A 57,671-nucleotide genomic window follows, 5' to 3' on the forward strand; every position below is an offset into this window, starting at 1 on the left:
CGGTCGATGATCTCCGCGCAGTACGCGTCCAGGTCGTCGACCCGCAGCACCACCAGTGAGCGGTGTCCGGCCACCGACCCGGCCACCTCGCCGAGCAGCCCGGCCATCATCGCCCGGTCCTGCAGCGCGATGCCCGCGGAGCCCGCGGCGGGGCTGAACTTCTCGTACGGTCCTTCCTCGGCGCCCGACTGGGGCTTGAGGCCGAGGACCTCACCGTAGAAGCGGTAGCAGGCGGGAAAGTCCGTGACGAGCAGCCGGACTTGAGCGAGTTCCAAGGCGTCCTCCGTTGGGGTGTCAGGACCAGCGGCCGGTGCGGCCGAGGAGCAGCGCGGTCGCCGCGGTCCCGGCCGTCGACGTACGCAACACACTGCGCCCAAGGCGGTACGGCTTCGCGCCCGCCCCGCCGAAGGCCGCCAACTCGTCCGGCGAGACGCCCCCCTCGGGCCCGACCACCAGCACGATGTGCCCGGCTTCCGGGAGTTCCGCGGTGGCCAGGGGCTCGCTGCTGCCCTCCTCGTGCAGGACGGCCGCGAAGTCGGCGTCCGCGAGGAGGGCGGCGACCTGCTTGGTCGACGCGGCGTCGGCGATCTCGGGGAAGCGGACCCGGCGCGACTGCTTGCCCGCCTCGCGCGCGGTGGCCCGCCACTTGGCGAGCGCCTTGAGGCCGCGGTCGCCCTTCCACTGCGTGATGCAGCGCGAGGCGGTCCACGGCACGACGGCGTCGACGCCGGTCTCCGTCATGGTCTCCACGGCCAGTTCACCGCGGTCGCCCTTGGGCAGGGCCTGGACGACGGTGATACGAGGCGATTCCGCCGCCTCCTCGGTCACGGAGTCCAGGTCGAGCACAAGGCGGTCCTTGCCCTCGGTGCCGAGGACCACGCCCCGCGCCCAGCGCCCGGCGCCGTCGGTCAGCACGACGTCCTCACCGGCGTGCAGCCGCTTCACGGAGACGGCGTGCCGCCCCTCGGACCCATCCAACACGTAATGCCTGTCGGCGCCCGCGGTGAAGGCCTCGACGACGAAGACAGGGGCGGTCACGCCTCGCCCTCCGATGACGACGCCGTCTTCGCCCTCGCCTCGGCCAGCTCGGCGGCGAGCACCTCGACGAGCTGTCCGGCGGGCAGTTCCCGGGCGAGCCGGTGGCCCTGCCCGGCCCAGAGCGCCATGGCCTGCGCGTCCCCGGCCTTCGCCGCGGCCTTGCGCAGGCTGCTGGTGAGGTGGTGGACCTGCGGGTAGGCGGCGGGGGCGTAGGGGCCGTGCTCGCGCATGAAACGGTTGACGAGGCCGCGCGCCGGGCGCCCGGAGAACGCCCGGGTCAGCTCGGTCCGCACGAACAGCGGATTGGTCATGGCCTGCTTGTGCAGGGGGTTCGCGCCCGACTCGGGGGTGACCAGGAACGCGGTGCCGAGCTGTGCCGCGTCCGCGCCTGCCGCGAGGACGGCGGCGATCTGCGCGCCCCGCATCAGCCCGCCGGCGGCGACGAGCGGAATCTGCACGGTCTCGCGGACCTGCGTGATCAGGGAGAGCAGCCCGATCCCGGCGGCGTCGGTCTCGGGGTTGTCCCGGTGGGTGCCCTGATGGCCCCCCGCCTCGATGCCCTGCACACACACCGCGTCGGCACCGGCCCACTGCGCGGCCTGGGCCTCTTCGGCCGTGGTGACGGTGACGACGGTCATGGTACTGACGCGCGCGAAGGCGTCGAGGACGTCGCGCGTGGGGCAGCCGAAGGTGAAGGAGACGAGCGGCACGGGGTCGTCGAGCAGGATCGCGAGCTTGGCGTCATACCCGTCGTCACGCCCGCTGTCCGGGTCGCCGAGCTGCGTCTCGTACCAGGTCGCCTCGCCCGCGAGCTGATTGCGGTAGACCTCGATGGCCGCGGGGTCGGCGGAGTCGGGCTGCGGCATGAAGAGATTGACGCCGAAGGGGCGCGAGGTCAGCCCCCGCACCTGTTTGATCTCCTGGTACATCCCGTCGGCGGTCTTGTACCCGGCGGCGAGAAACCCGAGCCCACCGGCTTCGGCGACAGTCGCGGCCAACTGCGGGCCGGAGGCACCGCCCGCCATGGGGGCCTGCACGATCGGATGGCGGCAGAGATCGGTCAGTGCGGAGGACATGCACGCATCGTGCCACGCCCCTCACACGGCCCCGAACCGCACCCGGCGTTACGCCCGCCGACCAGTGCGGGTCGTGGGGGTTGCTCGCGCAGTTCCCCGCGCCCCTAAGGGGGCCGCGCAGCGGCCCTTCAGGGGCGCGGGGAACTGCGCGGCCAGCCCCCACGACCCGCAGGAGGGAGCAAACGCAAAGCCCCCCCGGCACGGGGACAACCCGCACCGAAGGGGGACCAGAACGAAGACACCGCTCCAGGCGCTACCGCCCGTTGAACGCATCCTTCAGGCGAGAGAAAAGCCCCTGCTGCCCCGGCTGGAACTGCCCCGTGGGCCGCTCCTCACCCCGCATCTGCGCCAGCTCCCGCAGCACCCGCTCCTGCTCGGGATCGAGCTTCGTCGGGGTGAGGACCTCGACGTGCACGATGAGGTCTCCGCGACCGCCGCCGCGCAGGTGCGTGATGCCACGGCCGTGCAGCGGCACCGACTGGCCGGACTGCGTGCCCGGCCGGATGTCGATCTCCTCCATGCCGTCGAGCGTCTTCAACGGCACCTGCGTGCCGAGCGCGGCCGCCGTCATCGGAATGGTGACGGTGCAGTGCAGATCGTCGCCGCGCCGCTGGAAGACCTCGTGCGGCAGCTCGTGGATCTCCACGTACAGATCGCCCGCGGGGCCGCCGCCGGGGCCGACCTCGCCCTCGCCCGCGAGCTGGATCCGGGTGCCGTTGTCGACACCGGCCGGGATCTTCACGGTGAGCGTCCGCCGCGACCGGATGCGGCCGTCACCGGCGCACTCGGGGCACGGCGTCGGGACGACGGTCCCGAAGCCCTGACACTGCGGGCACGGCCGCGAGGTCATGACCTGACCGAGGAAGGACCGCGTGACCTGCGACACCTCACCGCGACCGCGGCACATGTCACACGTCTGAGCGGACGTCCCCGGCGCGGCACCCTCACCGCTACAGGTCGTACACACCACAGCGGTGTCGACCTGGAGGTCCTTGGTGGTCCCGAAGGCGGCCTCTTCGAGGTCGATCTCCAGACGGATCATGGCGTCCTGGCCGCGACGCGTGCGCGAGCGCGGCCCGCGCTGCGACGCCGTCCCGAAGAACGCGTCCATGATGTCGGAGAAGTTGCCGAAGCCACCGGCGCCGAAGCCACCCGCGCCTCCGCCGCCGCCCGCCTGGGACAGCGGGTCGCCGCCGAGGTCGTAGACCTGCTTCTTCTGCGGGTCCGACAACACCTCGTACGCGGCGTTGATCTCCTTGAAGCGCTCCTGAGTCTTCGGATCCGGATTCACATCCGGGTGAAGCTCTCGCGCAAGCCTCCGGAAGGCCTTCTTGATTTCGTCCTGGGAAGCGTCGCGGCGCACGCCGAGTACGGCGTAGTAGTCCGTGGCCACTTACGACTCCGCCAGGATCTGTCCGACGTAACGTGCCACTGCGCGTACTGCTCCCATCGTTCCCGGATAGTCCATGCGGGTCGGTCCGACCACGCCGAGCTTGGCAACTGCCTCGCTGCCCGAACCGTAGCCGACCGAGACCACGGAAGTAGAGCTGAGTCCCTCATGGGCGTTCTCATGACCGATCCGTACGGCCATGCCCGAATCCTGCACCTCTCCAAGCAACTTGAGGAGCACGACCTGCTCCTCAAGGGCTTCGAGGACGGGCCGGATAGTGAGGGGAAAGTCATGTCCGAAGCGGGTGAGATTGGCGGTTCCGCCGATCATCAGCCGCTCCTCGGTCTCCTCGACCAGAGTTTCGAGGAGGGTCGCGAGGACCGTCGAGACGGTGCCGCGGTCCTCGGCCTCGAAGGCCTCCGGCAGGTCCTGCACCAGTTGCGGCACGTCCGCGAAGCGACGGCCCGCGACCCGGCTGTTCAGCCGTGCCCGCAGGTCCGCGAGCGCGGTCTCGCCGAACGGCGCGGGACAGTCGATCATGCGCTGCTCGACCCGGCCGGTGTCGGTGATCAGGACGAGCATCAGCCGCGCGGGAGCCAGCGCGAGCAGCTCCACGTGCCGCACCGTCGACCGCGTGAGCGACGGGTACTGCACCACGGCGACCTGCCGCGTCAGCTGCGCGAGCAGCCGGACCGTGCGCCCCACCACGTCGTCGAGGTCCACGGCGCCGTCGAGGAAGTTCTGGATGGCCCGGCGCTCGGGCGCCGTCATCGGCTTGACGCCCGCGAGCTTGTCGACGAACAGCCGATAGCCCTTGTCCGTCGGGATGCGCCCCGCGCTGGTGTGGGGCTGGGCGATGAACCCTTCCTCCTCCAGCGCCGCCATGTCGTTGCGCACGGTGGCCGGGGAGACCCCGAGCCGGTGCCGCTCGGTCAGGGCCTTGGAGCCGACGGGCTCCTCCGTCCCGACATAGTCGTGGACGATGGCGCGCAGCACTTCGAGCCTGCGTTCATTGAGCATCGCGCACACCTCCAACTGTCTCCGTCACGACGGGCCCCGATCGTCCCCCGAGCCCCCGCCTGGCACTCACCGTGCGGGAGTGCCAGCCTTTCAGAAGGTCAGTGTACGGCCGTCGGGTACGGGCCCGGCAAGGGCGGACCCCCCTGTGTCCTGCCTGACGCCGGACCGCCGGGCCGGACCCCGCCCGTGGGATAGCGTCGACCGTATGGATGTGACGCCGGCATGGGAAGCAGCGGGCTGGGAACAGCTCGCGCCGCGCGTGGGGCGGCGCCGCCTGCCCGGCTGGGACTGCACGGCGGGGCTCGTCGTCGGCAGCGACGCGGCCCTCATGATCGAGGCCGGGTCGAGCCTGGCCGAGGGCGCGGCCCTGCGGACGCAGGCCCGCCGGATCCTCGGCGGCACCCGCCGGGTCACCCACCTCGCCCTCACCCACCCGCACTTCGACCACGTCCTCGGGGCGGCGGCCTTCGCGGGCGTGGAGGTGTACGGAGCGGTGGGCATCGAGACGGTTCTCACCACGGGCCGCGACGAGCTGCGCGCGGACGCGGTGCGGCACGGCCTGGACGCGGACGCGGCGGCCGAGGCGGCCGACCTCCTGGTCCGCCCGCACCACCTGGTGTGCGGGGAGTGGACGCTCGACCTGGGCGGCGGTCTCCAGGTGCTGCTCGCGAACATCGGCCCCGGACACTCCGCGCACGACCTGGTGGTCCTGGTGCCGGGCGTCGACGGCGGCCGGGAGACCGTCTTCTGCGGCGACCTCGTCGAGGAGTCGGGCGCACCGCAGGCGGGCCCGGACGCGGTGCCGGCGCGGTGGCCGGCGGCGCTCGACCGGCTCCTGGAGCTCGGCGGTGAGGACGCGCGGTACGTGCCGGGGCACGGTGCGGTGGTGGATGCGGCATTTGTCCGTGCGCAGCGCGCCACACTGGCGGCCCGTTTCGGCGTGTCGTAGGCGAGAGCGGGCCCGTTCTTCCTATCGTCGGCAGAATGCGCCAGTACTCCGCCGATCTCACGCCCCCTTGGAAGAAGCCGAAGCCCGTGCCCGAGGTGGCGGCGGACGCCGGCCTCGTGGTCGAGGAGCTGAGCACCGGTTTCTGCGGGGCGGTGATCCGCTGCGAGAAGACGGCGCAGGGCCGGACGGTGACCCTGGAGGACCGCTTCGGCAAGCACCGCGTCTTCCCGATGGAGCCGAGCGGGTTCCTCCTCGATGGCCGGACGGTCACTCTCGTACGCCCCTCGGGCGGCGCGCGTACTCCGGTGCGCCCCTCCCGCACCGCGTCCGGCTCGGTGGCCGTCCCCGGGGCGCGGGCCAGGGTCGCCCGCGCGGGGCGCATCTACGTGGAGGGCCGTCACGACGCCGAACTCGTGGAGCGGGTCTGGGGCGACGACCTGCGCGTCGAGGGCGTCGTCGTCGAGTACCTGGAGGGCATCGACGACCTCCCCGCGATCGTCGCCGAGTTCGCCCCGGGCCCCGACGCCCGGCTCGGCGTCCTCGTGGACCACCTCGTCCCCGGCTCCAAGGAGTCCCGCATCGCCGCGGACGTCACCAGCGCACACGCCCTGGTGGTCGGCCACCCCTACATCGACGTCTGGGAGGCGGTGAAACCCTCCTCGGTCGGCATCACGGCGTGGCCCCGGGTCCCGCGGGGCCAGGACTGGAAGACGGGGGTGTGCCGGGCCCTCGGCTGGCCGGAGAACACGGGGGCCGCGTGGGAGCGGATCCTGGGCTCGGTGCGCAGCTACAAGGACCTCGAACCGGCGCTCCTCGGCCGCGTGGAGGAACTGATCGACTTCGTCACGCTGCCCTGAGGGCGGGTGGTCACCGGGCCCGCAGGGCCCCATGGCGTCCGGCGGCCATCCCGCACACCAGCGGCATGACCACCGGGGGCAGCAGGAGCAGGGCCACGGCCGTGGGCAGGATCATCACCAGGACGCCGGTGATCCACACGTTGTCGTCACTGAGCCACAGCATGCCGAGGCCCGCGGGACGGGCCAGTGGACCGGCCGCGTACCGGGCGGCCAGGACGAAGAGCACGGCGCCCGCGGTGAGCAGCGAACCCGCCCCGAGAACGCGCCACCGCGCGCGGCGGGTCAGCACCCAGGAGCGCCACAGCGCCGCGAACGGGGACCGTCCCTCCCGCACCGTCTCGGCCGTGGCCAGCGAGAGGCGGAAGTACACCAGCGGGCCGACGCACAGGACGGCGATCGGCAGCACCCACCCCACCAGCGTGTACTGCGGGGCCGCGGTCCCGCCCAGGGGCGTGGGCTCGACGCCGGGCACTTCGCCGCGCTCGACGGAGAACCACAGCACATAGGCCACACATGCCATGGCGATCACCACCAGACCGCTCAGCGCGTTGACCGCGAGGGCCGCGGGAAGGCGCCCGCGGGTGCGCCGCCACAGGTCGCGGCGGGTCAGTGGTCCGCCGCCCGGCGCGGGGCCGGTCTCAGCGACGGCGTACGCGGCGTGCAGGACGGAGACGACGGCGAGCGCGAGCGCGAGCAGCAGCAGCGACACCACGAACCCGACCTTCACCAGGGGGAACCAGCCGCCGTCGGCGTAGGCCACGTAGGAGTCCTCGTTGGCGATGTTGCGGTCCGCGTAGTCCCGGACGCCCTCGAAGGTGCCCCAGGCCGCCGCGAACCCACCGCCCACGATCGCGCAGCCGAGTACGGCGGTGAGGGCGGACACGCGGAGGGCGAGACCGTACGGCGCTCCTCGGTAGTGCGCGCCGACGCCGAGCGCCCGCCGGTCGGTCGACTGGTTTTCTGCGCCTGCGCGTGCCATGAGCTGGGCTGACCTCCGTGCTGTGGTGACAGCACTCAAGACGCCCCGCGGGGCGCGTGAGGTTCCCGACGCCCGCCCCTCCCCGCCTCAGTCCACCAGGTCCCGCACCACCGCGTCGGCCAGCAGCCGCCCCCGCAGCGTCAGGACCGCCCGCCCCTCGTCGTACGGGGCGGCCTCAAGGAGCCCGTCCCCCAGCGCCCGCCGTGCCGCGGCGAGACCGGCCTCCTTCAGGAGCGACAGCGGGCAGCCGTCGCGCAGCCTGAGCTCAAGGAGGATGCGTTCCACCCGCCGGTCCTCGTCGGAGAGCAGCTCGCGCCCGGCGCCGGGCGACCCGCCCCCCGCGAGCGCCCCGGCATACGCGCCGGGGTGCTTGACGTTCCACCACCGCACGCCCCCCACGTGGCTGTGGGCACCAGGACCGGCGCCCCACCAGTCGGCGCCCCGCCAGTACAGCTCGTTGTGCAGGCACCGGCCGCTCTCGGACGTGGCCCAGTTGGAGACCTCGTACCACTCGAAGCCCGCGCCCCCGAGGACCTCGTCGGCGATGAGGTACCGGTCCGCGTGCACGTCGTCGTCGGTCATCGGCACTTCGCCGCGCCGGATCCGCCGCGCCAGCTGCGTCCCCTCCTCGACGATCAGCGCGTACGCGCTCACGTGGTCGGGCCCGGCGCCGATCGCCGCGTCGAGCGAGGCCCGCCAGTCGTCGTCGGTCTCGCCCGGCGTGCCGTAGATCAGGTCGAGGTTGACGTGGTCGAACCCGGCCGCCCGCGCCTCCGCGACGCAGGCCTCGGGCCGCCCCGGCGTATGCGTGCGGTCAAGGACCTTCAGGACGTGCTGCCGTGCGCTCTGCATGCCGAAGGAGATGCGGTTGAACCCGCCCTCGCGCAGCTCGCCCAGGTACGCGGCGTCGACCGACTCCGGGTTCGCCTCGGTCGTGATCTCCGCGTCGTCGGCGAGCCCGAACTCGTCCCGTACCGCGGCGAGCATCCGTACGAGGTCGCCCGCGGCAAGCAGCGTCGGCGTGCCGCCCCCGACGAACACGGTCCGCACCGGCCGCGGGTCGTCGCCGAGGACCTTGCGCGCAAGACGCACCTCGTCGGTCAGGGTGTCCGCGTAGTTGTCGCGGGAGGCGAGCACGCCGCCGGAGCCGCGCAGCTCGGTGGCGGTGTAGGTGTTGAAGTCGCAGTAGCCGCAGCGCGTGGCGCAGTACGGGACGTGCAGGTAGAAGCCGAGTGGGCGCGAGGCCGCGCCGGCCAGGGCGGACGCGGGCAGCGCGCCGTCCTCGGGCATGGGCTCACCATCGGGCAGTGCGGAAGGCATACCTTCGATTGTCCCCCACCGCCCGGGACCCCCCGTCCGGCCACCGCCGGTACACCGGTACACCGGTACACCGGTACACCGGTACACCGGTACACCGGTACACCGGTACGCCTCAGCTCGCCCGCAGCACGAGCAGCGCCAGATCGTCGTCCGGCGGCCGGTCCGAGAACTCGTGCACGAGCCGCCGGATCCGCTCCGCCACCAGCGGCGCGTCGAGCCCCGCGCAACCGGCGAGGGCCGCGGCGAGGCCGTCCTCGTCGTCGAACTGGCTCCGCCCCGAGCGCCGCTCCGTCACGCCGTCCGTGACGCACAGGAGCGTCTCGCCGGCCCGCAGGTCGAAGCTCTCGCTCGTGTACGTCTCGTCGTCGACGACCCCGAGCAGCATCTGCGGGGTGGCCGCCTCCCGCACCTCGCCCTCCGGCGACAGGAGGAGCGGCAGCGGATGGCCCGCGCACGCGATCGTGACGCGCACTCCCCCTTCGTACGGGACCAGCTCGCCGTACAGGAGGGAGAGGAAGCGCGAGGTGGGCCCGTCGGGCGGCACGCCCTGGCCGCCCGCGACCGCGACGACCGCGGCAGCCGCGTCCGCCGCCTCGGTCGCGTCGTCGAGGAGCAGTTGGTTGAGCCGGTCCATGACCTCCGAGACCGCGTACCCCTCGCGGGCGAGGAGGCGCAGCCAGGGGCGGGCGAGACCGATGACGACGGCCGCCTCCGGGCCCTTGCCCTGGACGTCGCCGAGCGCGAAGCACCAGCGGCCGTCGCTCGCGTGGAACACGTCGTAGAAGTCGCCGCCGGGGCCGCCCTTGTCCCGCGGCTCGTACACCAGGCCGCTCTCGACGCCGGGGATCTCCGCGACCTTGCTGGGCAGCAGCCCGCGCTGCAGGACCTGGCTGATGTTGGCCTGGCGCTGATAGCGGCGCGCGGTGCTGAGCGCCAGTGCGACGCGGCGGGTGAAGTCCTCTACGAGGCCGGTGACTTCGTCGGCGAACCGGACGAGGCCCGCCCGGCCGATGACGAGGGTGCCAAGCGAGCGCCCGCCCGCGACGAGGCGGTAGGCCAGCGCCGCGCCGGACGAGCCCGCCCCGGCCGCGAGGGCCTCGCCGGGCCAGGGAATGGGGAAAGCGCCCGAGCCCGCCGCCTCGGGCAGCTGCGGCGGCTCCTTCTCCAGGACGCGGCGGAGCTCCTCCAGGCGGCTCTCGCTGCTGTGCCAGACGCGGGCGAGGCGCGCTCCTGAGACGTCCAGGTCCCCGCGGACCGGGCCTTCCGAGCCGTCCTCGAGCCACACCGCGCACCAGTCCGCGAGCCGCGGCACGAGCAGCTGTCCGGCGAGGGCGGCCACCATGTCCTCGTCGAACTGCCCGGCCAGCAGGTCGGAGGCCTCGGCGAGGAACGTGAGCGCACCCCTGTTCACCCATTCCATGTCGTGCGCTGTCCTCTTGGGCAGCGGCGCGAGGATCTCGGCGGCGCGCAGCCCGCGCTGGAGCGCGTGTTCGCTCGCGTACGACTCGATCTCGTGGACGGCCTTGACGCCCTCGACGGGCAGCCGGGCCCAGACCGTCTTCGTGCCGGGACGGTAGGTGATGCCCCAGGACTCGGAGAGGGTCGCGACGAGGTACAGGCCGCGGCCGTACTCGGGGGTGCCGCTCGCGGGCCGGGTCTGTTCGCTGCGGACGGCGCGGGAGGGGTGGTGGTCGGAGACCTCGATGACGAGGGCCCCGGCGCTCTCGCCGGGCGGGGCGTCGTCCAGGCGGCAGAGCAGCTCGACGGCCGTGCCCGCGTGCACGACGGCGTTCGTCACCAGTTCGCTGACCAGAAGCACCGAATCGTCGGCGAGCCGGTCGGTGAAACCCGCCGCCGCGGGCACGCCGAGCTCGGTCCAGTCGGCCAGCGCCGCGCGTACGAACTTACGTGCGGCGGCGGGCGCAAGCGAGTTTCCGGGCAGAGATGTACCCACCACTACGGACGGCCCGGGGCGGTCCGGGGCCGGAGCGGAGGAACGGAAGTCGGTCTCCCGTTGCAGCGGAATGGACCCCACGGTGCGGCTCCTGAGCAGTTCGGGCGAATACGCCTCAGGCGACACCGACAGAGTGACAGACTGGCCGCGCCCATAAGCACCGAGTTACTGAAGTGGGCCGTTATGAGTGAGAACAGTGCTATGCCTGCGCTTCAAGACGGCCGGATTCCGGTCCCAGCGCAGTCCGTCGCGTCCAGCGCGTCCGGTACGGATCCGGCCACGTGCCAGCTGCGCCCGCTGCTCGCCGCCATACGCGCCGCGCGGGACGGGGACTTCACCAAGGTCGCGCCGGTCGGCGAGGGCATAACCGCCGAGCTGTACGCCGTCTTCAACGAGATGCTCGACCGTTCGCTCCACTTCGACAGCGAACTCGTGCGCGTGCGGCGGGAGATCATACGACACGGCCGCCTCGACGAGCGGTTCGCCGCGAGCCCGGGACAGGGCCGGTGGGCGGCGCGCGTGTCGGAGGTCAACACGCTGCTCGACGCGCTGGTCGCCCCGGCGGCGAACGCCACCCGGGTGCTCAACGCGGTGGCGGGCGGCGACCTCACCCAGCGCGTCGACCTGCACGACGGCACCCGCGAGCTGCGGGGCGATCTGCGCCGCCTGGGCCGCGCCGTCAACACGATGGTCGATCAGCTGTCCCTCTTCACGGGTGAAGTCACCCGCGTCGCCCGCGAGGTCGGCACGGAGGGCCGGCTCGGCGGGCGCGCCAAGGTGCGCGGGCTCTCCGGCAGCTGGCGGGACGTGACGGAGGCCGTCAACACGATGGCGGCACGGCTCACCGCCCAGGTGCGGGACATCGCCCTCGTCACCACGGCGGTGGCGCAGGGCGACCTGACCCGTACGGTCACCGTCGAGGCCACGGGCGAGCTCCTCGAACTGAAGCTCACCGTGAACACGATGGTGGAGCAGCTCTCCGCGTTCGCCGCCGAGGTGACGCGGGTGGCGCGCGAGGTCGGCACGGAGGGCCAGTTGGGCGGCCGCGCCCAGGCCCGGGGCGTGTCCGGCGTGTGGAAGGACCTCACCGACAACGTCAACTTCATGGCGTCGAACCTCACCTCCCAGGTCCGCAACATCGCCCAGGTCACCACCGCCGTGGCCAACGGCGACCTGAGCCAGAAGATCACCGTCGACGCCCGGGGCGAGATCCTGGAGCTGAAGTCGACGGTGAACACGATGGTCGACCAGCTGTCCGCCTTCGCCGACGAGGTCACCCGGGTCGCCCGCGAGGTCGGCACGGAGGGCAATCTGGGCGGGCGCGCTCAGGTGCGGGGCGTGTCGGGCGTGTGGAAGGACCTCACCGACAACGTCAACTTCATGGCGGACAACCTCACCTCCCAGGTGCGGAACATCGCGCTCGTCTCGACGGCCGTGGCCCAGGGCGACCTCGGCAAGAAAATCACGGTCGAGGCCAAGGGCGAGATCCTGGAGCTGAAGTCGACGATCAACACGATGGTCGACCAGCTGTCCGCCTTCGCCGACGAGGTCACCCGCGTCGCCCGCGAGGTCGGCACCGAAGGCAACCTCGGCGGCCAGGCGCAGGTCCGGGGCGTGTCCGGGGTGTGGAAGGACCTCACCGACAACGTCAACTTCATGGCGTCGAACCTCACCTCCCAGGTCCGCAACATCGCCCAGGTCACCACCGCCGTGGCCAACGGCGACCTCTCCAAGATGATCACGGTCACCGCGCGCGGGGAGATCCTGGAGCTCAAGGACACCGTCAACACCATGGTGGAGCAGCTGCGCGCCTTCGCCGACGAGGTGACCCGCGTGGCCAGGGAGGTCGGCACGGACGGCCGTCTCGGCGGCCGCGCGCAGGTCCTCGGCGTATCGGGCGTATGGAAGGACCTCACCGACAACGTCAACTACATGGCGGACAACCTCACCGGCCAGGTCCGCAACATCGCGCAGGTCGCGACCGCCGTGGCGCAGGGCGACCTCTCCAAGAAGATCGACGTGGACGCGCGCGGCGAGATCTTAGAGCTGAAGACCACCATCAACACCATGGTGGACACGCTGTCCTCGTTCTCCTCCGAGGTCACCCGGGTGGCCCGCGAGGTCGGCTCCGAGGGCCAGCTGGGCGGCCAGGCACGCGTCGAGGGCGTCTACGGCACATGGAAGCGCCTGACGACGAACGTGAACGAGCTCGCCCTGAACCTCACCACGCAGGTCCGCGCCATCGCCGAGGTCGCCTCCGCCGTGGCCCAGGGCGACATGACCCGCGCCATCACCGTCGAGACGCGTGGCGAGGTCACCGACCTCAAGGACAACATCAACCTCATGGTCTCCAATCTCCGTGAGACCACCCGCGCCAAGGACTGGCTGGAGTCCAACCTCGCCCGCCTGGCCGGTCTGATGCAGGGCCACCGCGACCTGATGGAGGTCGCCGACCTGATCCTGCGCGAGCTGACCCCGCTGGTGAACGCGCAGTACGGCGCGTTCTTCCTCGCCGACCCGGACACGGCCGAGACCCCGGCGCCCACCCAGGTCACCGCCAAGGGCCTCGCCTTCATCGCGGGGTACGGCGCCGCGCAGGGTTCGGTCGTCGACACCGGCGGGATGCCCGCCCAGGGCCTGGTGCGGCAGGCGGCCCTGGAGAAGAAGCGGATCCTCGTCGAAGAGGTCCCGCCCGACTACATCAAGATCCATTCGGGGCTCGGCGACGCGGCCCCCGCGACGGTCGTCATCATCCCGATCCTCTTCGAGGACAAGCTGCTCGGCGTCATCGAGCTGGCGACGTTCTCCCGCTTCTCCGACGTCCACCTGGCGTTCTTCGACCAGTTCGTGAACACCATCGGCGTCGCGATCAACACCATCATCGCCAACTCCCGTACGGAGTCCCTGCTCGGCGAGTCGCAGCGCCTCGCCATCCAGCTCCAGGAGCGCTCGGACGAACTCCAGCGCCAGCAGGGCGAGCTGCGCCGCTCGAACGCGGAGCTCGAGGAGAAGGCCGCCCTGCTCGCCACGAGCTCGCAGTACAAGTCGGAGTTCCTCGCGAACATGTCGCACGAGCTGCGCACGCCGCTCAACTCCCTCCTCATCCTGGCCCGGCTGCTCTCCGACAACCCCGACGACCACCTCTCCGACCAGGAGGTGCAGTTCGCGACGACCATCCACCGCTCGGGCTCGGACCTGCTCCAGCTCATCAACGACATCCTGGACCTGTCGAAGATCGAGGCGGGCCGGATGGACGTCCGGCCCAAGAAGCTCCCGCTCATCAAGGTCCTCGACTACGTCCACGCGACGTTCCGGCCGCTCACCCTCGACCGCGGTCTCGCCTTCGACGTGTCGGTGGGCGAGGACGTGCCGCGCGAGATGTTCTCGGACGAGCAGCGACTACAGCAGATCCTGCGCAACCTCCTGTCGAACGCGGTCAAGTTCACCTCGGCCGGCAGCGTCGAGCTGCGGGTCAGCCGCGTCAGGGCGGCCTCGGGCGACCGGCTCCTCCACGACAACGACGACCTGCTCTGCTTCGCCGTCAGCGACACCGGCATCGGCATCCCGGCCGAACAACTCCCGGTGATCTTCGAGGCGTTCCAGCAGGCGGACGGCACCACCAACCGCAAGTACGGCGGCACCGGCCTCGGCCTGTCCATCAGCCGCGAGATCGCGGGCCTGCTCGGCGGCCGCATCACGGCGGAGAGCCGCCCCGGCCAGGGCTCGACCTTCTCGCTCTACGTCCCCGTGGTGCACCCCGGCCACGGGGCGGCCGCCATCGCGTACGCCGCCACCCACACCCAGCTGCCCGAACAGGCGGAGCAGGCCACCCTGCGCCCGCACACCACACTCGAACCCGACGACAGCTGGCCCACCCCGACGAAACTGGAGGAGTGGAAGGAAGGGCGCGCGGGCCGCATACTCCCGGGCCGCCGCGTGCTCATCGTCGACGACGACATCCGCAATGTCTTCGCGCTCACGCACGTGCTGAGCCGCGTCGGCATGCCCGTCCTGTACGCGGAGAACGGCCGTGAGGGCATCGAGACGCTGGAGCGCAATCCCGACGTCGACCTCGTCCTGATGGACATCATGATGCCGGAGATGGACGGGTACGAAACGATGGCCGCGATCCGTCGCAGCCCCCGCTGGCAGGGGCTGCCCATCGTCGCCCTCACCGCCAAGGCCATGCCCGGCGACCGCGAGAAGGCCATCTCGCAGGGCGCCACCGACTACGTACCGAAACCCGTGGACGTGGACCAACTCCTCGGCGTCGTCTGCTCCCTCCTGGACCCCGGGGGCGCGGACGACACCGAGGAGCCCACGCCCCCCGACCAACAATCCGTCGCCACGGAGCAGCCCGGCACACCGAAGGAGAAGGCTGTTCCACCGGCACCCGAGTGAGGCACTGTCACCATGAGCGCAGAGGCCACGACCGACAACCGCGCAAGCATCCTCCTAGTCGACGACATGGAGGACAATCTGATGGCACTCGAAGCTGTCCTGGGGTCCTTGAACGAGCCTTTGGTCCGCGCCCGTTCGGGCGAGGAAGCGATGAAGGCGATCCTGAGGCAACGATTCGCCGTCATCCTTCTGGACGTCCGCATGCCCGGCATGGACGGCTTCGAGACCGCGTCCAACATCAAACGGCTCGACCAGACGAAGGACGTGCCCATCATCTTCCTGACGGGCACCGACAACGACGCGGGCTACGCCTTCCGCGGTTACGCGACGGGCGCCGCCGACTATCTCACCAAGCCCTTCGACCCGTGGGTGCTGCGGGCCAAGGTCACCGTATTCCTCGAACTGCACCGCAAGAACCGGCAGTTGGAGCGGATACTGGCCCGCGAACAGCGCCAGTTCGACGAGCTGGCCGCGCGGCTCTCCGCGATCGAGACCCATATGGCCGCGAGCAGCCTCAAGGACGTCCTCGAACTGCGCCGCCACGTGACGCACATGGAGGAACTGGTGCAGGAAATGCGGCGCGGGCGGGGCGCCTAGGGCCTGTGTCCTAGACGGCGCACCCCGCCCGCTCGACAGCACGCCTGTCCGCGTTCGGCGGCCAGGATCACTTGCGGCGTCTGAGCCCGGCCCGACGGGCTCAGGCCTCGCGCGGAGCCGGTCTCAGGCCTCGCGCGATCCCGCGTACATCTCCTCGATGAGGTGCTTGTACTCCCGCTCGACGACCGGGCGCTTCAGCTTCAGGCTGGGAGTCAGCTCGCCGTGCTCGACGTCCAGGTCGCGCGGCAGGAGCCGGAACTTCTTGATGGTCTGCCAGCGCTGCAGGCCCTCGTTGAGCTCCTTCACATGGCCTTCGATGAGCGCGACCGTGGCCGGGTGGGCGCACACCTCGGCGTACGACTTCCCCTCCTGGCCGTTCTCCTTGGCCCAGTCCAGGATGGCGGGCTCGTCGAGGGCGATGAGCGCGGTGCAGAAGTTCCGGTCGGCGCCGTGCACGAGGATGTTGGAGACGTACGGACACACCGCCTTGAACTGGCCCTCGACCTCGGCGGGCGCGATGTACTTGCCGCCCGACGTTTTGATCAGGTCCTTCTTGCGGTCGGTGATCCGCAGATAGCCGTCGACGGACAGCTCGCCGATGTCCCCGGTGTGGAACCAGCCGTCGGACTCCAGGACCTCGGCCGTCTTCTCCGGAAGGCCGTGGTAGCCCTCCATGATGCCGGGGCCGCGCAGCAGGATCTCGCCGTCGTCGGCGATCCGCACCTCGGTGCCGGGCAGCGGCTTGCCGACAGTGCCCGTGCGGTAGGCCTCGCCCGGGTTCACGAAGGAGGCCGCGGAGGACTCGGTCAGGCCGTACCCCTCCAGGATGTGGATGCCGGCACCGGCGAAGAAGTACCCGATCTCGGGCGCGAGCGCGGCAGAGCCGGAGACCGCCGCCCGCAGCCGCCCGCCGAAGGCCTCGCGCAGCTTGGAGTAGACGAGCGCGTCGGCCGTCCGGTGCTTGGCGCGCAGCCCGAAGGGCACCGAGGCGGTGCCGGTCCTGCGGAAGTTGTCCTGGCTGACCTTCGCGTACTCGCGGGAGACCTCGGCGGCCCACTGGAAGATCTTGTACTTGGCCGCGCCACCGGCCCGCGCCTTGGCCGCGACGCCGTTGTAGACCTTCTCGAAGATGCGCGGCACGGCGGCCATGTACGTCGGCTGCACCACCGGAAGATTCTCGATGATCTTGTCCACGCGTCCGTCGACGGCGGTGACGTGCCCGAGCTCGATCTGCCCGGAGGTCAGCACCTTGCCGAAGACGTGTGCGAGCGGCAGCCACAGGTACTGCACGTCGTCCGGGCCGAGCAGCCCGGTCGACGCGATGGCCTTGGCCATGTACGACCAGTTGTCCTGCGGCAGGCGCACGCCCTTGGGCCTGCCGGTGGTGCCGGAGGTGTAGATGATCGTCGCGAGCTGATCGGCGGTGATCGCCGCGATCCGCTCCTTGATCAGCTCGGGGTTCTTCTCCAAGTGCGCGGCGCCGCGGGCCTCCAGGTCGGCGAGCGTGAGCAGCCAGCCCTCGGGGTCGCCCTCGGCGGGCTGCGCGCCCTCGGGGTCCACCACCACGACGTGCCGCAGCTCAGGCAGGTCGGCCCGCTTCTCGCGCGCCTTGGCGAGCTGCGCGGCGTCCTCGGCGATGAGCACCCGGCTGTCGGAGTCGGCCAGGATGTACGCCGACTCATCGGCCTTGGTCTGGGGGTAGACCGTCGTGGTGGCCGCGCCGGCGCAGGTGATGCCGAGGTCGGCGAGGATCCACTCGACCCGGGTGGAGGAGGCGAGGGCGACGCGGTCCTCGGGCGCGAGGCCGAGCTCTATCAGGCCCGCCGCGATGGCGTATACGCGGTCGGCGGCCTGCGCCCAGCTGAGCGACTTCCACTCGTCGGGCCCCTCGCCGGAGGCGGCAGGGACCGGGTAGCGGTAGGCCTCTGCGTCCGGAGTGGCCGCCACGCGCTCCACGAAGAGATGCGCCACGGAGGGCGGACGGTTCTCGATCAAGGTCTGTGTGTCGCTCACGACATCCTCCGGGCCCACGACAGTGCGGCGAACTGGCTGGCGGCTGCTTCTTACGTCTAGTGGTTCTTACGTCTGGTTCTTGCGGCTGCTTCTCACGTCTGCATCCTGCGTCTGCTCTGACGTCCCTGCGGCTACTTGTTTAACTTGCGAGTAACCTACGAGTGGTGATCAGAGTAGAGCGCCGACGCCCGGTGCGTAAGGGGCAGCTACCTGTCACTTTCTACAGACACCCATACGGAAACGGCCCGCCGCCCGCAAGCGCCGCGGGCCCCTTCGTGCGTGCCGTGACCGGGGTGATCCGGGGGTGAGAGCCGCGTCCGGACGAGGCGGGATGTGACGCGAAAGGCGCCCGTCCGAAGAGCGGACGGGCGCCTTGTGCGCGATCTTTTCGGTTATACGGAGGGTGACCCGCGCGCGGAGGGTGACCCGCGCACGGAGTGTGACCGGCGGCTACTTCTTGGCCTTGCCGCCGCCGCTGTCGTCGCTGGAGAGCACGGCGATGAAGGCTTCCTGCGGCACCTCGACGGAGCCGACCATCTTCATCCGCTTCTTGCCCTCCTTCTGCTTCTCGAGCAGCTTGCGCTTACGGGAGATGTCGCCGCCGTAGCACTTGGCGAGGACGTCCTTGCGGATGGCGCGGATGGTCTCGCGGGCGATGACGCGCGATCCGATCGCGGCCTGGACGGGAATCTCGAAGGCCTGGCGCGGGATGAGCTCGCGCAGCTTGGCGACGAGCCGCACGCCGTACGCGTACGCCTGGTCCTTGTGCGTGACCGCCGAGAAGGCGTCGACCTTGTCGCCGTGGAGCAGGATGTCGACCTTGACGAGCTGGGCGGACTGCTCGCCGGTGGGCTCGTAGTCCAGCGAGGCGTAACCCCGCGTCTTGGACTTCAGCTGGTCGAAGAAGTCGAAGACGATCTCCGCGAGGGGCAGCGTGTAGCGGATCTCGACGCGGTCCTCGGAGAGGTAGTCCATGCCGAGCATGGTGCCGCGCCGGTTCTGGCACAGCTCCATGATCGAGCCGATGAACTCGCTGGGCGCGAGGAGCGTGGCGCGCACGACGGGCTCGAAGACCTCGTCGATCTTGCCCTCGGGGAATTCACTCGGGTTGGTGACCGTGTGCTCGGTGCCGTCCTCCATGACCACGCGGTAGACCACGTTGGGCGCGGTGGCGATGAGGTCGAGGCCGAACTCGCGCTCGAGCCGCTCACGGATCACGTCGAGGTGCAGCAGACCGAGGAAACCGACGCGGAAGCCGAAGCCGAGCGCGGCCGAGGTCTCCGGCTCATAGACCAGCGCGGCATCGTTGAGCTGCAACTTGTCCAGGGCCTCGCGCAGGTCCGGGTACTCCGAACCGTCCAGGGGATACAGGCCCGAGAACACCATCGGCTTGGGGTCCTTGTAGCCGCCGAGCGCCTCGGTCGCCCCCTTGTGCAGGGAGGTGATCGTGTCACCGACCTTGGACTGCCGGACGTCCTTCACGCCGGTGATGATGTAGCCCACCTCGCCGACGCCGATGCCGTCGGCCGGGGTCATCTCCGGCGACGAGACGCCGATCTCCAGGAGCTCGTGCGTGGCGCCGGTGGACATCATCCGGATGCGCTCGCGCTTGTTGAGCTGGCCATCGACGACTCGTACGTACGTGACGACGCCTCGGTAGGAGTCGTACACCGAGTCGAAAATCATGGCGCGGGCGGGCGCGTCAGCGACACCGACCGGCGGCGGGACCTCGGCGACGACCTTGTCGAGGAGCGCCTCGACACCCATGCCGGTCTTCGCGGAGACCTTCAGGACGTCCTCGGGCTCGCAGCCGATGAGGTTGGCGAGCTCCTCGGAGAACTTCTCCGGCTGGGCGGCCGGCAGGTCGATCTTGTTCAGTACGGGGACGATCTTGAGGTCGTTCTCCATCGCCAGGTAGAGGTTGGCGAGAGTCTGCGCCTCGATGCCCTGGGCCGCGTCGACCAGGAGGACCGTGCCCTCACAGGCCGCGAGCGAACGTGAGACTTCGTACGTGAAGTCCACGTGGCCCGGGGTGTCGATCATGTTGAGGATGTGCGTCTTGCTCTGGTCCGGGCCCTCGTTCGGGGCCCAGGGCAGACGCACCGCCTGGGACTTGATCGTGATGCCGCGCTCGCGCTCGATGTCCATGCGGTCGAGGTACTGGGCACGCATCTGCCGCTGCTCCACCACACCGGTGAGCTGCAGCATGCGGTCGGCGAGCGTGGACTTGCCGTGGTCGATGTGCGCGATGATGCAGAAATTGCGAATCAGCGCAGGATCGGTACGGCTCGGCTCGGGCACATTTTTAGGGGTCGCGGGCACGCAGGGTCCTGTCTCTTGAGGCGCCTGTCGCCTCGGGTCGGATCTATACGTAGGTTCCATCGTCCCATGGGTGGAGCACTGCGCTCGGTTTGGGCCGGTCGGACGGCGACTGGTATCGTGGACAGCTGTGTCTCGTAGCCCTCTCAAGCCTCGAGGCGCGTGTCATAACATTCATCTGCAGTACCTCTGCAGTACCTGAACCTGAAAAGGCTCTTTCGTGGCGAACATCAAGTCCCAGATCAAGCGGATCAAGACCAACGAGAAGGCGCGTCAGCGCAACAAGGCGGTCAAGTCTTCTCTGAAGACCGCGATCCGCAAGGCCCGCGAGGCCGTTGCCGCCGGTGACTCCCAGAAGGCTGCCGAGCTCACGCGTGAGGCCACGCGCCAGCTCGACAAGGCCGTCTCCAAGGGTGTCATCCACAAGAACCAGGCCGCCAACAAGAAGTCGGCGCTTGCGACGAAGGCCGCGTCCCTCAAGGGCTGAAGCCTTTGCCCCGGCTCGCCGGGGCGCTGATCAATCCTTCCCGCGAGGGTAATTCGAGCCCTCTACCTCGAATCGCGGACAGACCACGCAGTACGCCACGCTGCGATGATGCCCCCGGCCCACTCCGGGGGCATCGCTGTGTTCCGGACCCCGCCCAGGGGCGCGGGGAATGCAGGGGCGCAGGGCACCCAGGGGCGCGGGGAACTGCGCGACCAGCCCCAACGCACCCGCAGCAGCCGAGCCAGCCGAGCACGGCCCCCCAAACCGCCGCTGCAATCCGGGGCCGCCGCAGGCGCCCGTCCAGGGGCGCGGGGAACTGCGCGACCAGCCACGACGCACCCGCGGCAGCCGAGCACGGCCCCCGAACCGCCGCTGCAATCCGGGGCCGCCGCAGGCGCCCGTCCAGGAGCGCGGGGAACTGCGCGACCAGCCCCAACGCACCCGCAGCCGAAATCGCTACTGCCCGCGGAGCGCCCCGCGTCTACCCCCGCCGCGACCGCGCCGCACGGGCGATGGCCACGACCGCCTTCTCCAGCGCGTACTCGGGATCGTCGCCGCCCCCCTTGACGCCCGCGTCAGCCGCCGCGACCGCGGTCAGCGCGGCAGCCACCCCGTCCGGGGTCCAGCCACGCATCTGCTGCCGCACACGGTCGATCTTCCAGGGCGGCATGCCCAGCTCACGGGCGAGGTCGGCGGGACGCCCACCGCGCGCGGAGGAGAGCTTGCCGATCGCCCGGACACCCTGCGCGAGGGCGCTGGTGATCATGACGGGGGCGACACCGGTCGACAGCGACCAGCGCAACGCTTCGAGCGCCTCGGCCGCCCGCCCCTCCACGGCCCGGTCGGCCACGGCAAAACTGGAGGCCTCCGCCCGGCCCGTGTAGTACCGCCCGACGACCTCTTCGTCGATCGTGCCCTCCACGTCCGCCGCCAGCTGGGAGACCGCGGAGGCGAGCTCCCGCAGATCGCTGCCGATGGAGTCCACCAGCGCCTGGCACGCCTCGGGGGTCGCCGACCGGCCAAGGACCCGGAACTCGCTCCGCACGAACGAGAGCCGGTCCGCGGGCTTGGTCATCTTCGGGCAGGCGACCTCGCGGGCCCCCGCCTTGCGCGCGGCGTCGAGCAGGCCCTTGCCCTTGGCGCCGCCCGCGTGCAGCAGAACGAGGGTGATCTCCTCGGCGGGCGACCCGAGATACGCCTTGACGTCCTTGATCGTGTCCGCCGACAGATCCTGCGCGTTCCGTACGACGACGACCTTGCGCTCGGCGAAGAGCGACGGGCTGGTCAGCTCGACGAGCGTGCCGGGCTGCAGCTGATCGGAGGTGAGGTCGCGCACGTCCGTGTCCGCGTCGGCCGCGCGGGCGGCCGCGACCACCTGCTGCACGGCACGGTCGAGGAGCAGGTCCTCCTGCCCCACGGCGAGCGTGAGGGGAGCGAGCGGATCGTCGTTTGCTGTCTTCCTGGCCATCGCGGACCAGCATCCCACGCGGCACTGACAGCCCGCCCCGCACGGCCCGCCCCGTACGTCCCCCTTCCCGTCCCATATCGGAGAATGGACCCGTGACCGACGTGACCGACGTACGACATGTCCTCGTCCTGCCCGACCGCGACGCCGCCGAGGTGGTGGCGGAAGAGCTCCCCGACCGTTTCGGCGTGGCCGAGGAGCCGCAGCTCGTACGGGACGCGCTGGCCGGTGAGGACGACGCCGAGGACGCCCAGTGGCTGGTCGTGGTCGAGGACCCCGAGTCCCGCCTCGACCCGACCGCGCTCGACGCCCTCGCGGCCGAGCACGAGGGCTGGCTGGAAGCCCCTTGACCTACGCCGCCGCCGGTGGCGGTCGGTGGGGGTCAGCCCTTGGGGATGACCTGGATGTCGAGGTCGATCGTGATGCTGTGTCCGACGGCCGCGATGCCGCGCGCGAGCATCGTCTGCCACGTGATCGTGAAGTCGTCGCGGTGCAGCTCGGTGCTGGCACGGCAGGCGACGCGGGTCTCGCCCTGTAGCCCCTTGCCGACCCCGAGATACTCCGTGTCGAGCGTGACCGTGCGCGTCACCCCGTGCAGCGTCAGACCGCCGGATATCGCCCAGCGGCTACCGCCCTTGTGCACGAAGCGGTCGCTGTAGAACTCCATCGTGGGGAAGCGCTCCACATCGAGGAAGTCACCGGAACGCAGATGGTCGTCGCGCATCGCGACCGCCGTGTCAATGGAGGCCGCGTCGATGACGACGTGCATCGCGGAGTCCTCCATCCGCTCACCCATCCGTATCGCGCCCGCGAAGGTGTTGAACCGGCCGCGGATACGCGCGAGCCCGATGTGGCGCGCCGTGAAGCCGACCGAGGAGTGCAGGGGGTCGATCTCCCAGTCGCCGGGCTCGGGCAGCGCCGGGGGCTGGGCGACCTGGAGCATGACGTCACCGACCGAGGCGTGCGCGTTCTCCCCGACCGTGGCGCTCGCCCGGTACGGGGTGAACCCCTCCGCGGAGACCGCGAGCCGGTAGTCCCCGGCCGGTACCGCCGTGACGAACGAGCCATAGGGGTCCGTGCCCCCACTCACGATCTTGCGCCCCATGGCGTCACTGACCGCGAACTCCGCGTTCCGCACGGGTTCATTGACCGGGTCGAGCACCCGGCAGCTGAGCACTCCCGCACTCGACGGAACCGTGAGCGCCGACAAGGGCCCCGTCCGTCCGGCCCGATTCATACGGTTTCCCAGCCAACGGCCGAACACCCTGCGACACATCCCCGCGATACTTGACAACGCCTGCAAACTGCAACGAATAGGCATTCGATCACCGTTGCGGCTTTAGGCGCAACACGGGCCCAGATCACGGGAATGCTGGCGATGCGCTGGAAGTGTCGCGAGTAGCCCGAATTGCTCAGCAGTAGGGGTACCGGCAGCGGTGGCCGGGAGCCCGGTGCGGGCGTCAAGGCGGCCGGGTGGCCACTTCGAGCCGTGGCGCCGATCGCCGCCCCGCTGCCACCACCGCGATCGCCCCCTTCGTGTCCGTACGCACCACTTCCGCTCCCCCGGCCCGCAGCGCCGCGAGCGTGACGGGCGAGGGGTGCCCGTACGAGTTGTCGGCCCCGCATGAAATGAGCGCCAGCCGCGGGGCCACCTTGCGCAAGAGCCCCGGATCCTGCTGGGCCGAGCCGTGATGGGCCACCTTGAGCACATCCACGGAGGCGAGCGCAGCGGCTGCCGGGGTCCGAAGAAGAGCCCGCTGAGCAGGCGGTTCGAGGTCCCCGAGCAGCAAGAGGGTCAGGCCACCCGTCCGCACGAGCAGGGCCACACTCGCATCGTTCGGCCCCTCGGGTCGCGGCACGGGTGCGGTGGTCGATCCGGGCGGCTTTGGTGAGCCTGGTGGTCCTGCTTGCCCTGGTGGAGCTGCCTGCCCTGCCGGGCCCGGTGACGGTCCCAGTGGCCACAGCACCTGCCACTCCAGCGGGCCCGCCCTGCGCCGTTCCCCCGCCTCGGCCCGGGTCACCGGAACCCGCGCGGCCGCCGCCTGCTCCCGCACGAACTCGGCCTGCCCCTGCGGCTCCTGGAACCCCGTCGTCTGGATGACCCCCACCTCCCGCCCCCGCAACACCCCCGGCAGCCCCGCGACATGGTCGGCGTGAAAGTGGGTGAGCAGGAGCAGGGGCACACGCGCGATCCCCAGCGAACGCAAGCAGCGGTCGACCGCCACCGGGTCGGGCCCCGCATCGACCACCACCCCCGCCCCGTCACCCGCGGCAAGCACCATGGCGTCGCCCTGCCCGACATCGCACACCACCAGACGCCACCCCGGAGGCGGCCAGCCCGCGATCACCCGCGTGACGGACGGGGGCTGAACGACCACCAGGATGAGCAGGACAGCACACGCCCCGGTCAGCCACGGATGCCGCACGAGCCTGCGTCCCACCAGGGCCACGGCCACCGTGACGAGCGCGAGCAAGAAGCCGCCGCCCCAGCCGTCCGGCCAGTCGACCCCGCTCCCTGGCAGCGCCGCCCCCGTGCGGGCGACCTCCGCGATCCACCCGGCGGGCCAACTCGCGCCCCACGCCAGCCCTTGGGCCACGGGCATCGCGACCGGCGCCGCGGCCAGCGCCGCGAAACCGAGCACGGTGGCAGGCGCGACGGCGAACTCCGCCACGAGATTGCACGGCACCGCGACCAGACTCACCCGGGCCGCCAGGACGGCGACGACCGGCGCACACACCACCTGTGCGGCGGCCGCGGCGGCCAGCGCGTCGGCCAACCGCGGCGGCACGCCCCGCCCTCGCAGCGCAACGCCCCACCGCGGCGCGAGGGTGAGCAGCGCCCCGGTGGCGAGGACGGAGAGCGCGAAGCCGTAACTCCGGGCCAGCCACGGGTCGTACAGGACCAGCAGCAGGACCGCCGTGGCCAGCGCCGGGATGAGGGATCTGCGCCTGCCGGTGGCGAGGGCGAGGAGCACGATCAATCCGCAGGCCGCGGCCCGCAGCACGCTCGGGTCGGGCCTGCAAACGATGACGAACCCGAGCGTGAGCACCCCGCCGAGCAGCGCCGTCGTACGGAGCGAAATGCCCAACCTGGGTGCCAAACCGCGCCGTTCGACTTGTTGGGCGCTGCCCTGCGGTCCGATGAGCAGGACGAGCACGATCGTGAGATTCGCCCCGCTGACAGCGAGCAAATGCGTGAGGTCGGTCGCCCGGAAAGCCTGGTCCAGTTCGGCCGGCACTCGCGAGATGTCCCCGATGACGAGACCGGGGATGAGCGCCCGGGCGTCGGTCGGCAACCCGTCCGTGGCCGCCCGCAGGCCGTCCCTCAGCCTCCCGGCCAGCCGCTGCGTATCGGACGGCGCCCCGACCACGTGCGGTGTCCGCTCCCCGGACACCCTGAGCACCGCGGCCGACCTGCCCCGTTCCGGCAACGGCGGGGCCAGACGGGCTTGCACCCGCAGCCGCGTCGACGGCAACAGCCTGAGCCAGGCGCCATCGGGCCCGGCAGCACTCTGATCCCCCGCCTTGGCGCCTCGGCTGCCCCAAGCCCCTCCCCGCACCACGACCAGGACCGGGGTGCGCGTCACCGTCGACGTACCATCCGCCTCCGTGACGCGGACCACCTCGGCGTCCAGGACGACGGCGGGCGGCATCGAGTGCGCACCGGCGACCCGGGGCCGGGTGCGCCGAGGGTCGGAGGTGATCTCCAACTCGGCCTGCACCTGCGCGAATTCACTCGCCAGCCCCGGGACCGGCCCGCGGCGCAGATCCGCCCCGTGCAGCGCCGCCGAGCCCGCCGCCCCGGCCACGCAGAGCAGTACCCCCGCCGCCGAAAGCCGACTCCATCGCCGCCCACCAGGCCCCCGCCCGCGGGTCGTCCACGTCACCAGCAAGACTCCGGCCACCAGCACACACCCAGCCACGGTGATGACCACCCACCGGGCCGGGGCGTCCAACATCAGCGCGGCCGCGGCCCACGCCGCGAGGGCGGGCGGCACCAGCCGTAGGTCGGCAGGGCCCTCCTGCCGAGGGTGTGAGGCGCCCAGACGGTGGCCCGACGCGAGGTGAACCGCCGCGCGCGTCATGGCCGTACGAGATCTTGCAGGTCGGCGAAGCGCCGGTCACCGATTCCATTGACCTCACGGAGCTCCTCCACCGAGCGGAAACCACCGTGCTCGGCGCGGTAGTCGAGGATGTGCTGGGCCAACACGGGGCCGACACCCGGCAGTTCGTCGAGTTGCTCGGCCGTCGCCGTGTTCAGCCCGATCGGGCCGGTGGCGGGAGCTCCTCCTGCACCTCCCGCAACCGCTGCACCTCCTGCGCCTCCCGCAACCCCTGCCGACCCGGCGCCCGCCCCGGCACCCCCTCCGCCGACCCCGGCCGCTGTCGCGGGGCCGCCCACGACGACCTGTTCGCCGTCCACCAGGAACCGCGCGCGATTGAGGCCGTCCGTCTCCGTGCCGGGTCGGACCCCACCGGCTGCCCGCAGGGCGTCCGCCACCCGCGATCCGGCAGGCAGCCGACACACCCCCGGGTGACGGACCTTGCCGCTGACGTCCACGACGATCTTGGTCGCAGCCCCGCCACCGGCCGCCGCGCCGACCGGATCTCCCTGCTCCCCCGCCCGCGCCGAAGGCCCCGGCGAGGGAGCGGGCTCCGCGCCCCGCTCAGCGGCGGAGCCCGCCTCACGCACCACGTCGGGCGGCCGCACGGGCTGAGCCCTCCCCGTCCAGAAGTGCTGAGCGGCGAAGACCGCGGCGACGAGGAGGACCACGGCCAGCGCGGTTACGCCGCGCCGTTCGAGACCGCACCGCGTATGCAGCCACAACGGCAATCGGTCCCGCACCGCGAGTCCGACCCGCTCCCGCCGCGAGGGCAGCTCCGGTTGCACCGCCGCACCCGCATCCGGATCTGCATCCGCATCCGCATCCGCGTCCGGATGTGTGGCTGGGGCGGGCCCCTCCACACCCACTTCGTCGTGCACCAGCACCGCATCGGCTGCCGCCACACCCAACCGCGGCGAGCCCGGCTCGACGAACAGCCTCTCCGCCCGCAGCCGTACCGACTCTGCCCCCGCCTCCGCCCCTGCCCCCGCCTCCGCCCTCGCCGAAGCGCGTCTGCGCCGTGCCCGCCCGCGGGCCTCGCGGTGGCTCATGCGGCCGTCGGACGCGGGCCCGCGACCGGGGCCACTCGTAGCGGAAGGTGTCCGGGAAAGTGATCGAAGCGCCATGCCGACGACGTTAGGCACCGGCGGCCAAAGTTGTTGATCTTGGTCAATTCCCGTGGATTACCCGGCAGTTGTGGATAACTTCGTCACCCACACGAGGTACAGGCTCGGCCCGACACCTCCCTGACCCGGCACCTCACCGAGGTGAGACCACAGCTCCCAGCAACCCCGGCCCCGTGTGCGCCCCGATCACCGCGCCGACCTCGCTGACATGCAGCTCTGCGAGGCCGGGCACCCGCTCCCTGAGCCGGTCGGCGAGCACCTCCGCCCGCTCCGGCGCCGCGAGGTGGTGCACGGCGATGTCGACCCGGCCGGTGCCGGCCCGCTCGATCACGATCTCCTCAAGACGAGCGATCGCCTTCGACGCCGTCCGCACCTTCTCCAGCATGTCGATACGGCCGCCGTCCAGCTTCAGGAGCGGCTTCACCGCGAGCGCGGAGCCGAGCAGCGCCTGCGCGGCGCCGATGCGGCCGCCCCTGCGCAGATAGTCGAGGGTGTCGACGTAGAAGTAAGCGGACGTACCGGCGGCCCGCTTCTCCGCGGCCGCCACCGCCTCCTCCACGGAGTCGCCCGCCTCCACGGCCTGAGCCGCCTCCAGGGCGCAGAAGCCGAGAGCCATCGCGACCATGCCGGTGTCCACCACCCGTACCGGCACCGGCGCCTCCTTCGCGGCGAGGACCGCGGCGTCGTATGTACCGGAGAACTCGGCGGACAGGTGCAGCGAGACGATGTCCGTGGCACCCGCGTCCACGGCCTCGCGGTAGGCCTGCGCGAAGACCGCGGGGCTGGGCCGGGACGTGGTCACCGACTTCCGCTTCTGCAGCGCGAGCGCGAGTGAGCGGGCCGAGATCTCGGTGCCCTCCTCCAGCGCCTGGTCCCCAAGGACCACGGTCAGAGGCACCGCGGTGATGCCGTGCCGCTCCATCGTCCGCTGCGGCAGGTAGGCCGTTGAATCCGTGACGATCGCGACATGGCGGGACATGAGCTGGAGATTACCTGTCTGTTCCGCCGGGTGGCAGCCCGGCCTCTGTCGACCCCGTTCCGGGAAAGCGCCCCGTTCCGGGGAAGTGTCCGGTGCCACCGGCCGGATCAGGTCGTGCTCTCTGGCTTGGTCTTCTTCTCCCACGGATACGCGGCCCTCGCGGTGGGCGGGGTGATCGCGGGCCGCGTCGGCTCCTGGGCCGCCTCGCGGTCGGCTGCGGACGGCTCGGGCCAGGTGGGCGGGGTCTGCGCGGGTGACGGCTCCGTCGTCCAGTGCCGCAGGGCGCCCGCCTCCATGTCGATCTGGGTGCTCAGCGAGTCCAGGTCGTCGCCCGCGAAACGGCGGGCCCGGTCGCGCGCGGACCAGCGCAGCGAGTCGGCCGCCTTGGTGATCTGCGTCGTGCGCTCCCGCAGATCGGGGAGGCGCGCGGCCAGAGCGGCCTTGTCCGGGTCGCGCTCCAGGCGCCGGAGCTCGTCGTCCAGCTCGTGCCCATGGGCGCTGAGCCGGTCGAAGAGACTCAGCGTCTCCTTCAGGGAGGCGTCCTCGGCGGCGCCCGCGTGCAGGACGTCCTGGGTGGCGCGCATGGACGAGCGCAACGAGAGCCGCAGCTGGGCCAGTTCCGCTGCCGTGCCGAACTGGCCGAAGCTCTTCGCCCGCAGTGTGGTGTCCTCCACCGTTCTGCGGGCTTCCGAGATGGTGCGGTCCACGCCTCGCTTGGCGGCGCGGACGACCTTCACCGTCGCGTACACCCCGAGCACCAAGAACAGCACGACCAGCAGCGCCACGATTGCGCCCACGGCTTCCATGACGCTCCTCTCCGCATCCCGTCCGTTCCAGTGACTTCTTCCACCGTAAACGGAGAAGGCAGGCCAGGGGTTCCAGCGGAACCCCCAACCTGCCCGTAGGGGAAGACCCCTATGCGGCTGTCCGACGGTTACGCGGGAACGATGTTCACCAGCTTCGGCGCCCGCACGATCACCTTGCGGATCCCGGCACCGTCCAGCGCGGCGACGACCTTCTCGTCGGCCAGCGCCACCTTCTCCAGCTCGGCGTCGGAGATCGACGGCGAGACCTCCAGGCGCGCCTTGACCTTGCCCTTGATCTGCACGACACAGGTCACGGACTCGTCCACGACGTACGCCGGGTCGGCGACCGGGAAGTCCCGGTGGACGACCGAGTCGGTGTGGCCCAGCTTGCGCCACAGCTCCTCGGCGATGTGCGGGGCCAGCGGCGCGATCAGCAGCACCAGGCGCTCCGCGACGGACCTCGGCACCGGGCCGGCCACCTTCGTCAGGTGGTTGTTCAGCTCGGTGATCTTGGCGATGGCGGTGTTGAACCGCATGCCGTCCAGGTCCTGGCGGACGCCGTCGATCGCCTTGTGCAGGGCGCGCAGGGTGCTCTCGTCTGCGTCGGCCTCGGCGACGTCCGTGACGGTGACCTCACCGGTCGACTCGTCGACGATCAGGCGCCACAGCCGCTGCAGCAGGCGGTACTGGCCGACGACCGCGCGCGTGTCCCAGGGCCGTGAGACGTCCAGGGGGCCCATCGCCATCTCGTACAGGCGCAGGGTGTCCGCGCCGTACTCTTCGCAGATCTCGTCCGGCGTGACGGCGTTCTTCAGGGACTTGCCCATCTTGCCCAGCTCGCGCTTGACCGGCTCGCCCTCGAAGAAGAACTTTCCGTCGCGCTCCTCGACCTCGGTGGCCGGCACCGGGAAGCCGCGGCTGTCCCGGTAGACGTAGGCCTGGATCATGCCCTGGTTGTACAGCTTGTGGAACGGCTCGGCCGACGAGATGTGGCCCAGGTCGAACAGGACCTTCGACCAGAAGCGCGCGTACAGCAGGTGCAGCACCGCGTGCTCGGCGCCGCCCACGTACAGGTCGACGCCGCCGGTCGGCTGCCCCTCGCGCGGCCCCATCCAGTACTGCTCGACGGCGGGGTCGACCAGCTGCTCGTCGTTGCGCGGGTCCAGGTAGCGCAGCTCGTACCAGCACGAACCCGCCCAGTTGGGCATGGTGTTGGTCTCGCGGCGGTACTGCTTGGGGCCGTCGCCCAGGTCCAGCGTGACGTTGACCCAGTCCTCGTTGCGGGACAGCGGCGTCTCCGGAGAGGTGTCCGCGTCGTCCGGCTCGAAGGTCCGCGGCGAGTAGTCGTCGACCTCCGGCAGCTCCAGGGGCAGCATCGACTCGGGCAGCGCGTGGGCGATGCCGTCCTCGTCGTAGACGATCGGGAAGGGCTCGCCCCAGTAGCGCTGGCGGCTGAACAGCCAGTCGCGCAGGCGGAAGTTGACGGTGCCCTCGCCGATGCCGCGGGTGGCCAGCCAGCCGGTGATGCGGGCCTTGGCGCCCTCGACATCCATGCCGTCCAGCGAGATCTCCGGGTTCGACGAGTTGATCAGCTTCGCCTCGTAGGAGGAGAAGGCCTCGTCCCACGTCCGGGTGTCGGTGCCGCGGCCGTCGGAGGGCTCGACCACGCAGCGCATCGGCAGGTTGAAGGCGCGTGCGAACGCGAAGTCGCGGCTGTCGTGCGCGGGGACGGCCATGATCGCGCCGGTGCCGTAACCCATCAGTACGTAGTCGGCGATGAAGACGGGGACCTGCTCGCCGCTGACCGGGTTGGTGGCGTAGACGCCGGTGAAGACGCCGGTCTTCTCCTTGGCGTCGGCCTGGCGCTCCACGTCGGACTTTGAAGCGGCGAAGGCGCGGTACTTGGCGACGGCCTCGGCCGGGGTGGCGTGGCCGCCGGTCCACGTCTCGTGGGTGCCCTCGGGCCAGGCCTCCGGCACCACCTTGTCGACCAGGTCGTGCTCGGGGGCCAGGACCATGTAGGTCGCGCCGAACAGGGTGTCCTGGCGGGTGGTGAAGACGGTGATCGCGTCGCCCTCGATGCCCACGGGGAAGCTCACGCGGGCGCCTTCGGAGCGGCCGATCCAGTTGCGCTGCTGCAGCTTGATGGCCTCGGGCCAGTCCAGCGCGTCCAGGTCGTCGAGCAGGCGGTCGGCGTACGCGGTGATGCGCATGTTCCACTGGCGCAGCTTGGCCTTGAAGACGGGGAAGTTGCCGCGCTCGGAGCGGCCGTCGGCGGTGACTTCCTCGTTGGCCAGGACGGTGCCCAGGCCGGGGCACCAGTTGACGGGGGCGTCGGAGGCGTAGGCCAGGCGGTACCCGCTCAGCACGTCCGCGCGCTCCGCGGTGTCCAGCTCGCTCCACGCGCGCGTGGAGTCCGGTACGGCGCGGTCACCGCTCTCGAACTGCGCGACCAGGTCGGCGATCGGACGGGCCTTCGCCGTGTCGGCGTCGTACCAGGAGTTGAAGATCTGGACGAAGATCCACTGGGTCCACTTGTGGTACTCGGGGTCGATCGTCGCGAACGAGCGCCGCTTGTCGTGGCCCAGGCCCAGCGCGCGCAGCTGGGACTTCATGTTCTCGATGTTGGCCTCGGTGGAGACCCGCGGGTGGGTGCCCGTCTGCACGGCGTATTGCTCCGCGGGCAGGCCGAAGGCGTCGAAGCCCAGGGTGTGCAGGACGTTGTGGCCGGTCATGCGCTGGAAGCGCGCGAAGACGTCCGTGGCGATGTACCCCAGGGGGTGGCCGACGTGCAGGCCCGCTCCGGAGGGGTACGGAAACATGTCCATGATGAACTTCTTGGGCTTGGCCACCAGCGCGGCCTCCGCCTCGTTCCTCGGGGCCATGTCACCGCTCGGGTTCGGCGCCTCGTAGGTGCCTTCGGCGTCCCAGAAGTCCTGCCAGCGTGCCTCGATATCAGCGGCCAGAGCGGCCGTATAGCGGTGCGGCGCGGCCACCTCGGAGGCGGCAGCAGAATTCGTCTCGCTCATGATCCTCAAAGCTCCATCGATCGTCTCTGCCTGCGGAATTGACCGTGCTGGCCAAACAAAAATGCCCCTCGCACAGGAGGGGACGCCGCGCCGATTCCGACCGCGGTTCAGCGGCGGTCGGGACTGATCAGCGCGGCCCGCTAAGCAGAAGGCGTACGGCACGCATGGCGTCAGGGTACCGCAGCGCCCGCGCGGCCCGCGACGAGCTTTCCCTTGCACCACGCGAGGCGCTCCGCCCCCATCCTTTGGCCAAGGGTTACTCCGCGTACCACCCTCTATCGGGGCAACACCAAGATCGGATCGCGCTTTGATAACAACGCAATAACTCAAACCTCGTACCCACCGGTATGGGGCGACTTAGCATGCGGCGGGACCGAACCACTTCGGAGCCGCCCCCATGAACCCTCTGCACCCGCACCGCAAGAGCCGTTCCCTCCCCCGATCGTCTCCACGTTCGTCAGCCCGCCCTTCTCCACGTCCGTCCACCCGGCCCCCCGTCCCGCCGTCGCGGGCCCTGAGCGCCGGAGCCCTGCTCCTGATACCCCTGCTCGTCTTCGCGGGCAGCGACGGACTACGGGCGGCGCTGGACTTCACCGCCGGTGTCCTGTCCCTGGTCTCGCTCACCGCCGCCGTCGTCTGGGGCCTGGTCGCCACCGACCGGATCTTCCTCCACTCGCGCCAGCGCCTGCTCGCCCAGGCCGTGCACCGGGCCACCGCGGTCTTCGCGATCGGCTTCCTGCTACTGCACGGCACCGTCAAGGTCGCCCTGGATCACGTGTCGCTGTTCGGCGCCCTGATGCCGTTCGGACTCGGTGTCACCGGCAGCGCCGGACTCATCGGCCTGGGCTCCCTCGCGGGCCTCCTCATGATCGTCACCGGTGTCACCGGCGCTCTGCGTAGTGCCTTCGCCTCTCCCGCGCGGATCGCGTCACGCTGGCGGGCGCTGCACATGCTGGCTTACCCCGCCTGGTGCTCGGCGCTGGTCCACGGCCTGTACGCGGGCCGCGAGCCGAAGCCGTGGGTGGTCGCGCTGTACTGCCTCTGCCTGGTCGCCGTCGCCGGGGCCGTCACGCTGCGCGCGGCGCCGCTCCCCGTCAAGCGGAAGGTCGCCGCACGGATCCTGGCCCTGCTCGAACCGGCGCCCGACGCCCCGCCCCAGGAGCGACCTGCCGCGCGGGACACGGCCTCCGCTCCACTGCCCGGCATCTCGGCGGCCTACCGCGCGCTGACGCCCACCGCCCCCGTTCCCCCGCCCCGCGCCGAACCCGACGTCCGCTGGCCCGCCCCCTGCCCGCCACCACCCGTCGAGTCCCCCTACGTCGCGCCCCCGCCCACGTACGACACGACTCCCCAGCCCGTCCACGACCCCGCGTACGACAGTGGCCCCGCCACCGAGCCGCTGCCCCGGCCCTTTCAGGCCCCCAGCTCGGGCGAGCCCTGGAACGCCGCCACCGGAGGCCACCCGTGAACGCGCCGCTGCCCGACGTCCCCGAAGTCCGCGTCGTCGGCCTGCCTCTGCTCACCTCCGGCTTCGACCTCGTCGAACGCCTCGATCTCGCCATGCACCTGAAGGTGCACGGCCCCCTGGAACCCATGGCGGGCGAACAGCTCGCCCGACTCGCCGAGCAGATCGTGCTGCGCGGCCGGGGCGGCGCGGGCTTCCCCTTCGCGCGGAAGCTGCGGGCCGTCGCCGACGCGGCGATACGACGCGGAGTGCGCCCCGTGGTCGTCGTCAACGGCAGCGAGGACGAGCCCGCCTGCCGCAAGGACACCGTCCTGATTAACCGCGCCCCGCACCTCATCCTGGACGGCGCCCTGCTCGCCGCCGAGGCCCTCGGGGCGCGCACCCTCGTCATCGGCGTGACGCGCGATTCCACTGAGGCCTCGATGCGCACCGCGCTGGCCGAGCGCGGCCTCGGCGACCGGCGCGGACCGGCCCTTCGCGCGCGCGTGCAGCGCAATCCGGTGCGCATGGTCACCGGGGAGTCCTCCGCCCTCGTTCGCTCGGCCGACGGCGGTCCTCCGCTGCCACCGGGGCGCAAGGCGCGCACGTCCGACTCCGGAGTGGGCGGCGCCCCGACCCTGCTGTCCAACGCGGAGACCTTCGCCCAGCTCGCCGTCGCCGCCCGGACCGGCGCCGACCGCTACTGCCGCACCGGCCTGCGCGAGGAACCCGGCACAGTCCTGCTGACCCTCTCCGGAGCGGTCGCCCGGCCGATGGTGGTCGAGGTGCCCACCGGGGTGCCGCTGCGGTACGTCCTCCAGCTCGCCGGCGCACCGGCGCTCCCTCAGGGCGTGCTCACGGGCGGCTATCACGGCAAGTGGCTCGACACCGTCACGGCACACGACGCGGTCGTCTCCCGCGCCTCCCTGGACGCCTGCGGGGGCGCGCTCGGCGCGGGCGCCGTCCTGCCGATCGGCGAGGGCACGTGTCCGCTCGGCGAGTCGCTGCGCGTCGCGAACTGGCTGGCCGCCGAGAGCTCCGGGCAGTGCGGCCCCTGCTACCTGGGGCTCCCCGCGGCGGCCCGTGGTCTCGCGGACGTCCTCCAGGGCGGCGGGCCGACCGCTCTGGAAGCGTTGCGCGAGGTGACCCGGGCCGTGAAGCGGCGCGGGGCGTGCAAGCACCCGGACGGCTCGGCGGCCTTCCTGGAGTCGACGATCTCGACGTTCACGGACGACCTCGCGGCGCACGTCCTGGGCGGTGGCTGCGGCCGTCCCGTGGAGGGCGTGCTGCCCCTCCAGGAGGACGTGCCCCCGGCCGAGGCACCCAGCGGCCGCAAACTGGCCGTCGACTGGACGCTCTGCCAGGGCCACGGGCTGTGCGCGGACATCGTCCCTGAACTGATCCAGCTGGGCCCGGACGGCTTCCCTTCGGTCGCGGAAGCCTCCGTACCGCGCTACTCCGAAGCGCGTGCCGCACGCGCCGTACGCCGCTGTCCCGCGCTCGCACTGCGCATCGAGGAGCCGTCGAGGGCGAAGCCGCCGGGCATCCCCGGGCTGCCTGTGGCGCTTCCGCCGGGCCGACGGCGCAGGGCGCTCGGGAGCGGCAGGCAGTGAAGGACGGAAGAAGGGCGTGACAAAGGGCGTGACAAAGAAAGAGCGGGCCACCCGATCCGGGTGGCCCGCTCATATCCTGTGGAGCTAAGGAGAATTGAACTCCTGACCTCCTGCATGCCATGCAGGCGCTCTACCAACTGAGCTATAGCCCCTTGCCTGTCCGCCCGGTTTCCCCGGCGGCTTCGCCAACATTACACGGTCATCCCCGTGCTCCACCAAATCGATTCCGGTCTGCACCGTTACAGCCCGATACGGCCGGTACTGTCTGCCCCCGTGACCGTGATCGTGTTCGCCGCCACCGCCCGCCGCCGCGTACCGCTGGCCGCCGGAGCCTGCCTGTTCTCCTTCACGGCCTTCTGGCTCGCCCAGCGCGCCGCAGACGTCTCGATGATCGACGTGATGGTCTACCGGGCCGAGGGGGCGACCGTGCGCGCGGGCGGTGACCTCTACGCGCTGCGCGCCACCGAGGCCCACCTGCCCACCACCTACCCGCCGTTCGCCGCGCTCCTGTTCACCCCGCTGACGCTCCTGACCACGGCGGACATGCGCACCCTCGCGACGCTGGGGAACCTGCTGCTCCTGGTCGGCCTCGCGCACCTCTCCCTGCGGCTGATCCACGGCGAGCGGCACACGCGCGTGGCGGGTGCCCTGTGGGTGGCCGCCCTCGCCGTCTGGTGCGAACCGGTGTGGACGACACTGCGCTACGGGCAGATCAATCTGCTGCTCGCCGTCCTCGTCCTGTGGGACCTGTCCCGGCGCCCCGGTCACCGCTGGGCGGGCGTGGGCATCGGCGTCGCGACGGCGATCAAGCTCACGCCCGCGCTCTTCGCGGTGTTCCTGCTGCTTGCCGGGGCCGCCGAAGCGCTGCGGCGCGGGCCGTGGCGGCCGATGGTGCGGCACGCGTGCGTGGCGGCCGCTTCGTTCGCCGGCGCGACGCTCCTCGCGGCCGCCGTCCTGCCGTACGACTCGTGGCGATTCTGGACCCGGATGGTCTTCGAGGCGAGCCGGATCGGGTTCGCCGAGGACACCTCGAACCAGTCGCTGCGCGGCGTCCTCGCCCGGGGGCTGCACACCGGGGACCCCGGGGCCCGCTGGGCCCTGGCCGCCGCCGCGGCCGGGGCGCTCGGCCTCGGGGTCGCGGTGGTCGCCGCACTGCGCGGGGAGCGGGCCTGGGCCGCGCTCTCCTGCGCGGCGACGGCACTCCTGGTGAGCCCGGTGTCGTGGTCGCACCACTGGGTGTGGTGCGTGCCGATGGTGCTGCTTCTGGGGGTGGAGGCGGCGCGCAGGGGCGGCCGGGCGCGGTGGGCGGTCGCCGGGGCGGCGTACCTGGTCTTCTGCTCGTACGCCGTGTGGTGGGTGCCGCACGGCACGGGGCGGCTGGAACTCGCCCAGAATTATGGCCAGATGACGCTGTCAGCCCTCTACGTAGTGACCGCTTTCGTATTTCTTCTGGTCGCGCTCACGCGGTCGCGAACGAGTAGAACCGTTTGAGCGTGCAGTGCTCGTCCAGCAGCCGGCCGTAGATCGGCTCCCCTTCGAGCTCGCGGTACGTCTCGATGGGGTCGCCCTTTATGATCAGCGCCCGTGCGCATTCCTCGCACCAGTACTGGTAGTCCGGGTTGACCGGTTCCATGTCGCGGACGATCGGCGTGCCACTGCCGCACCAGTCGCACTTTCGCCTGTGTGCCCCCATCGATCAGCTCCAGCTGTGGCCGCAGGCGGTACACACGTACGAGACTCCGCCGTTGTCACCGAGTACTTGGGCGACATGGGCCGAGCCGCAGGAAGGGCAGTTGAAGAGCGTGCGGAGAGCGGCTCGTTCTCGTACGGCCGCCGCTTCGGAGAGGCGGTCGGCCTCTTCGAAGATGCTCGCAGGCATCGCGCTCTCCCTCCCGTCGGGCTGCGTCTCCTTCCGGCCGTCCGATTCTGCCACGCTCTGAGCGACCCGGTCAGCGACGCATTCGTACCAGTCCGGACACGGCCCCGAGCGCGGCCACGGCAGCCAGCGCACAGGTGCACACCAAGAGCGCGCCTCCGGATGTATACGCCCCGGGAGCCCCCTGCGACTCAAGCCGGTTCAGGAAAAGCGCACCGAAGCAGGCGACGCCGGTCAACTGACCGAGCTGGGTGACCGTCGCGAGCAGGCCGCTGGCGTCGGCCGCGTCCTCGGCGCGCACCGTGGCGAGCGCCCGGGTGAGGGTCGGGCTGAAGCCCAGGGAGAGCCCCGCGCCCACGCCGGTGAAGGCCGCGTAGAGCCAGAGCCCGCCGTCGCCGCCGTCCCGCAGCAGCAGCCCCACGGCGGTCGTCGACACGGCGGTCAGCGCGAAGCCGACCGGGATCAGCGCCCGTTGGGCCGCCTGCGGCCAGCGTCGCCAGGTCAGGCCGACCGCGCCGAAGACCACAGCCGTCGGCGCGAAGGTCAGACCGGCCCGCAGCGGGCTGTATCCGAGCCCACCCTGGATGTGCAGGGTGAGCGCGAACAGGAAGCCCGCGTTCACGGCCATCACGGCGGCGATCCGGAAGATCGCGAGGCCCATGCCCGGCGTCCGCAGGACCCGCGGCGCGATCAGCGGCGCCCCGCCCCGCCGGGCGAGCCGGGACTCGTACGCGCAGAAGAGCGCGAAGCAGACCGCGGCCGCGGCGAGCGAGAGCCAGGACCACAGCGGCCAGCCCTCCTGCTCCCCGAGGACCAGCGGCACGGTGCAGAGCGATACGGCGGCGCCGAGCAGCACAAGGCCGGGCAGGTCGAGCCCGCGCGCCCGGCCCGCCGCCCGCTCCCTGTCGTCGTCGCGCGGCAGCACGCGCACCGCCATGATCAGGAGCACCACCCCGACCGGCACGTTGACCAGGAACACCGGACGCCACCCGGTGCCGAACAGGTCGGCGCTGACGAGTACCCCGCCGAGCACCTGTCCGGCGGCGGCGCCGATCGCGAGGATCGCCGCGTACGCACCGAGGGCCCTGGTCCTCGCCTCGCCCGCGAAGTTGCGCTGGATCAGGCTGAGCACCTGCGGGATGAGGACAGCGGAGCCCGCCCCCTGCAGCAGCCGGAAACCGATCAACTCGCCCGTTCCCCGCGCGAGTCCACAAGCCAGCGAGGCAGCGGTGAAGACCGTGAGCCCTGCGAGGTAGATCCGGCGGTGCCCGAGGCGGTCGCCGAGCCGTGCGCCGGTGATCAGGAGCACGGCGTACGTGATGGTGTAACCGGCGATCACCAGCTGCAATCCGGCGCCGGAGGCGTGCAGTTCGCCGCGGATGGTGGGCGCCGCGACATTGACGATGAAGACGTCGAGCAGGGCCATGAACTGGGCGGCAAGCACGATGGCGAGCAGCCGCCCGGGCCGGTTGTCAGTGCCGGGCGCTTTACTGGACACGGGAGTTGAACCCGCAGGGGCGGACGAGGTGGTCGTTGTCATGCCATGAGCGTGCGGCCGATCCGGTACGGGTAACGAGAGCCCGCCGATGCTGGTACTGACAGCACCTGTCAGTGGCCTCGGCGGGCGCGGACGATGGGGGACGTGACGACGATGACGACCGCACACGGGATGACCACCGAACACGGGATGCCGACCGCACACGGAGAGCCGGGAGCCCACGACCGGCGCCGCCCGGGGACGGCACAGCGCCGCCGCCCCGAGCTCGCCGCCTTCCTGCGCGGCCGCAGGGCCCGGGTGACACCGGCCGACGTGGGCATGGCCCCGGGCCTACGCCGCCGCACACCGGGCCTGCGCCGCGAGGAGGTCGCCCAGCTCTCCGGAGTCGGCGTCATGTGGTACACCTGGCTCGAACAGGGCCGCCCGATCAACGCATCGCCCCAGGTCCTTGACGCCGTGGCCCGCACCCTGCGCCTCGACCGGCCGGAGCGCGAGCACCTGTACCACCTGGCCGAGGTGGCGTACGCCCCGGACCGCGCGGCCGCGGAGCAGGTGGTGGGCGCGGACGTGCAGGGCATCATCGACGCCATGGACCCGCACCCCGCGGTGGTCTACAACGCGCGGTACGACATCCTCGCCACCAACCCCGCCTACCGCGACCTCTTCCTCCTCCCCCAGCCCCCCGGCACCGGTGTCCCGAACGTGCTCTGGTCGCTGTTCACCGTGCCCCCGGCGGAGTGCCCGCTGGTGTTCCGCGACGCGGAGCTGCCGGTGATGGTGGCCACCCTGCGCAGCGCGTACGGCAGGCATGTGGGCGAGCCGGCCTGGGTGGGCTTTCTCCGCGGCCTCTCCGCCGCGAGCCCGCACTTCGCCGAGCTCTGGAACAGCGGCGACGTGATACCGCCCGGCCGACGCGTGAAGACGTTCCGGCACCGGGCGATAGGCGAGCTGCGCATGACGTCGGTCTCCCTGAGCATCGACGGCATGCCGGAGTGCCGGATCGTCGTGTACACCCCGGACGACGAGGAGAGCGGTCGGCACACGGCGCAGCTGCACCGGCTCAGGACGGCGGAGCAGCCCGTGACAACAGAGCTGCGCGTGACGGCGACACAAGAAAATCCCGCCCCCTGATGGGGACGGGATTTCCGGGACTGTGGAGCTAAGGAGAATTGAACTCCTGACCTCCTGCATGCCATGCAGGCGCTCTACCAACTGAGCTATAGCCCCTTGCGTTCTTCCCGCTCGGCGGGCGAACAAGAAGAACTTTAGCCTGCGACCAGCCGGAATGTGAAATCCGGGTCGGGCCGCTCGCCGGAGCGGCTCCGGGGTGCTCAGTCGTCGTCGCCGAGCACCGGTTCCGGCAGCGTGCCGGCGTTGTGCTCCAGCAGACGCCAGCCCCGCGCGCCCCGGCCGAGGACCGACCAGCAGCAGTTGGTGAGGCCGCCGAGGCCCTCCCAGTGGTGGGGCTCAAGACCGAGGAGGCGACCGATCGTGGTGCGGATGGTGCCGCCGTGGCTGACCACCACCAGCGTGCCGTCATCGGGCAGCTTCTCGGCATGGCGCAGCACGACGGGCGCGGCGCGGTCGGCGACCTCGGTCTCCAGCTCACCGCCGCCGCGGCGCACCGCTTCGCCGCGCTTCCACGCGGCGTACTGGTCGCCGAAGCGGGCGATGATCTCGTCGTGCGTCAGGCCCTGCCACGCGCCCGCGTACGTCTCCTGGAGGCCTTCCTCGTGCGCGACGGGGAGGCCGGTGATCGCGGCGAGCTCACCGGCGGTGGCCGCCGCGCGCTTGAGGTCCGAGGCGACGATGGCGTCGGGCTTCAGGGAGGCGAGCAGCCGGGCGGCGCGCTTGGCCTGGGCGAGGCCCGTCTCGGTCAGCTCGATGTCCGTGGAGCCCTGGAAGCGGCGCTCCAGGTTCCAGGCGGTCTGGCCGTGCCGCCACAGGATGATCCGGCAGCCGCGGTGGATCACCGCAGCTCACCGTCCAGGTCGGCCTCCTCCGCGGCCCGCTGCTCGGCGTGCTCGGCGGCCTTGCCGCGGGTCGCCTTGGCCTCCTCGGGCAGGTCGATCTCGGGGCAGTCCTTCCACAGGCGCTCGAGGGCGTAGAAGACACGCTCCTCGCTGTGCTGGACGTGCACCACGATGTCCACGTAGTCGAGGAGGATCCAGCGGGCGTCGCGGTCCCCCTCGCGGCGGACCGGCTTGGCGCCGAGCTGCTTGCTCAGCTGCTCCTCGATCTCGTCGACGATCGACTTGACCTGGCGGTCGTTGGGGGCGGAGGCGAGCAGGAAGGCGTCCGTGATCGACAGCACGTCGCTGACGTCGTACGCGATGATGTCGTGCGCGAGCTTGTCGGCAGCCGCCTGGGCGGCGACAGTGATGAGCTCGGTGGAGCGGTCCGTGGCGGTCACTTGTGAGCTTTCCTTCGGGTGGTGGATACACCCCCAGGGTCTCACGGACCGCCCACAGCACCCCAGACGATTACGTCACCGCCCCCGGGCTGCCCCTCAAACCACCCCGTCACCGCCCCGTCACCGCCCCGGCGCGGGCGGCGCGAGGCCGTCCGCGCCGGTCGGTTCAGCCGGTCCGGTAGTCCTGGCCGAGGACCACGGACACATCGGCGTTCGGCGGTGTCCTGCCCTTGCGGACCGCCGTCGCCGGCAGCCCGAGGGTCTTCGCGACCTCACTGGCCTGGGTCTTCTTGGCCGCGTCGGCGTAGGTGACCTGTGAGGCGGCCTGGGCCGTGGCGCCCGCGCCGCTGTCGATGAAGGCGTAGCCGCCGTTGACCAGGGAGACCCGGGCATCCTGGGCCGCGGCCTTCTTCCCCGAGGCGTTCTTGACGCCGACGCGCACGGCCGCGTCCTTCTCCGGGCTCTTCACGGCTCCGCCGAGGACGTCCTTGACCACGGCGGAGCCGGCCTGCTCGGTCAGCGTGCCGTCCTGCCGTACGGGCAGCAGCGTCGTCTTGTAGTCGCCGCCCTTCGCCCGGTCGGCGAGCTTGGCGAGGAAGGCGCCGAGGTCCTTCTCCTTCAGCGAGGGGTCGAGGATCTGCGCGAGCGACTGGACGGTGGTCGTGGCCGCCTGCGGGTCCGACGAGAGCTTGCGCAGCACGCCCTGCATGACCTGGCCGAAGCGGTCGAGCTGGGCGGACTCGGCCTCGCCGGACGCGCGGTAGGTCGCGTAGGCGACCGCCATCGGCCCGCTCAGGGTCTGCCGCTCGCCCTTCTTCACGAGGGGGGCCTCGCCCTTCTTGGCCTTGGGGTCGGGCACGTCGGTGTCCGTGTCGATGTCGATGTTCCCGACGAGTTCGACGAGGTTGTTCAGGTACGGGGTGTCGAGGCGCCAGGTGCCCTCGACCTCGGTGCCGAGCATCGTGTCGATGGACTCGCGGGTGCCGGTCGAGCCGTCGTCGTCGACGGACTTGCCGAGCGTCGTCGACGTGCCGTCGTCGTCCGAGACGGCGAGGGAGTTGGGCAGCAGGACGGTGGCGCCCTGCCCGGTGGTGGCGTTGTTCACCAGGAGCGCGGTGGAGGTGCCGCCGCCCTTGGTGTTGTGCAGGTGGACGACGATCACGTCGCGCTTCTGCGGTCCGGACGCGGCGGCCGCGGCGTCCTTGTCGTCGGACTGGCCTGGCAGCTTGCCCGCGAACCAGAGGTAGCCGACGCCGCCCGCGACGACGAGGGCGAGGACCACGACCAGCGCGACGATCCGGGAGCGCCCGCGCCGCTTGGCCTCCTCGCGCCGCTCGGTGCGGCTCTCGGTGAACTTCAGCCAGTCGATGACGTCTTCGGAGTCCTCGTCCGGCTCCTCGATGAACGAGAACTGCTCGGTCTTGTACTCGCCGTTGGGCCCGTCGTTGGGCTCGCCCGTCTTCGGTCGCCGCGGTGCGGGGTCGGGCGCGGGGGCCGGAGCGGGCTGGGGGGGCTGGGGGGGCACCTGAGCCTGCTGCTGTTGCTGCTGGTTGTGGTGGTGCTGTTGCTGTTGCTGCGGGGTCCAGCCGGTGTCGTACGAGGTTCCGTAGGACCCCTCTCCGTAGGACCCGGACCCGGTGTCGTAGCCCTGCTGCTGGCCGCCCGCGTAGGGGTCATACCCGTACCCCTGGTGCTGCTGGTGCTGCTGCACCTGCTGATACACCGGTCGCCCGTACTCGTCGTACCCGACCACCTGGTACTGATCAGCCGCGTACTCGCCCGCGTACTCGCCCGCATACGGGTCGCTGCCCGCATACGGGTCGTACTGTCGGTCGTTCACCGGTGCCCCTCTCGGCTCATTCGCCGCGGTACAGCTCGCGCTTGTCGATATAACGCACCACACCGTCGGGCACCAGGTACCAGACCGGGTCCCCCTTGGCGACCCGCGCGCGGCAGTCCGTGGACGAGATGGCCAGGGCAGGCACCTCCACCAGGGAGACGCCGCCCTTGGGCAGCCCGGGGTCGGCCAGCGTGTGGCCGGGCCGGGTGACCCCGATGAAGTGCGCGAGGGAGAACAACTCTTCCGTGTCCCGCCAGGTGAGGATCTGGCCGAGGGCGTCAGCGCCCGTGATGAAGAAGAGGTCTGTGTCGGGGTTGAGGGCACGCAGATCGCGCAGCGTGTCCGTCGTATAGGTGGCTCCGCCGCGATCGAGGTCGATGCGGCTCACCGAGAACTGCGGGTTCTCGGCGGTCGCGATGACCGTCATCAGATAACGGTCCTCGGCGGGCGAGACCTGCTTGTCGCTCTTCTGCCACGGCTGGCCGGTCGGCACGAACATCACCTCGTCGAGGTGGAACTGCGCGGCGACCTCACTGGCCGCCACGAGGTGTCCGTGGTGGATCGGATCAAACGTTCCGCCCATGACGCCCAGGCGGCGCTTGCCGTTGCTGACCGGACCGGTCTCCGGACCGGTAGGCATGTCCTGCTCTCCCATGCGTGCAGACCCTACCGGCCCGGCGGACGGGCTCTGTTTCAGCGGTCCCGTTCGGGACGGCCCCGCTCAGCGGTCCCGGTTGAAGCGGGTGGTGATCCACAGGAGCAGCAGGAGGACGACGAACGCGCCCCCGCCGGTGAGGATGGGGCTGAGGCTTTCGTGGTTGCCGCCGTGCTCGCCGCCCTCGGAGGCGAGAGTGACCAGCTGGGCGGCGTTGCTGTGGAGGCTCATCTCAGGCAGGACCTATCCGGAGGTGGGATGGACATAAAGATTTCTGGGCCATCGTAAGCGGGGGGCCCGCTCCGGGTTACGCCGACTCAGCCGTTGCGGCTGTCGGCGCTCTTGCCGGGCGTACTCCCGGTCTCCGTGTCGGGCGTACTCCCGGTCTCCGTGTCGGGCGTACTGCCGGTGCCCGCGTCCGGCGTACTTCCGGCGCTCTGGTCGGGCGCGCCTTCCGTGTCCTTGCCGGACGCGCGCTCCGGCATGCGTTCCACGCCTCGTACCGAACCGCTGTCGCTGCTCTGCCGGTACCCGCGCAACAGGAACCAGCCGACCAGGCCGCAGCCGACGACCATGACGATCAGCACGATCCGCAGCAGATTGCCCGGACCCTGCCGCTCCGCGGCCTTGGCCGCCTCGGTGAGCCAGTCGGCTCCGGGGTTGTACTCCATGACGGAAGACTCCTTCTGTGTGCTGCCCTGTCACGGTATCTCCGCCTAGGCTGGGCCCCACCTCGGGGGCACAGGAGGACGAGACATGGGGGATGCGGCATGACCGACGACAACCACCGCGGGGACGGCGAGGGCCACGAGCACGTGCCGAGCCGACAGCGCAGGCGCTTTCCCGGCATCTCGTCACGGGCGTACGAGCACCCCGCGGACCGCTCCGCCCTGGTGGCCCTGCGCAAGCTCACCGGCTTCGACACCGTCTTCAAGGCGCTCAGCGGCCTGCTGCCCGAGCGGAGCCTCAGGCTCCTGTTCCTGTCGGACTCGGTGCGGGTGTCCGACGCCCAGTTCGCGCACCTCAACACCATGCTGCGGGACGCCTGTTACATCCTGGACCTGGAGAAGGTCCCGCCGATGTACGTCAACCAGGACCCGAACCCGAACGCGATGTGCATCGGCCTGGACGAGCCGATCATCGTCGTGACGACGGGGCTCGTCGAGCTGCTCGACGAGGAGGAGATGCGTGCGGTCGTCGGCCACGAGGTGGGCCACGCCCTCTCCGGCCACTCCGTCTACCGCACGATCCTGCTGTTCCTCACGAACCTCGCGCTGAAGGTCGCCTGGATCCCGCTCGGCAATGTCGCGATCATGGCGATCGTCACGGGCCTGCGCGAGTGGTTCCGCAAGTCCGAGCTGTCCGCGGACCGGGCGGGGCTCCTCGTCGGGCAGGACCTGAAGGCGTCGATGCGCGGCCTGATGAAGCTCGCGGGCGGCAACCACCTGCACGAGATGAACGTGGACGCGTTCCTGGCGCAGGCCGAGGAGTACGAGGCCGGGGGCGACCTGCGCGACTCCGTGCTGAAGATCCTGAACGTCCTGCCGCGCACGCACCCCTTCGCCACGGTCCGCGCCGCCGAGCTGAAGAAGTGGGCGGACTCCCGCGACTACCAGCGGATCATGGACGGCCACTACCCCCGCCGCGACGAGGACAAGGACACCTCGGTCTCCGACTCCTTCCGGCAGTCCGCGTCGTCGTACGCCGACAACATGCGCAACAGCAAGGACCCGCTGATGAAGCTGGTCAACGACATCGCGGGCGGCGCGGGCGACCTGGGCGGCAAACTGCGCGGGAAGTTCACGGGGCAGGGCCAGGGTGGTGGCCAGGACCAGGGCGGTCAGGGCCGAAGCGGCCAGGACGGACCGGCCGACGAGGGCCCCCCGTACGACAAGTAGCCCTCAGCCGACAAGTAGCCCTCAGCGCGAAGCCGCCCCACACACAACGCGTCACGAAGCCGAGAGCGAGGGCTGTGCGGTCGTCGCGAGCGACCCGCACAGCGCCGTCGCGTTCCCCGTCCCGTACGGATCGGTGCCCGCCGGACCGCCCGCCTCCGCCTTCTGCCCGGCGAGCAGCGGCAGCAGGTGCTCCGCGGTACCGGCCGCGCAGGCGAGGGGGCCCGCCTGGGTGGCGGAGGTGAGCACCTCGGCCCGGTGCATCCGCAGGTCGTCGCGGTCGAAGCGGAAGTGCATCTCACGGCGGACGGTGAACAGGGAGGCCGCGCCCCGCTTCTCCCCCGCGTCGTGGACGGCGGGCCGCAGCGCGTATACGAACGTGTGCTCCGAGGTCACCTCGAGCGTGTTCTTGTCGGCCTCGAAGACCCGTAGCGTGCCCTCGGCCCTGACCCGCTTGTCGGCGAGCGCGGTCCTCGCCGGGTCGAACCGCACCGCCCAGCCGGTGGCCGCGTGCCGACCGTCGGCCACCGGGCGGGCGAAGCTCCGGTCGAACTGGCTGAATTGCTCCGGGTCGATCAGGATCCGCACGGAGCGCGGGGAGCCGCCGGTGAGCACGTCCGGGTCGAGCGCGGACTCGACCAGGTAGTCCTTGGCGGTGATGAGCGCGGCCATCGCCTGGCCGTCCGAGAAGTGTGAAGTGCGGCGTACGGCAGGGAGGTTGATGCCTGCGGCGCCCACCCGGAACTCAGCGGCCGGGCTGTGCGCGTAGAGCTCGCCGATGGACCCTGAGCCGGGTACGCGGCCCGTAGGGGCGAGCGGTATCACCGTCATGCGCAGCGGCTCGGGGGGCTTGCTCACCGGGGACTGGTACGGGTGCCGTACGCCCATGTAGATCGCCGTGCCGAAGGCCACCGCGATCAGCACGACGAGGATGACGAGCTGCCGCGACAGGGCCTTGTGGAGGCCGGGGCGGCGGCGCACGGCGCGCGTGTGATCGTCCAGGCGCTCCTGCGCGGAGAATTCCTGGAGCCTGGCAGCCTGCACGAACGACTCGTCGAAGACGACGGATCGGTACTCGTCCTCGCCGCCTCCGGGAGCGCCACCCTCGGGCATCCCTGTCGGTGGTTCCCCTGGCCCGCCCATACCTTCAGGGTAGGTCTCCGGGACGTCAGGTAAACGCCCTGGTACACGACAAGTTGCGACAACTCGGGGTCGCACTCACGGCGTGCGGGGCACCGCGGGCACCGCCGACTGGCTGAACTCGGCCGAGACGGAGGGGCTGGGCGGCGCCTCTTTGCCCGCGCTCTGTCCGACCTCGGTCGAGGCGGGCGCGGGCACCTGCTCCTGGCGGCCCGACGAGGCCCCTCGGTAGACCGCCGTGAAGGCGAGGGCGACCATGCCCATGCCCATCAGGAGGGCGAGCATCCACGCTATGGGCCGATGCCAGCGGAGCTGGCCGGGGTGGCGCCCCGGGCGGCCGTAGCTCTCGACGAGGGGGTCGTGGTCGTAGGTGTCGTCGAGGTCGTCGTCCCGCCCGAATTCGCTGTCGGGGCCGAAGCCGTCCTCGTAGAGCTCGTCGTCCGCCGCGTCGGCGGCCGGGCCCCGGGTGCGCGCCCTGCGGGCCTCGGCCTCCGAGGCGTCGGCGCGCGCCTGAGCGGCAGCCAACAGCCGCTCCACCGCGGACAGTTCATGGACCTCCGCGGCTCGCACGAAGTCCTCGTCGAAGACCACGGAGGCGAACTCATCGTCCGCACCCCCGTGGTCGCGGTCGTCGTCGGGCTCCCAGCCGTCAGGGAACGACGGCGTGCCCCCCACGTCCTCCGGCACCCCTCCAGAGTAGACCTGGACGGGGCAATTTGGGCAGACGGTAAGGGAATTCAGCCGGGACGACGTTCAACTCACCGTGCGCTCAGCGCACGTGGCCGTCACCCGTCACGATGTACTTGGTCGAGGTCAGCTCGGGCAGCCCCATGGGGCCGCGCGCGTGCAGCTTCTGCGTGGAGATGCCGATCTCGGCGCCGAAGCCGAACTGGCCGCCGTCGGTGAAGCGCGTCGAGGCGTTCACGGCGACCGTGGTGGAGTCGACGAGCTGGGTGAAGCGGCGGGCGGCGCGCTGCGAGGTGGTGACGATGGCCTCCGTGTGCCCGGAGGTCCACAGCCGGATGTGCTCGACGGCCTGCTCCAGGGTGTCGACGACGGCGGCCGCGATGTCGTACGAGAGGTACTCGGTCTCCCAGTCCTCGGTGGTCGCGGGCACGACGGTGGCCTTGGTGGCGTCCGCGTACGTGAGGACGCGCTCGTCGGCGTGGACGGTGACCCCGGCCTCCGCGAGGGCGTCCAGGGCGCGCGGCAGGAACGTGTCGGCGATGTCCCGGTGCACGAGCAGCGTCTCGGCGGCGTTGCAGACGCTGGGGCGCTGCGCCTTGGAGTTGATCAGGATGTCGACGGCCATGTCGATGTCGGCCTCGGCGTCGACGTACACGTGGCAGTTGCCGGTGCCGGTCTCGATGACCGGCACGGTGGACTCCTCGACGACGGTCCTGATCAGCGAGGCGCCGCCGCGCGGGATGAGGACGTCGACCAGGCCGCGGGCCCGCATCAGCTCCCGCACGGAGTCGCGGCTCTCGCCCGGAACGAGCTGGACGGCGTCCGCGGGCAGTTCCGCGCCGTGCACCGCGTCGCGCAGGACGCGCACGAGCGCCGCGTTCGAGGCGTACGCCGAGGAGGAGCCCCTCAGGAGCACCGCGTTGCCGGACTTCAGGCAGAGGGCGGCGGCGTCCACGGTGACGTTCGGGCGGGCCTCGTAGATGATCCCGACGACGCCGAGCGGGACGCGGACCTGGCGCAGGTCGATGCCGTTGGGGAGGGTCGAGCCGCGGACGACCTCGCCGACCGGGTCGGGCAGGGCGGCCACGTCGCGCACGTCGGCGGCGATGGCGCGGACCCGCTCCGGGGTGAGGGTGAGCCGGTCGATGATGCCCTCGTCGGTCCCGGCCTCGCGGGCCCGCGCGATGTCCTTGCCGTTGGCCTCGACGATCTCGGCGGTCCGCACCTCCAGCGCGTCGGCGATCGCGAGCAGCGCGTCGTCCTTGGCGGCGCGCGGCAGTGGCGCGAGCGTGGCGGCGGCGCCGCGGGCGCGGTAGGCGGCCTGGGCGACCGGCGAGAGGTTGTCGTAGGGCGAGACGGGAGAGAGCGACGTCATGCCCGCAGCGTAATCCCCGCGGGTGCGGCGTCCACCCGGTATTCCAGTCCCCGAGACCGGCCGTCCGGGACGGCGCGGGACCGCCGCTTCAGGGGCTGTCCGGCGCCGTTCCGGGACGACGGCTCAAAACGGGTGTACGCCCACGGGCGTGGCCGGTAACGGACCGTAACCCTCCGCTATCCGCTGGTGATAGGTGTCGCGGCCGATCACTTCGAGCCCCACGATCTCCCAGGGCGGCAGCTGCGCGCTCTGCCGGTGCTCGCCCCACAGCCGCAGCGCGACCGCCGCGGCGTCGTGCAGGTCACGGGCCTCTTCCCAGTAGCGGATCTCGGCGTGGTCCGGCGCGTACCTGCTGGTGAGCAGAAAGGGGTGGTCGTGGGCGAGCTGTTCGAGACCGCGTCTGACCTCGTCCAACGGGGCCTCGGCGCCGGAGACGCTCAGCGTGACGTGCCACAGCCGCGGCATGTCCCCCGGCTCGCTCTCCTGGCCCTCGCCCTGGTCTCCCTCGCGGGCCCTGTGCGGGTCGCTCTCGTACACCGCCCCCGCGGCGACGCTCGTCAGCGCCCGCCCAGCCGAGCCGCGGGACGCCGCCCCTGGGCGCACTCGTCTCACGACGGCCTCCTCTACTCAATGGTGATGCAGATACGCAATGGTCATGCGGAACTGTCTTCAACAAAGTTGAGCAGGCCAAGCGGTCTCGCGGGGCGGTTTTGGGGAGTTTCACCTCCCACGGGCCGGTCGGCCGGTGCCGTTCACGATGGTTTTCGGCCGGGGCGCGTGGGACGTGTGGGGCGGATGGTCCGACGCGACCTGGGACTTCTCCGGGGCTACCCGTGCAGCGGGACGAGGTCGTCGCGGTGCACGACCTCCCGCTCGTACGCAGGTCCGAGTTCCCGTGCCAGATCGCGCGTGGAGCGGCCGATGAGCAGCGGGACCTCCTTGGCGTCGAAGTTCACCAGACCGCGCGCCACCGCCCGCCCCTCGGTGTCCCGCAGCTCGACCGGGTCGCCGGCGGTGAAGTCGCCCTCGACCCCGGCGATACCGGCGGGCAGCAGCGACTTGCGGCCCTCGACGACCGCGCGCACCGCGCCCGCGTCGAGGACGAGCGCGCCCCGCGGCTCGGAGGCGTGCTGCAGCCAGAGCAGCCGGTCGGCGGAGCGGCGGCCGGTCCGGTGGAAGTACGTGCCCGTGGCGCGGCCCGCGAGGGCGTCACCGGCCTGGCTCGCGGAGGTCAGGACGACCGGGATGCCGGCGGCCGCGGCGATCCGGGCCGCCTCGACCTTGGTGACCATCCCGCCGGTGCCGACGCCCGCCTTGCCCGCGCTGCCGATCTCGACGTGCGCCATGTCGGCGGGGCCCGTGACCTCGTCGAGCCGGGAGCTGCCGGGCTTCGCGGGGTCGCCGTCGTAGAGTCCGTCGACGTCGGAGAGCAGGACGAGGAGGTCGGCGTGGACGAGGTGGGCGACGAGGGCGGCGAGCCGGTCGTTGTCGCCGAAGCGGATCTCGTCGGTCGCCACGGTGTCGTTCTCGTTCACGACGGGCAGCGCGCCCATCGCCAGGAGCTGGTCGAGGGTGCGCGAGGCGTTGCGGTGGTGGGCCCTGCGGGCCATGTCGTCGGAGGTGAGGAGCACCTGTCCGACGCGTACGCCGTACCGCGCGAAGGAAGCGGTGTAGCGGGCCACGAGCAGCCCCTGCCCCACGCTGGCTGCGGCCTGCTGCCGGGCGAGGTCCTTGGGGCGCCGCACCAGGCCCAGCGGGGCCAGGCCCGCGGCGATGGCACCGGACGACACGAGCAGGATCTCGCGCTCGCCTCCCCCACGGCTCTTGGCGAGGACATCGACGAGGGCGTCGACACGGTCCGCGTCCAGGCCCCCCGATGCGGTGGTCAGGGACGACGACCCGACCTTGACCACGACCCGCCGCGCCTCTGCCACTGACTGCCTTGCCGCTGTCACGCTCTTCCCCAAATGATCCCGATGCCCCGGACCTGCGGTCTTCCGGACCTGCAATCTACGTGAGCGCGGGGCCCTCGCGCCTGCCCGTTCCGAGGGACGGACCGGGCCGCGGGGCTCCTGGAAGAGACCTGGAGAGACCTGGGAGAGACCTGGGAGAGACCTGGGAGAGACCCGGGAGAGAAAGACGTGATCCGGGAAGGCGTATTCCGGACGGAGGCGAAAAACGCCCTCAAGGTTCAGTCCGTTTGACCCTTTATCCGGTGATTGTCGTCACGCAAGATTGCTACAGGGCCACTGCACGTCATACGGTCAGTGGTCGACTTCCCCCCATTCCCCCTTCACCCCCGCCAGGAGCCCAAGCTCGTGCCCTCTGCCGGACTCGCCCCTCGTCGCCTCGTGCAGCTTTCAGCGCTGTTCGCGATGTTCGCGCTCTTCGCGGCGCAGCTCGCGACCGCGCTGATCCCCTACGTCCCGGTCTTCATCGCCGCGGCCGCCGCGAACCTCGCGCTCGACATCTATCTGCAGTACAAGCAGCCGGGCCTCCTCTCCCTCCTTGGCAAGATCCGCTTCGACGTCACGGTCCGCCAGCTGCTGCGCGACATGCTGATCCTGGTGGGTCTGCTGCGCATCGACGGCATCGAGCCGCTGGCCGAGCAGTCCCCGCTGACCATCGCGCTGCTGGCCTTCTACGCCCTGCACTTCGGCTGCCAGGCCGTCGCCGTGCTCGTGCGCCGCGCCCGCTCGCTGCCGATCGTCACGCGCAACATCGACACCTCGGAGCTGCACCTGACGGCCGCGCCGCCGCGGATCCTCTCCCGCCGCCAGGCCCACCGTCTGCTGACGTTCTCGGTGCCCGGCACGGTCGGCCTCATGATCACCGCGGCGACCGCCGACGCGTACTGGGGGGGCATCGGGCTCGGCATCTCCATCGCCCTGATCGGCGCCGGCGCGCTCTACCTCGCCACCTGGCTGTTCCCGAAGAAGCGGGCGAAGAACGACCAGAAGGTCATGGAGTGGCTCGACGCGTGGCTCGCCGCGTACAAGCCGACCGTCGCCATGTACTTCTCGGGTGGCTCCACGTCCGCGTACCAGGCGAACATGTGGCTCTCCACCCTCTCCGAGCTCGACGGCAAGCCGCTGATCGTGCTGCGCGAGCGGTTCATGGTGCAGAAGATCGACGCGACCGACGTGCCGATCATCTGCTTCCCGAAGGTCGCCACGATGTTCTCCCTGGAGACGTCGACGCTGAAGATGATGCTGCACCCGGCCAACGCCGCGAAGACCTCGCAGGTCCTGCGCATCCCCACGGTCAAGCACGCCTTCATCAACCACGGCGAGAGCGACAAGCTCTCCTCCTGCAACCCCTACGCGAAGGCGTACGACGAGGTGTGGGTGGCGGGCCCCGCGGCCCGCGACCGCTACCAGCTCGCGGACATCGGCGTCGAGGACAAGGACGTGGTCGAGGTCGGCCGCCCGCAGCTGTCGCCGATCCGCCCGTACTCCGGCGCTCCCACCGGAGCCTTCACGACCGTCCTTTACGCCCCCACCTGGGAGGGCTGGGACGGCAACCCCGGCAACACCTCGGTGGTCCTCGCGGGCGAGAACATCGTGCGTGAGCTGCTCGCCGACCCCACCGTGCGCGTCCTCTACAAGCCGCACCCGATGACGGGCTCGCAGAACCCCGAGGCGGGCGCCGCCAACGAGCGCATCAAGGCGATGATCCTCGCGGCCAACGCGAAGCGCTCCGGCGCGCGCCCCGGCCCCGAGGCCGCCGCCGAGCTGGTCCGCCGCACCGTGGAGCTGGACCGGCTCACCGCGAGGACCTTCCGCAAGAGCGCGGACGAACAGGAGCGGATGATGCTCCAGGGCTCCCCGGACGGCGACCAGCAGGCCGCGGTGGCGGCGGCGACCGCCGCGTGGGAGACCGCGTTCTGGGCCTCCTACCCCGAGTGGGAGCACCAGATCATCACCGCCGCGCGCCCGGCGATCTTCACCTGCTTCAACCAGGCCGACCTGCTGATCAGCGATGTCTCCTCGGTCGTCTCCGACTGGCTGAGCAGCGAGAAGCCGTACGCCGTCGCCAACACCGCCGGCATGACCGAGGCGGAGTTCCGCGCGAGCTTCCCGACCGCGTCCGCGGCGGCGATCCTCGACCCCACGGCGAAGGGCATGACGGCCCTCCTGAAGGCCGTACGCGCCCCTGAGCTCGACTCCCACGCGGAAGCCCGCGCCGAGCTCAAGGAGCACCTCCTGGGCCCCTCGGACCCGCCCTCGCTGACCCGCTTCAACGCCGCGGTCCTCGCCCTGTGCGCCCAGGCCGACGCCCGCCGCGCCCGCATGGACCAGCGCGTCGACGCGGACATCCCCGGCCAGCGCGCCGCGGAGGAAGCGGCGGAGGAGATGGACCAGGACGCGGCGGAGCAGTCCGAGCAGAACGGCGCGGAGGACTCGGTCACCGCGTAGCACCACCCCGGCACGCGAGAAGGGCCCCGGAGCTTGTGCTCCGGGGCCCTTCTCGTGACCGTGGGTGACTCCGGAGAGGCGCCCCCGGCACGGGCCCTAGAAGGGCTCGAAGTCGTCGTACTCCCGCTGCGCGTCGTCCCGCTCCGCCTCGCGGTCCCTGCGGCGCTGCGCGGCCGGTCGGGGCGCCTCCAGGCGGTGGTCCTCGCCACGGCGGCCCAGCATCTCCGCGCCCGCCATCATCGTCGGCTCCCAGTCGAAGACGACCGCGTTCTCCTCCGGGCCGATGGCGACGCCGTCGCCGTTGCGGGCACCGGCCTTCATCAGCGCGTCCTCGACGCCGAGGCGGTTGAGGCGGTCCGCGAGGTAGCCGACGGCCTCGTCGTTGTTGAAGTCGGTCTGACGGATCCAGCGCTCCGGCTTCTCGCCGCGGACGCGGTAGATGCCGTCGTCCTCGCGAGTGACGGTGAAGCCGCTGTCGTCGACGGCCTTGGGACGGATGACGACGCGGGTCGCCTCGTCCTTCGGCTTCGCGGCACGCGCGGCGGCCACCAGCTCGGCCAGGCCGAAGGAGAGCTCCTTGAGGCCCTTGTGGGCGACGGCCGACACCTCGAAGACGCGGTAGCCGCGCTCCTCCAGGTCGGGCCTGACCAGGTCGGCGAGGTCCTGCCCGTCCGGGATGTCGACCTTGTTGAGCACGACGATGCGCGGACGCTTCTCCAGGCCCGCGCCGTACTCCCGCAGCTCGGCCTCGATGACGTCGAGGTCGGAGACGGGGTCGCGGTCGGACTCCAGGGTCGCCGTGTCGAGGACGTGCACGAGCACGCTGCACCGCTCGACGTGCCGCAGGAATTCGAGGCCGAGGCCGCGGCCCTGGCTGGCGCCGGGGATGAGACCGGGCACGTCCGCGACGGTGTAGACGGTCGATCCCGCCGTCACCACGCCGAGGTTGGGGACGAGCGTCGTGAACGGGTAGTCCGCGATCTTCGGCTTCGCCGCGCTCAGCACGGAGATCAGCGAGGACTTGCCGGCGCTCGGGTAGCCCACCAGGGCGACGTCGGCGACGGTCTTGAGCTCCAGGACGACGTCCCGCTCCTCGCCGGGCACGCCGAGCAGTGCGAAGCCGGGGGCCTTGCGCCGGGCGGAGGCCAGCGCCGCGTTGCCGAGGCCGCCGCGCCCGCCCTGGCCCGCGACGAAGGTGGTGCCCTGGCCGACCATGTCGGCGAGGACGTTGCCCTCCTTGTCGAGGACGACCGTGCCGTCCGGGACGGGCAGGACCAGGTCCTGGCCGTCCTTGCCCGAGCGGTTGTCGCCCGCGCCGGGCTGGCCGTTGGTGGCCTTGCGGTGCGGGCTGTGGTGGTAGTCGAGGAGCGTCGTGACGTCCTGGTCGACGACCAGGATCACGTCGCCGCCACGGCCGCCGTTGCCGCCGTCCGGGCCGCCGAGCGGCTTGAACTTCTCACGGTGAACGGAGGCACAGCCGTGGCCCCCGTTACCCGCGGCGGCATGCAGCTCGACGCGGTCCACGAAGGTGGTCATGGTTCGATGCCTCCTGGGGGTCCCCCCACGCCTGCGGGGCAGAGGGGGCTTACGGAAATGTCTTACGTCTAACACGCGAAAGGCGGACCCGCTTCCCGATCACCGGGAAGAGAGGTCCGCCCTCGCAGAACTCGCTCGACGAGCGCCTAGTCAGTCAGTGAAGACGGACTCAGGCGACCGGAACGATGTTCACGACCTTGCGGCCGCGGTGGGTACCGAACTCCACCGCACCGGCGTCCAGCGCGAACAAGGTGTCGTCCTTGCCGCGGCCGACGCCCGAGCCCGGGTGGAAGTGGGTGCCGCGCTGGCGGACGAGGATCTCACCGGCGTTGACGGTCTGACCGCCGAAGCGCTTCACGCCGAGCCGCTGAGCATTGGAATCGCGCCCGTTCCGAGTGGACGATGCGCCCTTCTTGTGTGCCATCTAGTCTCAGTCCCTTACTTCGCAGCCGTGGGGATACCGGTGATCTTGATCGCCGTGTACTGCTGACGGTGACCCTGACGACGGCGGTAGCCGGTCTTGTTCTTGTAGCGAAGGATGTCGATCTTGACGCCCTTGTGGTGGTCCACGACCTCGGCCTGGACCTTGATGCCCGCCAGCACCCACGGGTCGCTCGTCACGGCTTCACCGTCGACAACGAGCAGGGTCGAGAGCTCGACCGTGTCGCCAACCTTGGCAGTGGAAATCTTGTCAACCTCAACGATGTCGTCGACAGCAACCTTGTGCTGGCGACCACCGCTGCGCACGATGGCGTACACGCGGATCTCTCTCTCGCTCGGAACGGTGCCCCCGCAGTCCAGCCACCCGCAGAAGCGGAACAGCCTCTCTCATGGGCGTGAGCCGGGGCCCGGACCACGAGAGGAAAAAGGTTTACAGGGGGTGGCGGTGTATAGGAACACGCCGACGGTCAAGGTTACGGGGCCCACCCGGAAGGGTCAAACCGGCCCCGCTCCCCCACTCACCTGACGGGATTCTCACCGTCCGGCGGCAGCGGCTTGACGCCCTTGCACAGATCCGTCTTGTCCGCGCTGCCCGGCCAGGCCACGGCCCGCGTCCGGTCGAAGTGCGAGCGGTAGGTGTTGTGCACCGAGTCGTCGTCGATCTTGACGATCGCCTCGTCGTTCTCGCGCAGCGCGGGCGCCGTGTAGTTCTGCGAGCCGGTGAAGGAGACCTTGTTCCGCTTGCCGTCGTACATGCCGTCGACGAGCAGGTACTTCGAGTGGATGATGTAGGGCGTCGTGAGGGGCGTGCCGGGGTGCAGCGGATCCCGGTCGTCGTTGAAGCAGCGCACGGACGGCCCGCCCGACTTGTGCAGCTGCTCCCAGGTGCCCGGGGTGCCGCCCTGGCTCTTGGCGCTGTCCGTCTCCGCGTACAGGATGCTCACCGAGCAGCCGGACTTCTTCAGCGAGACGAGCTTGTCGGCGATCTGCTGCCGGGTGATCTTGAAGATCGCGGCGCGGACCTTCGTGTGCTGCGTGGTGCCCGCGGCGTCCTTGTACGTGCACTTCACGTTGTTCAGGACCGAATACATGGTGTCGGTCTCGTTGACCGTGCCGTTGCGCGGGAAGAAGTACGCCTTGTAGCGGCCGCTGCTGACCGTGCGGTAGTCCCAGTCGGCCCAGCGCTTGCCGAGCATGTCGGTGAAATAGTCCGCGTACGCGTCGTACATGGCGGGGTTGTCCGGCAGCAGCAGCGCGTCGTTGTAGAACTTCGTGTGCGCCGACGGCGTCGAGTTCGAGGTGGTCTGCACGACCACGTCCCTGGCGCCCTCGACCTCCGAGAACAGCCAGAACTTGTTGTGCATGATCGACTTGCCGTACGCGGGATTGCCCAGGCAGGACTTGCCGGTCGGACAGAGCGAGACGAACGACGTCTTGGTCCGGTCCGTGCCGAGCGCCGACTTCAGCGTGTTGTACGAGGTGTTCGTCGGCCGGTCGGTCTTGCTGGTCGAGTCGAGGAGCATCTGCACGTGCACGCCGCGGCGCTTGGCGGCCACGAGCGCGTCGACGACCGTGGCCTCCCACACGTGGTAGACCGCGACCTTGATCGTCGAGCCCGGCACCGCGGCGTTCGTCAGCTCGACGAGCCGGGTGCGGACCGCGTACTGCTCGTCGACGGAGCCCTTCGGATCGTTGAAGATCGGCCCCTCCGTCCAGGTGGGCCCCGGGTCCGCCGACGCGGTCCCCACGGAGCCGACGGCCTGGATCCCCGCCGCCGAGAGGACCGTGGCAAGCGCGACCGCCTGACGACCCCCCTTGACCGGTTTCACGGCACGGTGACGTCCCGTACCCCGCAGGCGCGCTTGCGCCATCTGTCATCCCTCCCCTGACACGGGCGCGCCGTCTCCCCAACCGCGCGCTCACGTCCCTGTTCACTTATCAGACCGCACGAGTTTTACAGGTGTCTCCCCGCGCACCAAGGCAGGGGTCCCGTCTTCACGCTTTCGGGCTGCAGAAGCCGGTTTGCCGGACACGCCGGTGCCCCCTAGTCCCGCGCGTACGCGGAACAGGGGGCACCAGGTCGCGAGGGGGTCAGCTCTCGCCGGCCCCGGCACTCGCCGAGACACCGGACGACGACTGCTCCGCCGCCGCGGCCTTCTTCGCCGTCGACTTCGTCGCCTTCTTGGCCGTCGTCTTCTTGGCGACCGTCTTCTTGGCCGCGGTCTTCTTGGCGGCCGTCTTCTTGGCGGGCGCCTTCTTGGCGGCCGTCTTGCGCGCCGTCTTCTTGGCCGGGGCGGCCTCCTCGGCGGGGGCCTCGGCCTCCGCTCCGGTCTTCTCGACGGCCTTCTCGGCCTTCTCCGCGGGCTTCTCCGCCGACGGGACGACCATGACGGCCGTCTCCGCGGAAGCGGTCGGCGCGGTGGCCTTGCGGACCGCACGACGGCGTGCACGCGGCGGCGCGGCGTCGGCGACGGGCGCCTCCGCCACGGGCTCCGCGACCGGCTCCGCCTTGGGCGCCTCCGCCACGACCACCTCGGCGGCCTCGGGGGCGGCGCTCTCCGCGGCCTTCGGCGAACCGGCGGGCGACGTCGCCTTACGGACCGCACGACGGCGCGTACGTCCCTTCGGCGCGGCGTCCTGCGGGGCCTCGGCAGCCTCGGCGTGCGCCTCCTGGGCCGCCTCGACGGCCGCGGGGGAACCCACCATCGGGTCCTCGACGGCCGGGGCCTCGCTGCGCGCGACCTCGGACTCGACGACCGGCACCTCGGCGGCCTTGGCCTCCGCCTTCGCGGCCCGCTCCGCCTTCTCGGCGGCCTTGGCCTTCCTGGCCGACTTCTTCGCCGACGCCGACTTCGGGGCGTCCTCCTTCGGAGCCTCGGCCTGCGGGGCCTCGGCCTGCGGGGCCTCGGGGGCGGACTCGGTGCGGGGGGC

The 57,671-nt window shown here is 71.1% G+C and carries 48 protein-coding genes and 2 tRNA genes (2 of these 50 only partly in view); 12 read left to right on the forward strand and 38 right to left on the reverse strand.

Annotated elements, in window-relative coordinates:
• The 5 genes from ABZ953_RS02310 to hrcA form a co-directional block, all read right to left on the reverse strand.
• A protein-coding gene (locus tag ABZ953_RS02310; protein WP_361715264.1) for a VOC family protein crosses the window boundary here: on the reverse strand, positions 1-275 show its 5' portion. Its footprint begins 118 nt before the window's first position; 275 of the gene's 393 nt are visible here — the first part of the coding sequence; its start codon is at positions 273-275; the stop codon falls past the left edge of the window.
• Positions 276-294: 19 nt separating this feature from the next.
• Positions 295-1,038, reverse strand: coding sequence for a 16S rRNA (uracil(1498)-N(3))-methyltransferase (locus ABZ953_RS02315; RefSeq protein WP_361715267.1), 744 nt, complete (start codon positions 1,036-1,038; stop codon positions 295-297).
• The gene (locus ABZ953_RS02320) at positions 1,035-2,114 is read right to left on the reverse strand and encodes a nitronate monooxygenase (protein WP_361715270.1); all 1,080 of its coding nucleotides are present in this window, start codon (positions 2,112-2,114) and stop codon (positions 1,035-1,037) included. Before ABZ953_RS02320 ends, ABZ953_RS02315 begins: the two co-directional genes overlap by 4 nt.
• A 253-nt stretch (positions 2,115-2,367) precedes the next feature.
• On the reverse strand, positions 2,368-3,507 hold the full coding sequence (gene dnaJ / locus ABZ953_RS02325; protein ID WP_361715273.1) for a molecular chaperone DnaJ: 1,140 nt from the start codon (positions 3,505-3,507) through the stop codon (positions 2,368-2,370).
• Positions 3,508-4,524 carry a heat-inducible transcriptional repressor HrcA gene (gene hrcA / locus ABZ953_RS02330; protein WP_361715276.1) on the reverse strand — a complete coding sequence of 339 codons (1,017 nt, stop codon included), beginning with the start codon at positions 4,522-4,524 and terminating at the stop codon, positions 3,508-3,510.
• A 211-nt stretch (positions 4,525-4,735) separates the two neighbouring features.
• Here hrcA and ABZ953_RS02335 point away from each other — a divergent pair, with 211 nt between their 5' ends.
• Entirely contained in the window at positions 4,736-5,473 is a 738-nt protein-coding gene (locus ABZ953_RS02335) for an MBL fold metallo-hydrolase (RefSeq protein WP_361715669.1), read from the forward strand.
• Between the two features lie 35 nt (positions 5,474-5,508).
• On the forward strand, positions 5,509-6,330 hold the full coding sequence (locus ABZ953_RS02340) for a DUF3097 domain-containing protein (RefSeq protein ID WP_361715279.1): 822 nt from the start codon (positions 5,509-5,511) through the stop codon (positions 6,328-6,330).
• 10 nt (positions 6,331-6,340) lie between these two features.
• Here the strand turns inward: ABZ953_RS02340 and ABZ953_RS02345 are convergent, their stop codons facing one another.
• From ABZ953_RS02345 to ABZ953_RS02355, 3 genes are all read right to left on the reverse strand, one after another.
• A complete protein-coding gene (locus ABZ953_RS02345) occupies positions 6,341-7,309 on the reverse strand; it encodes a hypothetical protein (RefSeq protein ID WP_361715282.1) in 969 nt (322 codons plus the stop codon).
• Positions 7,310-7,396: 87 nt separating this feature from the next.
• Positions 7,397-8,629, reverse strand: a complete 1,233-nt coding sequence (gene hemW, locus ABZ953_RS02350; protein WP_361715285.1) for a radical SAM family heme chaperone HemW — start codon at positions 8,627-8,629, stop codon at positions 7,397-7,399.
• A gap of 112 nt (positions 8,630-8,741) precedes the next feature.
• Positions 8,742-10,664, reverse strand: coding sequence for an ATP-binding SpoIIE family protein phosphatase (locus ABZ953_RS02355; protein WP_361715288.1), 1,923 nt, complete (start codon positions 10,662-10,664; stop codon positions 8,742-8,744).
• 228 nt (positions 10,665-10,892) lie between these two features.
• On the opposite strand from ABZ953_RS02355, the gene ABZ953_RS02360 reads away from it, so the two are divergent.
• Together ABZ953_RS02360 and ABZ953_RS02365 are read left to right on the forward strand one after the other, a co-directional pair.
• Complete coding sequence (locus ABZ953_RS02360) at positions 10,893-14,984, forward strand: HAMP domain-containing protein (protein WP_361715671.1); 4,092 nt, start codon at positions 10,893-10,895, stop codon at positions 14,982-14,984.
• 12 nt (positions 14,985-14,996) lie between these two features.
• The gene (locus ABZ953_RS02365) at positions 14,997-15,581 is read left to right on the forward strand and encodes a response regulator (protein WP_361715291.1); all 585 of its coding nucleotides are present in this window, start codon (positions 14,997-14,999) and stop codon (positions 15,579-15,581) included.
• A gap of 123 nt (positions 15,582-15,704) precedes the next feature.
• Here ABZ953_RS02365 and ABZ953_RS02370 read toward each other — a convergent pair whose 3' ends face one another.
• Both ABZ953_RS02370 and lepA read right to left on the reverse strand, forming a co-directional pair.
• Entirely contained in the window at positions 15,705-17,594 is a 1,890-nt protein-coding gene (locus ABZ953_RS02370; protein WP_361715294.1) for a long-chain fatty acid--CoA ligase, read from the reverse strand.
• Positions 17,595-18,044: 450 nt separating this feature from the next.
• Positions 18,045-19,916: a translation elongation factor 4 gene (gene lepA, locus ABZ953_RS02375; protein WP_361715297.1), complete on the reverse strand. Its 1,872-nt coding sequence runs from the start codon at positions 19,914-19,916 to the stop codon at positions 18,045-18,047.
• A gap of 217 nt (positions 19,917-20,133) precedes the next feature.
• Between lepA and rpsT the strand changes: the two genes are divergently transcribed.
• Positions 20,134-20,400 (forward strand): 30S ribosomal protein S20, encoded by a 267-nt coding sequence (rpsT, locus tag ABZ953_RS02380; RefSeq protein ID WP_361715300.1) that lies wholly within the window; start codon positions 20,134-20,136, stop codon positions 20,398-20,400.
• 481 nt (positions 20,401-20,881) lie between these two features.
• Here rpsT and holA read toward each other — a convergent pair whose 3' ends face one another.
• Complete coding sequence (holA, locus tag ABZ953_RS02385) at positions 20,882-21,868, reverse strand: DNA polymerase III subunit delta (RefSeq protein WP_361715303.1); 987 nt, start codon at positions 21,866-21,868, stop codon at positions 20,882-20,884.
• Between the two features lie 101 nt (positions 21,869-21,969).
• Here holA and ABZ953_RS02390 point away from each other — a divergent pair, with 101 nt between their 5' ends.
• The gene (locus tag ABZ953_RS02390) at positions 21,970-22,215 is read left to right on the forward strand and encodes a hypothetical protein (RefSeq protein WP_361715674.1); all 246 of its coding nucleotides are present in this window, start codon (positions 21,970-21,972) and stop codon (positions 22,213-22,215) included.
• A 32-nt stretch (positions 22,216-22,247) separates the two neighbouring features.
• Here ABZ953_RS02390 and ABZ953_RS02395 read toward each other — a convergent pair whose 3' ends face one another.
• The 6 genes from ABZ953_RS02395 to leuS form a co-directional block, all read right to left on the reverse strand.
• Positions 22,248-23,129 (reverse strand): YceI family protein, encoded by an 882-nt coding sequence (locus ABZ953_RS02395; RefSeq protein WP_361715677.1) that lies wholly within the window; start codon positions 23,127-23,129, stop codon positions 22,248-22,250.
• 196 nt (positions 23,130-23,325) lie between these two features.
• Positions 23,326-25,950, reverse strand: a complete 2,625-nt coding sequence (locus tag ABZ953_RS02400; RefSeq protein ID WP_361715306.1) for a ComEC/Rec2 family competence protein — start codon at positions 25,948-25,950, stop codon at positions 23,326-23,328.
• The gene (locus tag ABZ953_RS02405) at positions 25,947-27,095 is read right to left on the reverse strand and encodes a ComEA family DNA-binding protein (protein ID WP_361715309.1); all 1,149 of its coding nucleotides are present in this window, start codon (positions 27,093-27,095) and stop codon (positions 25,947-25,949) included. Before ABZ953_RS02405 ends, ABZ953_RS02400 begins: the two co-directional genes overlap by 4 nt.
• A 133-nt stretch (positions 27,096-27,228) precedes the next feature.
• Positions 27,229-28,074: a DegV family protein gene (locus ABZ953_RS02410; protein ID WP_361715312.1), complete on the reverse strand. Its 846-nt coding sequence runs from the start codon at positions 28,072-28,074 to the stop codon at positions 27,229-27,231.
• Between the two features lie 107 nt (positions 28,075-28,181).
• Positions 28,182-28,880: a hypothetical protein gene (locus tag ABZ953_RS02415; protein ID WP_361715315.1), complete on the reverse strand. Its 699-nt coding sequence runs from the start codon at positions 28,878-28,880 to the stop codon at positions 28,182-28,184.
• A 128-nt stretch (positions 28,881-29,008) separates the two neighbouring features.
• Positions 29,009-31,909 (reverse strand): leucine--tRNA ligase, encoded by a 2,901-nt coding sequence (leuS, locus tag ABZ953_RS02420; protein ID WP_361715318.1) that lies wholly within the window; start codon positions 31,907-31,909, stop codon positions 29,009-29,011.
• Positions 31,910-32,306: 397 nt separating this feature from the next.
• Between leuS and ABZ953_RS02425 the strand changes: the two genes are divergently transcribed.
• Both ABZ953_RS02425 and ABZ953_RS02430 read left to right on the forward strand, forming a co-directional pair.
• Positions 32,307-33,377, forward strand: a complete 1,071-nt coding sequence (locus tag ABZ953_RS02425) for a hypothetical protein (RefSeq protein ID WP_361715321.1) — start codon at positions 32,307-32,309, stop codon at positions 33,375-33,377.
• Positions 33,374-34,966, forward strand: a complete 1,593-nt coding sequence (locus tag ABZ953_RS02430) for an NADH-ubiquinone oxidoreductase-F iron-sulfur binding region domain-containing protein (RefSeq protein ID WP_361715324.1) — start codon at positions 33,374-33,376, stop codon at positions 34,964-34,966. Before ABZ953_RS02425 ends, ABZ953_RS02430 begins: the two co-directional genes overlap by 4 nt.
• 79 nt (positions 34,967-35,045) lie before the next feature.
• On the opposite strand, the gene ABZ953_RS02435 is transcribed toward ABZ953_RS02430, so the two are convergent.
• Positions 35,046-35,118: transfer RNA gene (locus ABZ953_RS02435), tRNA-Ala, on the reverse strand.
• A gap of 121 nt (positions 35,119-35,239) precedes the next feature.
• Here ABZ953_RS02435 and ABZ953_RS02440 point away from each other — a divergent pair.
• Positions 35,240-36,457 (forward strand): glycosyltransferase 87 family protein, encoded by a 1,218-nt coding sequence (locus tag ABZ953_RS02440; protein WP_361715327.1) that lies wholly within the window; start codon positions 35,240-35,242, stop codon positions 36,455-36,457.
• Here ABZ953_RS02440 and ABZ953_RS02445 read toward each other — a convergent pair.
• From ABZ953_RS02445 to ABZ953_RS02455, 3 genes are all read right to left on the reverse strand, one after another.
• On the reverse strand, positions 36,426-36,659 hold the full coding sequence (locus tag ABZ953_RS02445) for a hypothetical protein (RefSeq protein ID WP_016643127.1): 234 nt from the start codon (positions 36,657-36,659) through the stop codon (positions 36,426-36,428). The genes ABZ953_RS02440 and ABZ953_RS02445 overlap by 32 nt on opposite strands.
• A 3-nt stretch (positions 36,660-36,662) precedes the next feature.
• Positions 36,663-36,845 (reverse strand): hypothetical protein, encoded by a 183-nt coding sequence (locus tag ABZ953_RS02450; RefSeq protein WP_361715330.1) that lies wholly within the window; start codon positions 36,843-36,845, stop codon positions 36,663-36,665.
• A gap of 70 nt (positions 36,846-36,915) precedes the next feature.
• Complete coding sequence (locus ABZ953_RS02455; protein WP_361715333.1) at positions 36,916-38,382, reverse strand: MFS transporter; 1,467 nt, start codon at positions 38,380-38,382, stop codon at positions 36,916-36,918.
• Between the two features lie 147 nt (positions 38,383-38,529).
• Between ABZ953_RS02455 and ABZ953_RS02460 the strand changes: the two genes are divergently transcribed.
• Positions 38,530-39,471: a helix-turn-helix transcriptional regulator gene (locus ABZ953_RS02460; RefSeq protein ID WP_361715680.1), complete on the forward strand. Its 942-nt coding sequence runs from the start codon at positions 38,530-38,532 to the stop codon at positions 39,469-39,471.
• A gap of 23 nt (positions 39,472-39,494) precedes the next feature.
• On the opposite strand, the gene ABZ953_RS02465 is transcribed toward ABZ953_RS02460, so the two are convergent.
• The 7 genes from ABZ953_RS02465 to ABZ953_RS02495 form a co-directional block, all read right to left on the reverse strand.
• Positions 39,495-39,567: transfer RNA gene (locus ABZ953_RS02465), tRNA-Ala, on the reverse strand.
• A 104-nt stretch (positions 39,568-39,671) separates the two neighbouring features.
• Positions 39,672-40,313 (reverse strand): histidine phosphatase family protein, encoded by a 642-nt coding sequence (locus tag ABZ953_RS02470; RefSeq protein ID WP_361715336.1) that lies wholly within the window; start codon positions 40,311-40,313, stop codon positions 39,672-39,674.
• Positions 40,310-40,753 carry a ribosome silencing factor gene (gene rsfS, locus ABZ953_RS02475; RefSeq protein WP_361715339.1) on the reverse strand — a complete coding sequence of 148 codons (444 nt, stop codon included), beginning with the start codon at positions 40,751-40,753 and terminating at the stop codon, positions 40,310-40,312. The genes ABZ953_RS02470 and rsfS overlap by 4 nt, the downstream gene beginning before the upstream one ends.
• 166 nt (positions 40,754-40,919) lie before the next feature.
• On the reverse strand, positions 40,920-42,593 hold the full coding sequence (locus tag ABZ953_RS02480; protein ID WP_361715342.1) for an LCP family protein: 1,674 nt from the start codon (positions 42,591-42,593) through the stop codon (positions 40,920-40,922).
• A gap of 16 nt (positions 42,594-42,609) precedes the next feature.
• Positions 42,610-43,248, reverse strand: a complete 639-nt coding sequence (gene nadD, locus ABZ953_RS02485; RefSeq protein ID WP_361715345.1) for a nicotinate-nucleotide adenylyltransferase — start codon at positions 43,246-43,248, stop codon at positions 42,610-42,612.
• 66 nt (positions 43,249-43,314) lie between these two features.
• The gene (locus tag ABZ953_RS02490; RefSeq protein WP_361715348.1) at positions 43,315-43,479 is read right to left on the reverse strand and encodes a hypothetical protein; all 165 of its coding nucleotides are present in this window, start codon (positions 43,477-43,479) and stop codon (positions 43,315-43,317) included.
• Positions 43,480-43,565: 86 nt separating this feature from the next.
• Positions 43,566-43,919 (reverse strand): hypothetical protein, encoded by a 354-nt coding sequence (locus ABZ953_RS02495; protein ID WP_361715351.1) that lies wholly within the window; start codon positions 43,917-43,919, stop codon positions 43,566-43,568.
• A gap of 99 nt (positions 43,920-44,018) precedes the next feature.
• On the opposite strand from ABZ953_RS02495, the gene ABZ953_RS02500 reads away from it, so the two are divergent.
• Positions 44,019-45,146 carry a M48 family metallopeptidase gene (locus ABZ953_RS02500; RefSeq protein WP_361715354.1) on the forward strand — a complete coding sequence of 376 codons (1,128 nt, stop codon included), beginning with the start codon at positions 44,019-44,021 and terminating at the stop codon, positions 45,144-45,146.
• A 51-nt stretch (positions 45,147-45,197) separates the two neighbouring features.
• Here the strand turns inward: ABZ953_RS02500 and ABZ953_RS02505 are convergent, their stop codons facing one another.
• From ABZ953_RS02505 to proB, 5 genes are all read right to left on the reverse strand, one after another.
• Positions 45,198-46,286: a hypothetical protein gene (locus ABZ953_RS02505; RefSeq protein ID WP_361715357.1), complete on the reverse strand. Its 1,089-nt coding sequence runs from the start codon at positions 46,284-46,286 to the stop codon at positions 45,198-45,200.
• Positions 46,287-46,361: 75 nt separating this feature from the next.
• Positions 46,362-46,970 carry a hypothetical protein gene (locus ABZ953_RS02510; RefSeq protein WP_361715360.1) on the reverse strand — a complete coding sequence of 203 codons (609 nt, stop codon included), beginning with the start codon at positions 46,968-46,970 and terminating at the stop codon, positions 46,362-46,364.
• Between the two features lie 82 nt (positions 46,971-47,052).
• Complete coding sequence (locus ABZ953_RS02515; protein ID WP_361715363.1) at positions 47,053-48,345, reverse strand: glutamate-5-semialdehyde dehydrogenase; 1,293 nt, start codon at positions 48,343-48,345, stop codon at positions 47,053-47,055.
• A 123-nt stretch (positions 48,346-48,468) separates the two neighbouring features.
• Positions 48,469-48,957: a hypothetical protein gene (locus ABZ953_RS02520; protein WP_361715366.1), complete on the reverse strand. Its 489-nt coding sequence runs from the start codon at positions 48,955-48,957 to the stop codon at positions 48,469-48,471.
• 215 nt (positions 48,958-49,172) lie between these two features.
• Positions 49,173-50,279 (reverse strand): glutamate 5-kinase, encoded by a 1,107-nt coding sequence (proB, locus tag ABZ953_RS02525; RefSeq protein WP_361715369.1) that lies wholly within the window; start codon positions 50,277-50,279, stop codon positions 49,173-49,175.
• 384 nt (positions 50,280-50,663) lie between these two features.
• Here proB and ABZ953_RS02530 point away from each other — a divergent pair, with 384 nt between their 5' ends.
• Positions 50,664-52,763: a hypothetical protein gene (locus ABZ953_RS02530; RefSeq protein ID WP_361715372.1), complete on the forward strand. Its 2,100-nt coding sequence runs from the start codon at positions 50,664-50,666 to the stop codon at positions 52,761-52,763.
• A gap of 96 nt (positions 52,764-52,859) precedes the next feature.
• On the opposite strand, the gene obgE is transcribed toward ABZ953_RS02530, so the two are convergent.
• The 5 genes from obgE to ABZ953_RS02555 all read right to left on the reverse strand — a co-directional run.
• Entirely contained in the window at positions 52,860-54,299 is a 1,440-nt protein-coding gene (obgE, locus tag ABZ953_RS02535) for a GTPase ObgE (protein WP_361715375.1), read from the reverse strand.
• Between the two features lie 169 nt (positions 54,300-54,468).
• On the reverse strand, positions 54,469-54,723 hold the full coding sequence (gene rpmA, locus ABZ953_RS02540) for a 50S ribosomal protein L27 (RefSeq protein ID WP_030564037.1): 255 nt from the start codon (positions 54,721-54,723) through the stop codon (positions 54,469-54,471).
• 14 nt (positions 54,724-54,737) lie between these two features.
• Positions 54,738-55,058, reverse strand: a complete 321-nt coding sequence (gene rplU, locus ABZ953_RS02545; RefSeq protein WP_361715378.1) for a 50S ribosomal protein L21 — start codon at positions 55,056-55,058, stop codon at positions 54,738-54,740.
• Positions 55,059-55,258: 200 nt separating this feature from the next.
• Positions 55,259-56,611 carry a phospholipase D-like domain-containing protein gene (locus ABZ953_RS02550; protein WP_361715381.1) on the reverse strand — a complete coding sequence of 451 codons (1,353 nt, stop codon included), beginning with the start codon at positions 56,609-56,611 and terminating at the stop codon, positions 55,259-55,261.
• 220 nt (positions 56,612-56,831) lie between these two features.
• Positions 56,832-57,671, reverse strand: partial view of an Rne/Rng family ribonuclease gene (locus ABZ953_RS02555; protein WP_361715384.1) — the end only. It continues 3,216 nt past the right edge of the window; the window shows 840 of its 4,056 coding nt (coding positions 3,217-4,056); the start codon falls outside the window, past its right edge; the stop codon is at positions 56,832-56,834.

The organism is Streptomyces sp. NPDC046465 (assembly GCF_040646035.1).
Classification (GTDB): Bacteria; Actinomycetota; Actinomycetes; order Streptomycetales; family Streptomycetaceae; genus Streptomyces.

What these genes read in the sequence shown, in the direction of transcription:
- ABZ953_RS02320 (WP_361715270.1), bottom strand. Translation starts at nt 2,114, where the DNA reads ATGTCCTCCGCACTGACCGATCTCTGCCGCCATCCGATCGTGCAGGCC.
- hrcA (WP_361715276.1), bottom strand. Translation starts at nt 4,524, where the DNA reads ATGCTCAATGAACGCAGGCTCGAAGTGCTGCGCGCCATCGTCCACGAC.
- ABZ953_RS02340 (WP_361715279.1), top strand. Translation starts at nt 5,509, where the DNA reads ATGCGCCAGTACTCCGCCGATCTCACGCCCCCTTGGAAGAAGCCGAAG.
- ABZ953_RS02345 (WP_361715282.1), bottom strand. Translation starts at nt 7,309, where the DNA reads ATGGCACGCGCAGGCGCAGAAAACCAGTCGACCGACCGGCGGGCGCTC.
- hemW (WP_361715285.1), bottom strand. Translation starts at nt 8,629, where the DNA reads ATGCCTTCCGCACTGCCCGATGGTGAGCCCATGCCCGAGGACGGCGCG.
- ABZ953_RS02365 (WP_361715291.1), top strand. Translation starts at nt 14,997, where the DNA reads ATGAGCGCAGAGGCCACGACCGACAACCGCGCAAGCATCCTCCTAGTC.
- holA (WP_361715303.1), bottom strand. Translation starts at nt 21,868, where the DNA reads ATGGCCAGGAAGACAGCAAACGACGATCCGCTCGCTCCCCTCACGCTC.
- ABZ953_RS02400 (WP_361715306.1), bottom strand. Translation starts at nt 25,950, where the DNA reads ATGACGCGCGCGGCGGTTCACCTCGCGTCGGGCCACCGTCTGGGCGCC.
- ABZ953_RS02405 (WP_361715309.1), bottom strand. Translation starts at nt 27,095, where the DNA reads ATGGCGCTTCGATCACTTTCCCGGACACCTTCCGCTACGAGTGGCCCC.
- ABZ953_RS02410 (WP_361715312.1), bottom strand. Translation starts at nt 28,074, where the DNA reads ATGTCCCGCCATGTCGCGATCGTCACGGATTCAACGGCCTACCTGCCG.
- ABZ953_RS02415 (WP_361715315.1), bottom strand. Translation starts at nt 28,880, where the DNA reads ATGGAAGCCGTGGGCGCAATCGTGGCGCTGCTGGTCGTGCTGTTCTTG.
- leuS (WP_361715318.1), bottom strand. Translation starts at nt 31,909, where the DNA reads ATGAGCGAGACGAATTCTGCTGCCGCCTCCGAGGTGGCCGCGCCGCAC.
- ABZ953_RS02425 (WP_361715321.1), top strand. Translation starts at nt 32,307, where the DNA reads ATGAACCCTCTGCACCCGCACCGCAAGAGCCGTTCCCTCCCCCGATCG.
- ABZ953_RS02445 (WP_016643127.1), bottom strand. Translation starts at nt 36,659, where the DNA reads ATGGGGGCACACAGGCGAAAGTGCGACTGGTGCGGCAGTGGCACGCCG.
- ABZ953_RS02450 (WP_361715330.1), bottom strand. Translation starts at nt 36,845, where the DNA reads ATGCCTGCGAGCATCTTCGAAGAGGCCGACCGCCTCTCCGAAGCGGCG.
- ABZ953_RS02455 (WP_361715333.1), bottom strand. Translation starts at nt 38,382, where the DNA reads ATGACAACGACCACCTCGTCCGCCCCTGCGGGTTCAACTCCCGTGTCC.
- ABZ953_RS02460 (WP_361715680.1), top strand. Translation starts at nt 38,530, where the DNA reads ATGCCGACCGCACACGGAGAGCCGGGAGCCCACGACCGGCGCCGCCCG.
- nadD (WP_361715345.1), bottom strand. Translation starts at nt 43,248, where the DNA reads ATGGGAGAGCAGGACATGCCTACCGGTCCGGAGACCGGTCCGGTCAGC.
- ABZ953_RS02490 (WP_361715348.1), bottom strand. Translation starts at nt 43,479, where the DNA reads ATGAGCCTCCACAGCAACGCCGCCCAGCTGGTCACTCTCGCCTCCGAG.
- ABZ953_RS02495 (WP_361715351.1), bottom strand. Translation starts at nt 43,919, where the DNA reads ATGGAGTACAACCCCGGAGCCGACTGGCTCACCGAGGCGGCCAAGGCC.
- ABZ953_RS02500 (WP_361715354.1), top strand. Translation starts at nt 44,019, where the DNA reads ATGACCGACGACAACCACCGCGGGGACGGCGAGGGCCACGAGCACGTG.
- ABZ953_RS02505 (WP_361715357.1), bottom strand. Translation starts at nt 46,286, where the DNA reads ATGGGCGGGCCAGGGGAACCACCGACAGGGATGCCCGAGGGTGGCGCT.
- ABZ953_RS02515 (WP_361715363.1), bottom strand. Translation starts at nt 48,345, where the DNA reads ATGACGTCGCTCTCTCCCGTCTCGCCCTACGACAACCTCTCGCCGGTC.
- obgE (WP_361715375.1), bottom strand. Translation starts at nt 54,299, where the DNA reads ATGACCACCTTCGTGGACCGCGTCGAGCTGCATGCCGCCGCGGGTAAC.
- rpmA (WP_030564037.1), bottom strand. Translation starts at nt 54,723, where the DNA reads ATGGCACACAAGAAGGGCGCATCGTCCACTCGGAACGGGCGCGATTCC.
- ABZ953_RS02550 (WP_361715381.1), bottom strand. Translation starts at nt 56,611, where the DNA reads ATGGCGCAAGCGCGCCTGCGGGGTACGGGACGTCACCGTGCCGTGAAA.